Source organism: Haloarcula onubensis, assembly GCF_031624605.1.
GTDB lineage: Archaea > Halobacteriota > Halobacteria > Halobacteriales > Haloarculaceae > Haloarcula > Haloarcula onubensis.
Genome location: NZ_JAMQOS010000003.1, coordinates 389,370 through 445,950 on the forward strand (window position 1 = coordinate 389,370; position 56,581 = coordinate 445,950).

Below are 56,581 nucleotides of genomic sequence, written 5' to 3' on the forward strand. Positions count from 1 at the left end.
AGTTCGAGATAAACTCGGTGCCGACCAGTGACTTCTACGGCGCGTACAGCGAGTCCAACTTCGCTATCGGCGCGTTCTACTGGCTGCCCGGCGGCGCTCGGTCGTCGTTCCCGTACTTCCCGCTGCGGTGGCAACTGACTATCCCCGACGTCGGCGGCGGACACAACTTCAGCGACGGCGAACACACCGTCCCGGCGATGGACGGCTCGGGCGAGACGACGCTGAACCCGCTCGAGGAGATACAGTCCGTCGCGACGATGCAGGACGAGGCGGCCGTCACCGAGACGGTCCAGCGGGTCGCGTGGCACAACAACCAGAATCTCCCGGTGCTCGGCCTCGTCGCGAAGCAGGACCAGTCGTGGCTCACCAGCGACGAGTGGGACGTTCCGTCGAGCGACGCCGACGCTCGCGGCGTCAAGTGGCCGTCGCACTGGCTTCCCAAGCAGGGCGAGTTGCGCCCGGCCGAGCAGTGAGACGGACGGAGAGTACGCAATGGTAAACTACTACGTGCGCCGGACGGCCAGGGTGTTCGCCACCATCTTCATGGTCGCCTCGCTGACGTTCGGCCTGATACGGCTGCTCCCCGGCGGTCCCTACACGCTGTTGCGCACTCGGTTGCTCAGGCAGGGAGTGCCGGCCGCGGAGGTCGACGCCCGAATCGCCAACCTGCAGAACATCAGGCCGGACGCACCGCTCTGGCGGCAGTACATCGATTACATGCTCGCGCTCGCCCAGGGGAACCTCGGGGAGTCGATTTCGCTCAACGAACCGGTCGTCTCGGTGCTCGCCAGCTCGGCCCCGTGGACCGTCTTCGTCGTGCTCGTCTCGACGATACTCGTCTTCGCTATCGGTATCTTCCTCGGGGCGCTGCAGGCCTACTGGGAAGGCTCCCGGTTCGACAAGCTGGTCTCGGGCGTCTCGATATCGCTGATGTCGATGCCGTTCTACGTCATCGCCGTCCTCGCGCTGTACGTCTTCGCCTACCAGTTCGGCTGGTTCCCCACGGCGGGGACAATCGGGAGCAGTGTCGAGCGAGAGCTGGGTATCCCGTTCGTCCTGAGCGCGCTGGAACACAGCGTGCTGCCCATCTTCTCGTACACCATCGGTGCTATCGGCGGCCAGGCGCTCGCGATGCGCGGGAACAGCATCCAGGTACTGGGCAACGACTACGTCCAGGTGGCTCGCCTCCGCGGGCTCTCGGACCGCCGTATCGCGACCCGCTACGTCGCCCGGAACGCCATCCTGCCGATGTACACGGGATTCCTGCTCCTGCTCGGCTTCCGACTCGGCGGGACCGTCATCTTAGAGCAGATATTCTCCTACACCGGGCTCGGCTACTACCTCATCACCGCGCTGAACTCGAACGACTACCCGCTGATGATGGGGACCTTCCTCGTCATCACCGTGGCGCTCGTCCTCGGCGTCTACGTGGCGGACCTGACCTACAGCAAAATCGACCCGCGGATTAGCGCAGGTGATTCAGATGAAGCCTACTGAGGCGGACGGCGTCGACTGGCGAAGCGAGAGCACGTCGGCACCGGACGTGACGACGCGCGACCGGCTCCGCGAGGTGTACGACGAGCGGATTCACACCCCGCTGCTCGTCGCGTGGGCCGACTGGCGAACGCGACTGGGCTTTCTCATCCTCGGGGGGTATCTCACGGTGGCGCTCGTCGCGGTGCTTGGGCTGTGGCGAGAGCCGGCGACGAGTCAGGCGCCGCGCTATCTGATGCTGTTCGAGAACATGAAGTACCCGCTCGGCACGACCGCCTCCGGGACGGACCTCGCCGCGCTCGTCATCCACTCGACGCCGGACATGCTGTTGATGATCGCCGCCGGCGCGGTGTGGGCGACGGTCGTCGCCGTCGCGATCGGGACCCTCGCCGGCTACAAGGGCGGCCGCGTCGACAGGGCGCTGATGTCGTTCTCGGACCTCGTCATGGCGATTCCGGGCCTCCCGCTCGTGATAATCCTCGCGGTGACGCTCAACCCGCAGAACCCCGTCCTGCTGGGCGTCGTCATCAACATCAGCTACTGGGCCGGTCTCGGCCGGTCGCTTCGCTCGCAGGTGCTCACCATCCGCGAGAACGACTACGTCGAGGCGTCGCGAACGATGGGCGTCAGCACCCCTCGAATCATCGCGAAAGACATCGTCCCGAACCTGATGCCGTACGTGACGGTCAACTTCGTGTTCGCCGCGCGGTACGTCATGTTCGCGTCCGTGGGGCTGTACTTCCTCGGCGTGTTACCGTATTCGGTACAGAACTGGGGCGTGACGCTCAACTTCGCCTACAGCGGCGGGGCGCTGTTCTCGTGGAGCGCGGCCCACTGGCTGCTGGTGCCGATGGTCGCGATTATGGGGCTCTCGCTGGGCCTCATCCTCCTGAGTCAGGGGCTCGACCGGGTGTTCAACCCCCGTGTCCGGACGCGGATGTCCGGCGAGTCCAGTTCGACGGCGGACGACGACGACGCGACCGTGACGGAGGTGCTCTAGATGGCTTCAGAGACGACACAACGACGACACGGCGACCCGATGGCAGCGACCGACCCGATACTCGAGATGCGCAACGCGCGCGTCACCTACGACGACGGCGAGACGTTCGTCCTGGACGACGTGAGCATGGCCATCGAGCGCAACGAGGTGGTCGGCGTTGTCGGCGAGAGCGGGAGCGGGAAGTCGATGTTCGCCTCGGCGATGCTCGACGCGATTCCCGACCCCGGACACCTCTCCGGCGAAATCCTCTATCACAGAGCGGACGGGACGACCGTCGATATCCTGGAACTCAGTCCGGAGGAACTCCGGCAGTTCCGCTGGGAGGAAGTCGCGATGGTGTTCCAGGGGGCGATGAGTTCGTTCAACCCGACGATGAAGGTCGGCGGGCACTTCCGCGAGACGCTGAAGGCCCACGACGCCCACGTGACCGACGGGATGGAGCGGGCTCGCGAACTCCTCTCCGACCTGTATCTCGACCCCGACCGGGTGCTCGACTCGTACCCACACGAGCTCTCGGGCGGGATGCAACAGCGCGCGCTCATCGCGCTCTCGCTCGTTCTGGAGCCGAACGTGCTCGTGATGGACGAGCCGACGGCCGCGCTGGATCTGCTGATGCAACGGTCCATCCTGCTGCTCTTACAGGAACTCCAGGAGAAGTACGACCTGACGATGGTCTTTATCACGCACGACCTGCCGCTGGTCGCCGCGCTGGCCGACCGGATGGCCGTGATGTACGCCTTCGACCTCATCGAGGTCGCTCCGCGGGACCAACTCATCGGGAACTCCGGCCACCCCTACACCCGCGCGTTGCTGAACTCCACGCCGAACCTCGACGCGCCGCTCGAAGAGATGCGCGCAATCGAGGGCCAGAGCCCGGCGCCCATCAACGTGCCCGCCGGCTGTTCGTACGCGCCGCGCTGTCCGCTCGCGACCGACGAGTGTCGCGAGACGGACCCGGCCTTCGCCGACACCGGCCCCGGCCACAGCACGGCCTGTCACCACTGGGAGCGGGCCAGAGAGCGTATCGACCTGAACTTCGACAGCATCGACGCCGACACGGAGGAGACACGATGAGCCAGCCAGACGCGGTCGCCGAGACGACACAGAACGACGATGCACCGCTTCTCTCACTGGAGAACGTCGACGTCCACTTCGAGAAGGACCAGGGACTGCTCGAGTTCTTCGAGGAACCGGACGTCGTCCGCGCGGTCGACGGCATCTCCTTCGACATCGAGGAGAACGACGTCCTCGCGCTCGTCGGTGAGAGCGGCTGTGGGAAGTCCACGCTGGGCAAGACGACCATCGGGCTCCAGCGCCCGACCGGGGGGACCGTCCGCTACCGCGGGCAGGACATCTGGGCGGCCAAGGACGGGGTCGGCGAGGTCGACATCCCCTTCTCGGAGATCCGCTCGTCGCTCCAGATAATCCACCAGGACCCGGGGAGTTCGCTGAACCCGAACCAGCGAATCGTCGACATCCTCGCCCAGCCCATCAAACAGACACATCCAAGCGCCGGCCGCAGCGAGCGCCGCGAGCGCATCTACTCGCTGCTCGAACGCGTCGGGATGAACCCGGCCGCGGACTTCGCCGACCGGTATCCACACCAGCTAAGCGGCGGGGAGCAACAGCGAGTCGCGCTCTCGCGGGCGCTGTTGATGAACCCCGACCTCATCCTCGCCGACGAGGCCATCAGCGCGCTCGACGTCTCCCTGCGCGTCGAGATGATGGACCTGATGCTCGACCTGCAGTCGGAGTTCGACACGTCGTTCGTGTTCATCTCGCACGACCTCTCGAACGCGCGGTACTTCGCCGAACACGGGGACGGCCGCATCGGCGTGATGTACCTCGGCGAACTCGTCGAGGTCGGGCCGGCCGAGCAACTCATCGAGGACCCCGGCCACCCCTACACGAACGTCCTGCGATGGGCGACCCCGGATCTCGCGTTGCACGCGGCCGGCGCGAGCGACCCGCCGATGCGGAAGATAGACATCCCGGACCCGGTCGACCCGCCGAGTGGCTGCCGGTTCCACACGCGCTGTCCCGAGGCCCGCGAGGCGTGTCGCGAGTCCTGTCCGGCGCTGACGGGCGAGACAGACGGCCACCGCACCGCGTGTTTCCGCACGCAACCGGACCACGAGTACTGGGACAGCCCCCCGCTCGACGACTGAGGGCGACGCCAGCCGCCCTGTCCGGCACGTCCCGGAGCCAAACAGTTACCTCGCCCTCGCCCGTCGAGACGGTGTGAACGTACTCATCATCGGCGGGACGGGGCTCATCAGCACGGCTATCACCCGACAGGCGGCCGCGGCCGGTCACGACGTGACAGTGTTCACCCGCGGCGAACGCGAGGCCGACCTCCCGCCCTCGGTCGACCGTCTCACCGGGGACCGAACCGACCGCGAGTCGCTGGTGCGGGCGCGTGATTCGCTCTCACTGGGCTGTGTCGTCGACATGGTCGGTTTCGACCCGACAGAGGTCGAGACGGCTATCGAGGTGTTCGCCGGCCACGTCGACCAGTACATCTTCTGTAGCACCGTCGACGTGTACCACCGACCGGTGGCGACGATGCCGATTCGCGAGCGAGCCGCCCGAGAGCCGCCGGTCAGCGACTACGGCGCGGACAAGGCGGCCTGCGAGGACCGCCTGTTCGAGGCCTATCGACGCGACGGCTTCCCGGCGACGAGTATCAGGCCGTGGCATACCTACGGGGGCGGCGGCGGCCTCATCGACACCCTCTCCAGCGACGCGTACGTCGACCGCCTCCGCCGGGGCAAACCGATAGTCGTCCACGGCGACGGCACGTCGGTGTGGGCGCCGTGTCACCGCGACGACGTGGCCGCCGCGTTCGTCGCCGCCATCGGGAATCAGGAGGCCGTCGGCGAGGCCTACCACGTGACGGCCACCGAGCCGATGACGTGGAACCAGTACCACCGCCGGGCCGCGGCCGCGCTGGACGCGCCGGCGCCGGAACTGGTCCACGTTCCGACCGACGCGCTGCGCGAGGCGGTCCCCGACCGCGTGGGACCGCTGGTGGACCACTTCCAGTTCTCGACGGTGTTCGACACCGCGAAGGCCGAGCGCGACCTCGACTTTCGCCAGACCGTCGCCTGGGAGGACGGCGTCGAACGGACGGTCGCCGGTCTCGACGACGACGCTATCGCCGACTGGGACAGCGACCCAGAGTACGAAGCCGTCGTCTCGGCGTGGCGGGACGCCGTCGCGGCGTTCGCGACCAGCGTCCGCTAGCTCGCCCCGTCTGCCGTCGAGGCGCAGGTCCGGCCGACCGGCGCTCACTCGGTGACGACCGTCAGGGTGACCGGGACGTTAATGAGCGTTCGGCTGGAGGCGAAGATATGGGATTCAGAGCGGCTCTCCTCGACGGCGTCTGCGAGCAGCGCAACCAGATTCCGCTCCTGCTCGCGGTCGTCATCGTGATGGGCCTGTTACTCGCGTTCTCGCTGCTCTTCGTCCAGCCCGGTACCGCCGCGTACGTCATCGCGCTCGTCGACCTGCTGCTCGTCGTCGGCTGTCTCGTCACCTTCGGTGGCACGTACTGGTACTGTACGAAACGAGCGATGGACGGCTGACGGGGGGACCAGTCGCCCCCGTCGGCTCACTCGTCGAGGAAGGCGGCCGTCTCGGCCGCGAAGGCCGCGATTTCGTCGTCGCTCTCGGCCGCTGCGCACTCCCTGAGGACGGCGGCGTACTCGCCGTCGCCGAGGAAGCCCAGCGTCCGGACGGCCCGCGCCCTGAGGACGGGCGCGTCGGCGTCGAGACACGCCACGACGGCGTCCTCAGCCGCCTCGACCGTCGCCGGGTCGTCCCGGCAGAGCGACCCAAGGATGTCAAGCCCCGCACCGCGGGCGACCACGTCGTCGCCGGCGACGAGTTCCGCGAGGGTTTCGACGCGGTCGGCGAACGCCGGGGGCTCCGCCTCTGCGACCGCCACGGCGACGTCGGCGAATATCTGGCGGGCGACGCGCTCGTGTTGCCGTTCTTCCTGTTCGTGCTGTCGGACCGTTCGCCTGGTGACGCGGTCGTCGATAGCCACTGTGGCCGACTGCTCGTCGCTGTCGGCCGCCGGGGGGCGGCCGAGTCGGTCGAGCAGGGCGTCTGCGACCGGGACACAGTGGGACGGCTCCTCGCTTGCCACCGCCCGAAGCAGTTGCGCGGCCGCCAGTTGCACCCCGCCGAGGTCGGATTGTATCGGCACCGCCACGTCGGAGACGACGCCGGTGACCGCGTCGACGTCGGCCGTCGCCGTCTCGACGAGCGCCGACGCCGCGCTCTGGACGACGCCCGGGTTCTCGTCGGCCAGCGCGCGGCCGAGTTCGGCGACGAAGGGCCGGACGCTGTCCACGTCGGTCTCGGCGAGCAGCGTACAGGCACGCGCGCCACGCTGACGTGTGGCCGCTGATTCGGCGTCCAGCGCCGCGCTGATTTCGGCCGGTTCGACCGATTCGATGGCGCCGTCGCGCAGTATCGCCGCTTCGAGAGGGGAGTGGCCAGTGCCGGACACACCTGTTCGGTTCCGCGCCGACCGTAAAAGGCGTACCGGTGTAGCGGGGTGTATCGTATCCGAACCTGTCTCTTCTGCACAACACGCGCTCGACCATGGACAGTACGTGTAAGCCATCGTCTCTAAACGCGCCCCGTCACCGACCCCAAATTGCTTTACCACAGTGTGCTTAGCCGGCGACAATGTCGCCTGTCCTCGCGAAGCTCAAACGCCCGTTGCTCTATCTCATGGGGCCAGCCTACGTCGTCGCTGGGCTCGTGCATTTCGTCGTCCCGGAGCTGTACGTCCAGATTGTGCCCCCGATACTGCCCGCACCGCTCGCGCTGGTCTACCTGTCCGGGGTCGCCGAAGTCGCCGTCGGGTTCGGGCTCCTGTGGCCGCGGACGCGACGGGACGCCGCGTGGGCGACGATTGCGCTTCTCGTCGCTATCTTCCCCGCGAACGTCTACATGGCGACCAGCGGGGTCGTCGTCCAGGGGCTGCCCGGCGGCGGCGACCCCGCCGCGCTCGTTCGCTGGGGTCGGTTGCCGTTGCAGGGCGTGTTGATTCTGTGGGCGTACTGGTACACGGACCCGTCAGTGACTGACGACCGACGGTGACAGTGTGGCCAAGTCGAGCGGTCGGGTAGTTCCGAAGGACGATATCTTCCCACAGAAAACGTAAATGAAGTGTATCTTAGCGATTTATATTATCAAATATTGGCTTTTGAGAGCAGATTATGTCGGTAAGGCCAGAGTATTGTGATAAATCGGAGTAAGATGTTTGAATGTCTCTAATATAGAAATAGATATCCAGTATATGGATATAGAAGCCGAACTCTATTGCTATCTATGATTTTTCACCGGCGCCGGGCGGCCGGTACCTCTCGCGCCGGGCGGTCGGGGCGTGGCTACGAGGCGACGAGCGTCTATGACAGTAATAGCTTCGTCATGGAAAGACGGTGTTGCCCGACGCCATCCTTTTATACCGTCCCGACTGAACCGTCTCGTAATGGCTGAGGACAGTACCCGCAGTTCCGGACGCACGGGGAAGGTGGCACGGGTGTTGGATGCGTACGACCTCACCGGTCTGGGGGACGAACTGGTCGCCCACTGGACGGCCGAGGAGGACCGTATGAGCCTCCGCGAACTCGCCGACTATTTCAACAGACAGCTGCTCGCGTCGCTGCTGGAGCAACACCGGGTGGAGACGCTCGCCGGCGAAGTGGACAATCTCTACGAACTGCTCACCGACGACGAGGTGACCAGTGGCACGCGTATCCAGGCCGAGAACCAGCTTCGGGAGTACGGCGTCGACGTGGACGCTCTCCGTTCGGATTTCGTCACCCGACAGGCGATTCACACCTATCTCACGAAACACCGCGATGCGGCCTACGAGGCACCGGACACGGGGGACGTCGTCGAGCGCCGCCTGGCCGAACTCCAGCGTCTCCAGAGCCGTCAGCGCGTGGTGACGGAACAGACGCTCTCGTCGCTGTCGAACAGTGACCGCCTCAGCATCGGGACACATCAGGTGCTTGTCTCGACGCGGGTCCAGTGTGCGGATTGTGGCCGGCAGTTCGACGTCGCCGACCTGCTGGACCGCGGTGCCTGTGACTGCGAGCGACCGTAGTGCGGGGCGACCCCGGCACGTCCGCACGACCGACCTCGCCGCCGAAACTATGACGATACTATTACTGTCATAGAAGCCGCCGGGTTGTCACACTCTTTTTGTAGGAACACGCACTACCCGACGGAAAGATGACTCAACCCAGACAGACGGAGTCGGCCGCCACGTTCGATATCACGAACGTCGGTGGTATCGACCACTCCTCGCAGACGGTACACGCCGGCGTGACCGTCCTCACCGGGAAGAACGCGACGAACCGGACCTCGTTCCTGCAGGCCGTCATGGCCGTCTGCGGGAGCGACCAGGCGACGCTCAAAGCCGATGCCGAGGCGGGGGAAGTCTCGCTCACGCTGGACGGGACGGAGTACACCCGCACGCTCACGAGGAGCGGCGGAACCGTCTCCTTCGGTGGGGAGCCGTACCTCGACGACTCGCTCATCGCCGACGCCTTCGCGTTCCTGCTCGAGGACAACGAGGCGCGCCGGGCCGTCGCCCGCGGGGACGACCTCCGAGAGATAATCATGCGCCCCGTCGACACGGACGAAATCGAGCGGGACATCGAGCGGCTGCAGTCCGAGCGCGACGACGTCGACGCCCGGCTCGACAGGCTCGACTCCCTCGCAGACGAACTCCCGGAGCTTCGGGCGGACCGACAACGGCTCGAAGCGGAAATCGACGAGAAGGAGGCCGAACTGGCGTCGACGGAGTCGGAGATGGCCGCGCTCGACACCTCGTTTCAGGAGACCCGGGAGGAGAAGGAGGCCTACGAGGCGAAACTCGACGCGCTGAGCCAGGCGCGCCAGGAGCGAGAACGGCTCACGCGGCGCATCGAATCCGAGCGGGACAGCCTGGAGAGCCTCGAAACCGACCGCGAGGAACTCACGGCGGAACTCGACGAGTACGAGCGCGTCTCCGACGGTCGCCTCACGGAGATCGACGAGGAGATACAGCGGCTCCGCGGTCGGATGCAACAGATAGACTCGACGGTCGGTGACCTGCAGTCGGTCATCCAGTTCAACGAGGAGTTCGTCGACGGGGAGCCGCCGGCGGCGCTTCGCAGCCTGGACGGGACCGAGCAGTCGGGCGGCGGGGAACTGACCGACCAGCTGGTGGACGACTCGACGGACGTCACCTGCTGGACCTGCGGGAGCACGGTCGAACTGAGCCAGGTCGAGGCCACGCTGGACCGACTCCGGCAGGTGCGAAACGAGCAGATGGACGAGCGCCAGACCATCCAGGGTCGCGTCGACGCGCTGCAGGACGAGCGCTCGACGCTCGAAACGGAGCGACGACAGCGGGAGCGAGCGGAGCGGAAACTCGCGGAGGTCGAAGCCGAAATCGACGACCGGGAGTCGACGGTCGAGGACCTCATCGAGCAGCGAACGGAGACGGACGACGAAATCGAGAGGCTGGAGGCCGAAGTCGACGAACTCGAGGACGTGAAACAGAGCGACGTCCTCGACCTGCAGAAGGTGACTAGCCGCCTCGAGGTCGAGATTGAACGGCGAAGCGACGACCTCGCCGACGTCGAAGACCGAATCGCGGAACTCGAATCGGAACTCGACGAGCGCGAGGCGCTCGAACGCCGCCGCGAGCAGCTCTCGACGGAGCTCGCGGCGCTCCGAACGCGAATCGAGGACCTCCAGACGGACGCCATCGAGGCGTTCAACTCCCACATGGAGGCCGTCCTAGAGCGACTGGGCTACGAGAACCTCGAACGCATCTGGATAGAACGCACCGAGACCCAGGTCCGCGAGGGTCGTCGCAAAGTGACCGCGGACCAGTTCGACCTCCACGTGGTCCGCAGCACCGACTCGGGGACGGTCTACGAGGACACCGTCGACCACCTGAGCGAGAGCGAACGCGAGATTACCGGTCTCGTCTTCGCGCTCGCCGGCTATCTGGTCCACGAGGTGTACGACCGGGTGCCGTTCATGCTGCTCGACTCGATAGAGGCCGTCGACGCCGACCGCATCGCCCGCCTCGTCGACTACCTCGCCGAGTACAGCGACTACCTGGTGGTCGCCCTGCTCGAAGAGGACGCACAGGCGCTCGACGACGACTATCCCCGCGTCGAATCCATCTGACCATCCCGCGACCGCCGCCCCGCTCACCGTTTGGCTCTCGCGAACTTTCGGGCCCCGCTGGCCGCCGTAGTGCCGAGCTCACGGCGCCAGCCTGGGCCACTGCGTCCCGATATCGGCCGTTTCACCGGGTTTCGCCGGCGACCGTGGAGACCAGCGCGCCTGCGGTGTCGGAGCGGCGAACGACGTGGTGTTCGCCTCTGGCAAATAGTGGCGCGTAGACTCTCTGAACGGCGGGCAATGGCCTTTATGCGGCCGTCTACTTATCTGAGCCAGTTCGATAGCAACCACTTACGTGGTGCTTTCAGGTCGCTAGTCACGTCGAAATCCGGCACAGCGTCGCCATACTTGCCATTTTCGAGCGGCGAACGGAACGGTTCCGTGAATAGCTCCCCAGAGATTCGATATCGGGCCGGAGACGCCGTCCAGCCGTCGTCTGTGGGACACACCGCCGAACCGCGGCGATTCGCGAGCGGCGAACGGTCAGACCTGCGTCGCGTTGACCTCGATGACGTTCGCGGCGCCCTGAACTATCTCGGGCAGTTCCTCGCGGAACCGGTCGCCCTTGAATCGGCTTGTCGGACCGGAGATGCTGATAGCGCCGTGGATGTCGCCGGTGGGGTGTTCGATGGGTGCGGCGATACACCGGAGGCCGTGGAGAATCTCCTCGTCGTCGAACGCGACGCCGCGTTCGCGGACCGCGTCGAGTTCGTCGAACAGCGCCGCGCGCGTCGAGACGGTCTTCTCCGTCCGCTGGGGCAGGCCGTGGCGGTCGATAATCTCGTCGATACGCTCGGTCGACAGCTTCGAGAGGATGGCCTTTCCGAGCGCCGTGCAGTGGAGGTCCTTCCGATTGCCGGCGTACGACGCCGTCTGGATGGCGTTCTCGCCGCGCGCTTTGTGCAGGTAGACGCCTCGGCCGTGTTCCTCGACCATGAACTGGGCGACCTCGCCGGTCTCCTCGGCGAGGCGGTCGACCTCCGCCTTGGCCACGTCGTAGATGTCGATTCGGTTCTTGGCGTACTCGCCGATATCGACGAAACGGAGGCTTATCTGGTGGGTCCCGTCGTGTTTGACGACGAACTCGTTGTCAGTCAGCGTCGCCAGGTGACTGTGTATCGTCGCCTTCGAGCGACCGAGGTGGTCGGCGAGTTCCGAGACGGTCGCACCGTCCATCTCGCGGAGGGCCTCGAGGATGTTACAGGATATCTGGACGGCCTGTACGCGGCGGCCGGACGGTGCGTCGGGCGGTGTGTCGGGCATGCGCCGGTGTACGGGCGGAACTCATTTAATTGTTCGCCAGACGCAAACGAAGCTACGGGCGGACGGCGTCCGCCGTCTCGTCGAGCTGGCTGTTCTTTATCGCCTCGCCGGTCCGGCCGTCGAAGAGGTGCAGCTTCCGCTCCGGGAAGACGACGTGGACGTCGTCGCCGGCCTGAATTCGGCGCTCGCCGTCGATGCTCGCGGTGTACGTCTCGCCGCCGAGTTCGAAGTAGACGTACGTGACCTCGCCCATCGGTTCGATGACCTCGACCGTCGTCTCGACGGCGTTGTCCTCGTCGGGCCGGGCGAGTGTGATGTGTTCGGGGCGAATCCCCATGGTCAGTTCCGTGCTGGCCTCCTCGAGGTCGGCCGCCGTGTCACTGCCTATCTGGTACGTGAACTCGTCGTGTTCGAGCGTCGCCCCGTTCCGGCTGACCGAGAGGAAGTTCATCGACGGCGAGCCGATGAAGCCGGCGACGAACTGGTTGACCGGCCGGTGATAACATTCGAGGGGCTCGCCGATCTGCTGGAGTTCCCCGTCGTTGAGGATGGCGATGCGGTCGCCCATGGTCATCGCCTCCGTCTGGTCGTGGGTGACGTAGATGGTCGTGATGCCCATGTCCTGCTGGAGTTGCTGTATCTCGGTCCGCATCGTCGTCCGGAGCTTCGCGTCTAGATTCGACAGCGGCTCGTCCATCAGGAACACCTCGGGTTCGCGGATAATCGCGCGACCCAGCGCGACCCGCTGTTGCTGCCCGCCCGAGAGGTCACCGGGCTCTTTGTCCAGCAACTCCTCTATCTCCAGCAGTTCGGCCGTCTCCTCGACGCGCTCGTTTATCTCGTCTTTCGAGAGGTCGGTCGTTATCTTCAACCCGTAGCCGATGTTCTTGTGGACGGTCATGTGGGGGTACAGGGCGTAGTTCTGGAACACCATCGCCATGTCCCGTTCCTTCGGTTTCCGGTGTGTGATGTCCCGGTCCTCCAACAGTATCTGTCCCGACGTCGTCTGTTCGAGCCCGGCGATACAGCGCAGCGTCGTCGACTTCCCACAGCCCGAGGGACCGACGAGAACGAGGAACTCTCCGTCCTTGATGTCGATATTCAACTCGTTGACCGCGAGGATATCCTGGTTACTCGACTCGAACACCTTCTTCAGATCGTTCAGTTGTAAGCGTCCCATGGTTCACCGAGAGTAGCTATGCGAGGGTTTGCCACCTCGGCTAATAAAACCACCCCTCGACGCTGCTCAGACGACGACGGTGAGTCCAGCGCCGGTCGCCGTCCACTCGCCCGACTCGGGGGCGGCGTCGACCCGCGTCAGCGACTCGCCGTCGACGGTGACGGCGTCTGGCTCCGCCGTCCGTACCGTCAGCGTCACCCGGTCCGCGCTCGTCCCGCCGAGGTCGGCCGACAGCGTCTCGCCGTCGTCCGTGACGGTTATCGACACCAGTTCGTCGGCGTCGGCGTCGTAGAATCGGCCGCTCGCCGCCCCGTCCGCCAGCGTCGCGTCCAGTTCGAGATGGTCGGGCGTCCCGTGCTGGACGGACTGTGTCGGCTCACGCTGGGGGACCACGCTCCCGGCGCGGACGAACACCGGCATCTCGTCGAGTTCCACGTCCATGTGGACCGTTCGTCCACCCGCGTACCGTTCGTCCGTCCAGTAGTCGCGCCACTCGCCTTCGGGGAGATAGACGGAGCGGGTCCCGGACTCGGTGAACACCGGGGCGACGAGGATATCTTCGCCCAGCAGGTACTGCGTGTCCAACCGGTGGACGCTGGGGTCGTCCTGGTATTCGAGGACCAGCGGGCGGACGACGGGCAGCCCCGTCCGCGCGGCCACTTCGGCGTAGGTGTAGATGTACGGCAGCAGTCGGTAGCGCACGTTCGCGTACGCCCGGAAGATGTCGAGTGCGTCCTCGCCGAACTCCCACGGCTCGCGCGGCGTCGTCCCGTGACAGCGGCTGTTCGAGGAGAGCAGCCCGAACTGCGACCAGCGCGTGTACACCTCCTCGGAGGGTGTGCCCCGGAAGCCGCCGATGTCGTGACTCCAGAACGCGATGCCCGACAGCGACGCCGAGAGCCCGCCCCGAAGCGCTGCGCTCATCCCGTTCCAACTGGTCTGTGGGTCGCCGCCCCAGTGCATCGGGAACGCCTGGCTGCCGGTCCAGGCCGACCGGCCCCAGACGACGGCCTCCTCGGGGCCGTTGACCTCCGCGACCGTCTCGTAGACCGCCTCGTTGTACAGATACGGGTAGAGGTTGTGCATGGCCTTCCCGCTCTTGCCGTTGGCAAAGACGGCGTCCTCGGGGACGTACTCGCCGTAGTCGGTCTTGAAGACGGCGACGCCCTGTTCGAGCAGCCGGCGGTGTTTGTCCTTCCACCACTCGACGGCGTCGGGGTCGGTGAAGTCCACCAGCGCCCCCCGGTAGTCGCCCTGGCACGTCCGGTCCATCACGTACGGGCTCCCGGTGCCGTCGGTGACGAAGTAGCCCTCGCGGACGCCCTCCTCGAACGCCTCGGTGCCGACGGGGACGTGGGGATGTTCCCACAGCGAGAGCCGGAAGTCGTCGTCCAGCAGTTCCGAAATCATCGCCTCCGGCTCGGGGAACTGCTCGGTGTCCCACTCCAAGTCCGTCGACTTGTTCGCGCGCATCCAGAACGGGTCGAGGTGGAGCACGTCGCTCGGTATCTCCTCCTCGCGCAGGCGCTCGGCGACGGTCTCCAGTTCCTCGCGGGACTCGTAGCCCAGCCGGGACATCCACGTCCCGAACGACCACTTCGGCGGCCGCGCGGGCCGGCCCGTCACCGCGGTGTAGCGCTCGATGACCTCGCGGAACTCGGGGCCGTAGAAGAACACGTAGGCGAACTCGTCGTCCGCGACCGACATCGTCCCCGACGCCGTCGAGGTGTTCCCGAAGTCGTAGTGGACGCGGGCGGTCGTATCGAGCAGGAGGCCGTAGCCGTTCGTCGAGAGGTAGAAGGGGATGTTCTTGTACGCCCGTTCGGTCTCGGTCCCCAGGGGCTCCTCGTGCCAGAGGTCCAGTTCGCGCCCGCGGCGGTCGAACTCGACGAACTGCTCGCCGGCGCCGTATATCTTCTCGTCGGGCGAGAGCCGGAACGACGTGCCGGTCTCGCTGACCCGCCGGGGGTTGTGGTTTATCTCCTCCTGGGCGTACCCCAGTGCGTCGACGCGCTGGCGGCCGAACACGTCCGGGTCGGCCCGCTGTTCCTCGAAGACGGTCGCGCCCGTCTCGGTGTCGCGGACCGCGAAGGACCACTCGTCGAGACCGACCTCGATAGCTAGCACGCCGGTGTCGACGGTGAGCGTGCCGTCGGCCTCGGAGACGTCGAGGGCAACGTCGCTGTCGACGGCGTTCGTGTCCAGGGGCGGGTAGTCGCTCTCGGTCGCCACCTCCGGGTTCGCCTGCAGTTCGAACCGGTAGGTTCGGGGGTCGTACACCGTCAGCGTCACCGGAATCGTCCGCTCGGTCACCGTCTCGGGGGCGTCTATCTCACACTCGAAGTGAACTGTGTCGTCCTCGACGGCGTAGTCGGCCACCGCCGAGACGGTGATGCGTTCGCTCGTCATCCTACCCGGGACGGGGCGTCTCTCGGTAATAAAACTACCCCGTCACCCCCGGGTTTTTGCCGACCGCGACGGAACTGACGGCCAGCAGACTCTATGACAGGCTCTCCCACCGTCGACGCCCTCGTCGACGAGATGGCGCTGGAAGCGAAGGTCGCGCAACTCGGCAGCGTCCGCATCGGCGCGGTGCTTGAGGACGGGGCGTTCTCGGCCGAGCGCGCCCGTGAACTGGTCCCCCACGGCGTCGGCCGGGTGACGCGTGTCGGCCGCGAGAGCGGCCTTGGACCGCGGGACCTCGCCGCGGCGGTCGCCGACTTCCAGGCGTTCCTGCGGACTGAGACGCCCCACGGCATCCCCGCGTTCGTCCGCGAGGAGAGCCTCTGTGGCTACGCCGGCCGGCGCGGCGCGACGGTGCCACAGGCCATCGGGCTGGCCAGTAGCTGGGACCCCGCACTGGTCCGCGAGGTGGCCGGCACCGTCGGCGAGCAGTTGCGCGCCGTGGGCTGTCGGCTGACGCTCTCGCCGGTCGCGGACCTCGGCGTCGACCCGCGCTGGGGCCGCATCGAGGAGACGTTCGGCGAGGACCCCGCGCTGGCGGCGGCGATGACCGGCAGCGTCGTCCGCGGACTCGCCGACAGCGGCGTCGACGCGACGCTGAAGCACTTCGTCGGCCACGGCCGTCCCGCGGGCGGGCGCAATCGCGCCCGGCCGACCGCCTCGCTCGCGGCGATGCGCGACGCCGACTGCGTCCCCTTCCGTGCGGGCGTCGACGCCGGCGCGGCCTCGGTCATGGCGGCGTACAACACCGTCGACGGCGTGCCCTGTCACGCCAACGAGGCGCTCCTGACCGACCTCCTGCGGGAGACGTGGGACTTCGACGGCACCGTCGTCTCCGACGGCCGGGGCATCGAGATGCTCGCCGACGACTACGGGGTCACCGCCGACCGGCAGACCGCCGGCGTGCGGGCGCTCTCGGCCGGCATCGACGTGGAGATTCCCGAGTCGGAGTGCTTCGGCGAGCGGCTGGTGGCGGCGGTCCGCGAGGGGCTGGTCGACGAGTCGGTCGTCGACCGGGCGCTCCGGCGCCATCTCCGACAGAAGGTCCGCGCGGGGTTGTTCACGGCCGACGGACCCGACCCCACCACCGCGGCCGACGCCTTCGAGACCGACGCCGTCCGGTCGGTCACGCGCCGCGCGGCCCGCCGCTCGCAGGTCCTCCTGGAAAACGACGGCCTGTTACCGCTCTCGCCCGACGCCGCCGTGGCCGTCGTCGGGCCGAACGCCGACGCGCCGCGGAACCTGCTGGGCAACTACTCCTACGCCGGCGCGGAGAACGCCGACGGCGGCATCGACATCGTGACGCCGCGGGCGGCGCTGGCCGAGCGCGTCGAGACGGTGGTCCACGAACGCGGTTGCGGCGTCCGGGCCGGGCCGGACGACGACCTTGACGCGGCCGTTTCGGCGGCCCGGGACGCCGACGTTGTCGTCGCCTGCGTCGGCGGCCAGTCCGGGATACACGTCGAGCGCGACTCGCCGGGGACGGCCGGTGAGGCCCTCGACCGGGCAGGTCTGGGACTTCCCGGCCGGCAGGCCGCCCTCGTCGAGCGGGTCGCCGCGACCGGGACGCCGGTGGTCGTCGTCCTCGTGAGCGGCCGCCCGCTCGCGGTTCCGGGCGTCGTCGAACGGGCGAACGCGACGGTGGCCGCGTGGCTGCCCGGCCAGTCCGGCGGGGCGGCCATCGCGGACGTTCTCCTGGGCGCGGACCCCGGCGGTCGCCTCCCCGTGTCGCTCCCGCGCTCGGTCGGACAGCTTCCGATTCACTACCGACAGGACGCCGTTTCGCGGGGCGACTACGTCTTCGCCGACGGGGCGCCGCTGTTCCCGTTCGGCCACGGGGAGAGCTACGCCGACTTCCGCTACGGGAGCCTGTCGGTCGCGCCCGATAGCACGGCCACCGACGGGGAACTCACGGCGACCGTCACGGTCGAGAACACGGCAGACAGACCCGGCACCGAAGTCGTCCAGCTATACGCCCGACACCGAGGCGGCAGGCGAGTCACGCCGGAGCGGGAACTCGTGGGCTTTCGCCGGGTAGACCTCGACGCTGGCGAGACCGCAACCGTGACGTTCACGCTCCCCGCGGCGGCGTTCGCCACCGCCGAGAAGAGACGTGACGCCGGACTCGTCGTCGACCCCGGCGCCGTCACGCTCGGCGTCGGCCGGTCGTCGGCGGACCGTCAGGCGAGCGCGTCGGCCGAACTGACCGGCGCCCCCTCACACCCGCGGCGCCGTCGACCCCTCGCCGACGTGACAGTCGAGCGTGCCTGAATCACCACAATCTTTAACCAGACATTCCGTGACTGCACAGACGATGACGCAAGACGACCAACCGGATTACCGTATTCCACAGGGCGGCGGCGTCCCCTGGCGCGACATGGGGATGGACGAGACACACCGTCCGCCCGAGCGCGACGTCGAGATTACCGACATCAAGACGATGGCCATCGCCGGCAACTTCACCTGGGGCATCGTCAAGGTCGAGACCGACGCCGGCGTCTACGGGCTGGGCGAGACCTTCCGCGCGGAGGCCGCCCTCGACATGGCCGGCCGGATGGATGTCGACCTCGAGGGCGAGAACCCGCTCGACACCGACCGCGTCCGCGAACTGCTCGAACAGCGCTACACTGGCTGTGGCCGCATCGGGCAGGCCGCCTTCACCGCCATCGAGACGGCGTGTTACGACATCAAGGGCAAACTGTTCGACGTGCCCGTCTACGAACTGCTGGGCGGGAAGTACCGCGACGAGATAAAGATATACTGTGACACCCACGGCGGGGAGTCGCTGGGCGAGGCCCGCGACCTCGACCCCAAGGACATCTACACGCCCGAGTCCTACGCGCGGGCCGCCCGCGAAGTCGTCGACGAGGGGTTCGAGGCGCTGAAGTTCGACCTCGACGTGCCGACTCACGCCGAGTACGACGAGGCGAACCGACGGATGGACAACGAGGCCATCGAACACAAGGTCAGCCTCGTCGAGGCCGTCCGCGACGAGATCGGTTACGACATCGACCTCGGGATGGACCTCCACTGGAACTTCACGACGGAGACGGCCATCCGCCTCGGGAAGAAACTGGAGCGGTTCGACCTCGCGTGGCTCGAAGACCCGGTCCCGCCGGAGAAGACCGAGTCCCAGAAGCGCGTCACCGAGGCGCTCGACATGCCGGTCCTGACCGGCGAGAACCTCGTGAAGGCCAACCAGTTCAACACGGCCGCCAGCCAGGGGATGATGGACATCGCCGCGCCCGACATCAACAAATGTGGCGGCCTCGGCGAGTACATCGACATCGCGACCGTCTGTGACCTCTATGGCATCCCAATCGCCTCGCACAACATCTCCAGCCCACTTGGCACCGTCGCCGGCGCACACGTCTCGGCGGCCATCCCGAACTTCCTCTGTATGGAGTGGCACTCCCGCGACGTGCCGTGGTGGAACGAGATGTGTTCCCCCGTCGAGGGCACCGGACCGATTCTCGACGACGGCTACATCGACGTGCCGGAAGGTCCGGGCCTGGGCGTCGAACTCAACCGGGACCTCTGTGAACAGTACGTCGCCGACGGCTACGAGCTAATCATCTGAGCGGTCGCCATGTCTCAGCACACTGTCGTCGTGACCGACCACGACTTCACGGACCTCTCGATAGAGCGCGAGGGCCTGGCGGACATCGCCGAGGTCGTCGAACTGACCGGCGACGTCGGCGAGGACGCCGCCGACGCCCACGAGACGCTTTCGCGGGCGGACGCCGTCATCAACCTCCGGTACGACCTCGACGCGGCGGCCATCGACGCGCTTGAGGACTGCCGGGTCATCTCGCGGTACGGCATCGGCGTCGACAACATCGACGTCGAGGCCGCGAGCGAGCGTGACATTCCGGTGACGAACGTCCCGGACTACTGTCTCGAAGAGGTGTCGGTCCACGCGCTGACGCTGTATCTCGCGCTGGCCCGCGGGCTGAAATCATACGACGCGGACGTGGCCGACGGCGGCTGGGACCGCGGCGCCGCGACGCCCATTCACCGCCTCTCGACCCGGACCGTCGGCGTCGTCGGCTACGGCGCCATCGGCCGGGCCGTCGGGGAACGGGCCGCCGCGCTGGGCGCGAACGTCGTCGCAAGCGACCCGTTCCTCACCGCCGAGGACGTGACCGAGGACCCCGCCGACCTCGTCGAGTTCGAGGACCTGCTCGCCCGGTCGGACTTCGTGACCGTCCACTCGCCGCTGACGCCGGAGACGCGCGACCTGTTCGACGCCGACGCCTTCGCGCAGATGAACGACGACGCCTACTTCGTCAACGTCGCGCGCGGCCCCATCGTCGACGGCGACGCGCTCGCCGCCGCGCTGGACGACGGCGAACTCGCCGGCGCGGGCCTCGACGTGTTCCCCGAGGAGCCCCCGTCGGCCGACGACCCGCTGCGCGACCACCAGAAGGTCCTCACGACGCCCCACGTCGCGTGGTACAGCGAGGAGGCCAACGAGCAGCGCCGACACACCGTCACGGACATCGTCCGGACCGTCCTGACCGGCGGCGACCCCGACAACGTCGTCAACTAGTCGTCTCGGTCGCTGTTTTTGCTATTCTCTCGGCTGCTGGAGGCCGCGAGTGATTCCTGAACGGCCAGAAAGCCCACCCAGCGCTGTTTGACCAACCAGCATGGGCGGGACTGAAAGGGGCCGACCGCTCGGCGTTCGAGGCGAAGTAAGCACCGGAGGCCGAGGAGCGCAACGAGCCGCAGTAGCCGAGCGGTCGGGGGCTTTCTGGCTGTTTGTGGTCTGTCGGGTAGCAGTGGCTAGCGGGGCTTTCTGGCTGTCTGAACTGACGGCAGTTACGCCACGAAAGTAGTACACGACAGAACTGCAGACGAGAGAGAAGAAATTCGCTAGTTCAGGCCTTGCCGGTCGCGGTGAGGCCTTCCACGACCTTCCGCTGGAAGAACAGCATGAACATGATGAGCGGCATCACGGACATGAAGACGGCCGCCGAGATGGTCCCCCAGGGGTACTGGAACTCGCCCTGGTAGAGCGCGATACCGACGGTGATGGTCCGCATCGAGTCCTGCGTCATGAAGGTGAGCGCGAACAGGAACTCGTTCCACGCGTAGATGAAGACGATGATGGCCGCCGTCGCCATCGCGGGCGCGGACACCGGTAGGATGATGCGAAAGAGGACGCCGAGCCGCGAGAGGCCGTCCATCAGGCCCGCCTCCTCCAGCGAGTCGGGCAGTTCCTTGAAGTACGCCTGGAATATCCAGACCGCGAAGGGGAGCTGGAACGCGGCGTAGGGGATGATGAGTCCGAGGTAGTTGTTGAGCAGGCCCCACGACCGGGCAACGCTGTACAGCGGGATGAGGCGGGCGATAAAGGGCAGCATCGCCGTCCCGAGGATGAGCAGGAGGACGGGGAGCTTGAACCGGAAGCGCAGCCGCGAGAGCGAGTAACCCGCCAGCGCCCCCAGCAACACGTCGATGACCGCGGTGCCGGTGGCGACGATGACGCTGTTGAGCAGGTACCGGAAGAACGGCGCGCCCTCGATGGCCGCGCGGTAGTTCGCGAGTGTCGGGTCCCGCGGGATGTACTCCACCGGGAACGTGACGACGTTGCCCGGCTGTTTGAGCGACGTGATGAACATCCAGAGGATGGGGAACACGGAGACGAGCGCGATGATGAAGATGCTCCCGTAGAAGCCGACCTTCTTGCCGACCCACTGGAACCGCTCGATTTCGAAGCTGTTGTCCTCGTAGCTCATCTCAGCGCACCTCCGGTTCGTACAGCGTCCCGACGTACAGCATCGCGATGGCGGCCGCGATAGCGGTGATGATGGTCGCCGTCGCCGCGCCCTCGCCGAAGTTGAGTCGGTTGAAGGTCATCTGGTGGTCGAACAGGACCAGCGTGGTCGTCGCCGAGGCCGGGCCGCCCCCGGTCAGACCGTAGGGGAGCCCGAACGCCTGGAACGCGGGCAGCGTCCGGAAGATGAGCGCGACGAGCAGCGTCGGTTTCAGCAGCGGGAGCGTGATGTCGCGGAACTGCCGGATGCGGGAGGCCCCGTCCATCCGCGCGGCCTCGTAGAGGTGGTCGGGGATGGACTGCAGGCCGGCCAGCAGGATGAGTGCCATGAACGAACTCGTCTTCCAGATGGTGATAAAGAGCATCGAGGCCAGCGCGGTGTCGGGCCGCGCCAGGAACGGGAACGGCTCCGCGAAGATTCCGATGCGGATGAGCAGGTCGTTGATAACCCCGTACTGCCCGTTGAACATCCACGCCCAGATGCGCGCGTTGATGACCGTCGGAATCGCCCACGGGAAGAGGATGGCCGCCTGCGCGAAGTACTTGCCCTTGAACTCCCGGTTGAGCAGGAGTGCCAGGCCCAGGCCCAGGACCAGTTCGACCGGGACGCTCACCACCGTGTAGATGAGCGAGATGCGCAGGGCGTTCCAGAACCCGTCGCCGTTGAGGAACTGCTCTAGCAGCGGGCCGCTCCCGTAGAGGGCCCGGTAGTTCTCCAGGCCGACGAACTCCCGGGGGTTCATATCCAGCACGTAGCCGGTGTGGAAGCTCCCGACGATGGTGTCGAATATCGGGTAGAACGACACCGCGAGCAGGAAGGACACGACTGGTGTAAGCAGGATGACCGCCAGTTCCTCCTCGGAGAACCGGAGGTTGCGATACCGCTGCACTCTGTTCTGTCGTCCCGCGCCCTCCGAGGCGGGCGACCCGGACGAACTGTCGACTGTGTCTGCCATTCACCTGGATGGCCGTGGTCTTTCATTATAAAACTACGGGGGGTACGACCGCTCCGACCCGTCCGGTGTAGTTTTATGTATCTCGCCGCCAGCAGTGCTAGTACATGGTTGGCAGCAGTTCGAGCACGCGGACCAGTAGCGTCCTCGCTCGCTGGCGGCGAATCGTTGCGACGGCGGACCGGGGCTGGAAGGCCACCGCCTTGGGCGTCGCTATCGTCGTTGCGACGGCCGTGGTCCTCTGATGCGGGCCGGTGGACGCGTCGTCCCGGGGTTGGTCGCCCTGCTCGTGCTAGGCGCGCTCGCGCGAGCGGTCGGGACGGCGACGCCGCTGAGCCCGCTCGTCGTCGCCATCGGGGCCGGCGCACTCGTCGCGGCGCTCGTCGGCGTCCCCGAGTGGGTCGAGCCCGGTCTCGACCGGCACAAGTTGCTCCTGGAGACGGGCATCGTCCTGCTGGGTGCGCAGTTGACCCTCGGTCAGTTGGTGACGACCGGACCGGTCGTGGTGGTCCTCGCGATGGGCGTCGTCGTCGTTGGCGTGGTGTTCGTCGAACTCGTCGGGCGGCAGGCGGGCATCGAGTCGCGCACCCGGTCGCTGCTGGCGGCGGGGGCCAGCGTCTGTGGCGTCTCGGCCGTCCTCGCCGTCGCCGGGAGCATCGACGGGGACGAGGCCGACATCAGCTACGCCGCGGGGACGGTGCTCCTGTTCGACGCCGTCACGCTCGTCGCGTTCCCGGTTCTGGGTACGGCGCTGGGCCTGCCCGATAGGGTCTTCGGCGTCTGGGCGGGCCTGAGCCTCTTTTCGACCGGGCCGACCGCGGCCGTCGGCTTCGCCGTCTCCGAGACGGCGGGCCAGTGGGCGACCATCACCAAGCTCGTCAGGAACACGTTCATCGGCGTGCTGGCCGTCGCGTACGCCCTGTACTACACGACCGGCGACGAGCGGGCGGACCCCACCGAAATCTGGTATCGGTTCCCGAAGTTCCTCGTCGGCTTCCTCCTGGTCGCGCTCATCGCGAACCTCGGGCTCGTCGACGCCCCGACCCAGTCGGCCGTCGAGACGGTCGGGGACTGGCTGTTCACGCTGGCCTTCGTCGGCCTCGGCTTCGAGTTGAACCCGCGGCGGCTCCGGTCGACCGGCGTGCGCCCGCTGCTCGTCGTCCTCGCACAGTTCGTCACGGTCAGCCTGCTGGCGCTCGGGGCGGCCGTCCTGCTGGTCTGAGAAACCGGGTGGCGTGGCCCCATGAGAAAACGTTATAACCTCCGGCGTTCGTCATCGAAGTCGTATGGCCGACAGGTATCTAGAGGTAGTCGAACCATCAGACAACGTCGCGACAGCGCTTCGTGACGTAGCCGCCGGCGAGACCGTCACGGTCGCCGTCGGCGACGAAGAACGAACCATCGACGTGATAGACGACGTCGGCTTCGGACACAAACTCGCCATCGCGGACATCGCCGACGGCGAGACGATAACGAAGTACGGCAAGAGCATCGGCAACGCGACCGAAGACATCCCGGCGGGCACGTTCGTCCACGTCCACAACGTCGAATCGAACTACGGCCGGGGCGACCTGGCCGACGACACCGAAGTAGAGGCTATCAGCGAGTAACCCATGTCCGAATTCCTCGGCTACGAACGCGACGACGGCAGTATCGGCATCCGAAACCACACACTCATCGTCTCGACGGCGCCCTACGCCAACGACACGGTCGAGCGCGCGGCCGACATCGTCGAGAACACCATCCCCATCACGCACCCGCTCGGTCGCTGTCAGACCAAGCCGGACGTGTTCCAGACCTACCGGACGCTGCTTGGCTACGCGACCCACCCCAACACCTACGGTGCGGTCGTGGTCGCCCACGCGGGCGAAATCGTCGACGGTGACGAACTGGCCGACGACATCGCCGAGACCGGCCGCCCCAGCGCCTCCATCAACATCCACGACGAGAAGGGCGTGATGAACGCGCTGGACGCGACGGTCGACGCCGCACAGGAGATGGCCCAGGACGCCAGCGCCCAGCGTCGCGTCCCGGCCGACATGTCGAACCTCACGTTCGGTATCAACTGCGCCACCTCGGACACGACCAGCGGCCTCTGTCAGCACAAGGCGACCGCGGGCGCGGTCTGGCGGCTCATCGACGACCACGGCGGCCGCGGCTGCTTCGCCGAGACGCCGGAGTTCTTCGGCGGCGAGAACGAACTCTCCGAGCGCGCGGTCGACGAGGACGTGAAACAGGAGATTCTCGACCGGGTGGACCACTGGGACAAGCGCCTGCAGGCGACCGGCTACGACGTCCGCGGCGCCCAGCCGACGCCGGACAACATGGACGGCGGGCTCACCACCATCGAGGAGAAGTCGCTGGGCGCGCTCGTCAAGTCCGGCGACGGCCCCATCCAGGATATCGTCGACTACAGCGAGAAGATTCCCGACGACTCGGGGATGTACATCATGGACACGCCGGGCCACGGCGCCGAGTCCGTCACCGGCATCGGAGCCGGTGGGGCGCACTTCATGGTCATCTCGACCGGCCAGGGCCACACCCTCTCGAACGCCGTGATGCCGACGATCAAGATTACCGGGAATCCACACAGCGCCGAGCGCGTCCCCGAACAGACCGACGTGGACGTCAGCGAAGCGCTCGTCGGCGACGAGTCCGTCGAGTGGGCTACCGACCAGTTGTGGGACGAACTGCAGGACGTCATCAACGGGAAGCTCACGCTGAGCGAGACGATGGGCGAGAGTCAGTTCGCCATCCACCGCATCGGCCCGTCCACATAATGGAGGTCGACCGGCAACGCGCGGTCGCGGTCGCCGCCGACGCCTTCCGCGCGCACGGTATCGACGACGCCGACGCCGAGCAGACGGCCGAAGTCCTCGTCAGCGCGGACGCGCGCGGCAAACACTCCCACGGACTGCTCCGCCTGCCGCGGTTCGTCCGCGGTATCGAACACGGCAACGTCGACCCCGAGGGCGCCATCGAAGTGGTCTCCGAACGGGGCGGCGCGGCGACGCTCAGCGGCGGGTCGCGCCTCGGCCCGGTCGTCGCCAGCGCCGCGGTCGGCGAGGCGATGGACCGCGCGGCCGAGTTCGGCGTCGGTGCGGTCGGCGTCCGCGACTCGAACCACCTCGGGATGCTGGGCTACTACACCGACCAGTTGCTCCAGGCGGGCTACGTCGGCATCGGTATGACGAACACCGAACCGGCGATGCCGCCCCACGGCGGGACGGCGTCGGTGCTGGGGACGAATCCCATCGCAATCGGACTGCCGACCGACCCGGCGTTCAACCTCGACATGTCGACGTCGGGCATCGCGCGCGGGACCGTCCTGCACTACAAGGAGACGGGTCAGGAACTGCCCGAGGGCGTCGCGCTCGACGCCGACGGGCACCCGACCACCGACCCCGCGGCCGCCCTCGACGGCACGATACTCCCCTTCGGTGGGGCGAAAGGCTCCGGCCTCGCCATCGCGGTCGAGGTGCTCGCCGGCGGCCTCGTCGGCGCGGCGATGGGCACCGACGTGACCGGGACCTACCACACGGACGACCCCTGCACGAAGGGCGACCTCTTCCTCGCCATCGACCCCGAGGCGCTGGGTGTCCCGGCGTTCGGCGAGCGGGCCTCGGCGTTCCTCGCCGACCTGACCGCCGACGAACCCGCCGCCCACGTCGACGAGATTCGACTGCCCGGGCAACGCTCCGTCGAGCGCGACCGGGCCGCGGCGACCGTCGACATCGAGGACGACCTCTGGAGCGAGGTCCAGGCCCTCGCAGACGCGAACTGACGACGGCCGGTTTTTTCTCGATTGTACCGGAAAAAACAATAACAATTAATAGGGCATCTGTTTAACGTGGGGTGTGTATGACTGACAAAGTCAGTGGCAAACGTAGACGTACCTTCATGAAGACGGTTGCCGGCAGCAGCCTCGCGTTGCTGGCCGGCTGTGGTGGCGGCGGCGGGTCGAGCGACGACGGTTCGCTGACCTACGTCTACCCGGGCTACTTCAGCGAGGACGCGTCGGACCTCGTCCCGATGTTCGAGAAACAGTCCGATAGCATCAGCGTCGAATCACAGCAGACGCCGTCGGACGCGTCTTCGACGCGCGAGTACTACGTCAACCAGTTCATCTCCGGCGCGTCGTCGTTCGACGTGGGGAACATGGACGTCATCTGGCCCGCCGAGTTCGCGGGCAACGGCTGGGCGGCGGAGGTCAGTGACCCCGAGGGCCACACCGACAACATGCTCCCGACCCCGGTCGACTCCGTCACCGTCGACGGGACGATGTACGGGATGCCGATTCACACCGACGCGAACGCGCTGTACTACCGGACCGACCTCCTCGAAGACGCCGGCTACGACAGCCCGCCCGAGACGTACATGGAACTGGTCAACATGGCACAGGACATCAAACAGCAGTCCGACCAGGACCTCAACGGCTACATCTGGCAGGGCGGCTCCAACGAGGGACTGACCATCATGTGGCTCAACTGGCTCTGGGGTATGGGCGGGTCCATCCGGCAGGACGGCAACCTCGTCGTCAACTCCGAGGAGGGTATCGCCGCGCTGCAACACGCCGTCGACCTCATCCACGAGTACAACGTCACACCCGAGTCCATCCCGGCGTCCTCGACCGACCAGAACCGCCAGACGTTCCAGCAGGGGAACACGATTTTCATGCGCAACTGGCCGTACGCGGTGGCGCTGATGAACGAGGACGGGTCGGCCGTCAAGGACAAGTTCGAGGTGGCTCCGATGCCGAAAGCGGAGGGCCACCCGGACGCGAACAACTCCTGTCTCGGCGGCTGGAACCTGTTCATCAACGCCAACGCCAACAAGCCAGAGGCCGCCCAGCAGTTCGCCAACTACATGGCCTCGATGGAGGCCCAGAAGAACATGGCGCTGGAGCACAGCCGGCTCCCGGTGCGAAAGGAGCTGTACAGCGACGAGTACTACGAACAGGCGCCCCACCTCGAGACGTTCGCCAACATCGTCGACCAGACGAGCGCGCGGCCGGCGACGCCGAACTACTCGACGTTCTCCGAGATCGTCTACACGAACTGCAACGCCGCACTCGTCCAGGACAAATCGCCCGAACAGGCACTCAACGACGCACAGGAAGAGATCGACAGCGAAGTCAACAACGCCTGAATCATCCGTCCGTCTGCGGTCTGCCACCGCGGTGTGACGGCTCCGTTTTCCGGAACAACCTTCGATAGCCGCGCCACCCGTCGGCGCGCCTCGCGCTGTGGTGTCGCGCTCTTGGACGTGGTACCGCGACCGGAGAAATCCGTCGTCGACCGCGCGGTCAGATCGCCGGTTCGGTCGCTCGCTCGGACACACGCTGATAGGTCGTGCGTAGCGCTCGCTGCTCGTCGTCGGTCAACTGCGGGAGCGGTGGGAGCGGTTCGCCGATGTCCAGTCCGTCAAGCGCCACGAGGTGTTTCGTGGCCGCGGCGGTAGGCACGCCGCTGGTGGCACTGACCAGCGGCGAGACCACCTCGCGCATCAGCCGGCGTGCCACGCCGAGGTCGCCGCGGCTGTACGCGTCGTAGAGCGTCGACAGCGCGCCCGGGAAGACGTTCGCGGGGCCGGCGATGAGGCCGTCCGCACCGACTTCGAGCGACGCCGTCGCCAGTTGTGTCGCACCCTGGAAGACGACGAAGTCGTCGGGGGTCTCGGTGACGACGCGGTGGTGGTAGGTCAGGTCGCCCGAGGTGTCTTTCACGCCGACGATGCTGTCGTGGTCAGCGAGCGTCCGGAGCAGGTCGACGCCCAGTTCGTTGCCCGTCAGCTGCGGGATGTTGTACAGCAACAGCGGCAGTGGCGACTCGTCGGCGATGGCCCGGAAGAACCGTTCGAGACCGGGCTGGGTCGTCCCGAGGTAGTACGGCGAGACGACGACTGCCGCGTCGGCCCCGGCGTCGTCGGCCGCCGCGACGTTCGCGAGGACCGCGTCGACGCTCGTGTCACAGCAGCCGGCCACGACCGTCGTGTCGCCGTCCGCGGCCTCGACGACCGTCCGGACGACTCTACGGTTCTGTTCGGTGGTCAGGCTGGAGAACTCCCCGATGGAACTCCCCGGAAAGAGGCCGTGAACGCCGCCGTCAACGAGGCGGCGCGTGAACTGTCTGAGTGCTTCGTCGTCGACCGAGCGGTCGGACCCATGGGTAGGCGTGGCCATGGGAACGACTGTTCCCGAGAGAGTCATGCGTATCGCAAAGACCACCAATCAATTATAATTTGGGATGGCGGTACCTCCTGCGGGACGCCCGGACTGCCTCCGGACGTGGTCGCAGCCACGCGGCCACCATCACACCCGTGTGTCGTCGTTCGCGTGCCGACGTCCGAACGGTCGACCGTTCCCAGTGGCCCGCGACGGACGCGACCCTGCGTAACACTTATGAAACTGATGACCAACGCTACAGCTATGAGCCAAGAAGTAGCGACACGTCTCGACAAGCAGATGCTCATCGGCGGCGAGTGGGTCGACGCGGACGACCGGACCGACGTCGCCCACCCCTACGACGGCGAGGTGGTCGGTTCGGTCCCGCTGGCGAGCGAACAGCAGGTCGTCGACGCCATCGACGCCGCCGAGGCCGCCTTCGAGGCCGCCTCTCTCTCGGCGTACCAGCGCTACGAACTCCTCTCCGAGACTGCCCGACAGGTCGAAACCCGGGCCGACGACATCGCTCGCATCCTCACCAGCGAACAGGGCAAGCCGCTCTCGGAGGCCCGCGGCGAGGTCGACCGGGCCGTCCAGACGCTCGACCTCTCGGCCGAGCAGGCAAAACGGATGTTCGGCGAGTACGTCCCGATGGACGCCCAGAAGGGCTTCGCCCGCGACCACTGTTTCACCCAGCGCGAGCCGCTGGGCGTCGTGGCGGCCATCACCCCGTTCAACTTCCCGCTGAACCTGATGGTCCACAAGGTCGGCCCAGCGCTGGCCGCCGGCAACGCCGTCGTCGGCAAGCCGGCGACGAACACGCCGCTGACTTCCATCGCGCTGTTCGAGTGCCTCGACGACGCCGCCGACGAAATCGACGCCGACGTGCCCGACGGCCTCGTCAACGTCGTCACCGGTTCGGGCTCGGCGACCGGCGACGTCATCTTAGAGCACGACGCCGTCGAGGCGATATCGTTCACCGGGTCGACGGCTGTCGGGAAGTACATCGCCAACAACAGTGGCATGAAGGAGGTCACGCTGGAACTGGGCGGTAACGACCCGACGATTATCTGGGACGACACGGACATCGAGGAAGCCGCGGCCCAGGTCGTCGGCGGCGCCTGCTCGAACGCCGGGCAGGTGTGCAACAGCGTCGAGCGCGTCCTCGTCCCCGACCACATCGAGGGTGAGGTCGTCGACGCGCTCGTCGACGCCGCCGAGTCGCTGACCGTCGGCGACCCCTTCGACGACGGGACGGACGTGGCCTCGATGGTCGACGACAGCCAGTTCGAGGACGTCGTCGACATCTTCGAGGCGACCGTCGACGCCGGCGCCACGGTCGAGTGTGGCGGGAACTACGGTGGTGACCTCGGCCCGCGGACCTTCGAGCCGACGGTGCTGTCGGGCGTCGACCCGGAGATGCCCGCCGCGGCCGAGGAGACGTTCGGCCCGCTCGTTCCGGTCATCACCGTCTCGGACTTCGAGGCGGCCATCGACGAGGCGAACAACACCAACTACGGACTGGAGGCCGGCCTGTTCACCCAGGACATCGACCGCGCCAAGCGCGCGGCCGACGAGATAGACGCCGGCGGCGTCAACATCAACACCGTCAGCGGCTTCCGCGCCGACCACATGCCATACGGCGGGTTCAAGGACTCCGGCGTCGGGAAGGAAGGCATCAAGTACGCCGTCGAGCACTTCTCCCGCGAGAAACTCGTCGGCTTCCACCAGGGCTTCAACGCCTGACCGAGACAGAACCTTTTTACTCCCGCCAGTAATTTCTCCGTTGGAGACGATGCGAGTAATCACTTGGAGAGTGCGGTAGTCCGAGCCATCACCCCTCCCGACCCCCTCGGCTACTGGTCATCTCGTCCGTCTCCGACCCCCCACACCCCCTTGTTTCTCGACGTCACGGCCCGCGACGACCAGAAAGGCATAATGCGGCGTTCGACGAACAGGCGCTCGATGACCTCGGCTGACCGGGAGCGTGGCGGCTGATGGAGTGGCGCTCGGGCTACACGATGCTGGTGGTGGCGACGGCCGCCAACCTCGCACAGGTCGGGACTCGCGTCGTCATCAGCCCCCTCGTCCCGCGGCTGTTGAGCGACTTCGCCGTCTCCCGGACGCTCGTCGGCGGGCTGTTGACGGGCATGTGGGCGCTGTTCGCGCTCGCGCACTATCCCAGCGGCGTTCTCGCCGAACGGTTCGGGTCCAGAACCGTCATCGTCGCCGCCCTCGCCGCGACCGCCCTCGCGAGCGGGCTGCTCGCCGTCGCGCCGACGTTCCCGCTGTTCGGGGCGGCCATGCTCCTGCTCGGCGGTAGCGCCGGGCTGTACTTCGTCGTCGGCACGGGGTTCGTCGCGGACCAGTTCGACCGCGGGACGGGCCAGGCGCTCGGTCTCCACTCCAGCGGCGGAGCCGTCGCCGGCGTGGTCGTCCCAGTCGTCGCCGTCCTCGTCGCGGACCGGTACACCTGGCGTCACTCGCTCGCCCTCACCACCCTGTTCGCGCTGGTCGTGGTCGTAGTGTTCGTCCGTCTGACCCGGCCGAACCAGGCGGTCAAGCCCGACGGCAGTCTCGTCGCGGCGCTCCACCCTCGCAAACCGCTTCGCATCCTCCGCGCGCCCGGGCTGGTCGCCCCGCTGGGCGCCGTCGTCGTCGCCGCCTTCGCGTGGCAGGCCGTCATCACCTTCCTCCCGACCTTCCTCTTTCAGTACTGGCCACTCTCGGAGTCACAGGCGGCCTCGCTGTTCTCGGTCGTGTTCGTCCTCAACGCCGTCTCGATGCCGGCCGTCGGACGCCTGGGCGACCGCGTCGGCAACCGCTGGGCGCTCACGCTCTGTCTCGCGCTGTCGTGCTGTGGCTTCGCGTCCGTCGTCGCCGGTTCCCACACCGCGTTCCTGCTCGTCGGCGTCGTCTGTCTCGGCGTCGGTATCAGCTACGGCGGGGCGGTCCAGTCCCTGTTCATGCAGCGGTTCGGCCGCGTCGACCGCGTCTCCGGCTTCGGGACGGTCCGGACGGTGTACATGCTGCTCGGCTCGCTGGGCGGCGTCGTCACGGGGACGCTCGCGGACGCGTTCGGCTGGGGCGTCTCCTACGGACTCGTCGCCGCGCTGCTGGGCGTGACGGCGATAGCCGCCGGCGTCTGGGCGGCCGGCACGACGTAGCCTTCAGTCGAGCGGTATCCAGCGGTCCGTCGCGGCCGCCTCGTAGACGGCCTCCATCGCACGCATGTCGACGAGCCCGTGGTCCCCGTCGGGGTAGAGGTCCGCGTCGCCCCGAACCCGGTCGGCGAAGTAGTCGAACTCTTCGAGCATCTGGTCGACTTTCTCGACGGTCACCGACGCCCGCCCGTCGCCCCGCGAGACGTGTAACTGCCGGGCCTGGTCCTGGAAGAAGGCGGGCTCGACGCGGACCTGCCCCTCGGTGCCGGTGACGGTGATGCCCGAGGACTGGCGGGCGTTGTGGCTCGCGTAGCACTGGCCGTACACCTCCTCGGGGAACTCGACGGAGAACGCGACCGTCTCGTCGACCTCGTCGAAGGCGTCGTGGGTACTGGACGTGTTCCCGGTGACCGCGAGCGGGTCGGCGTCAAGCAGGTACCGCGCGGTGTTGAGCGGGTAGATGCCGATGTCGAACAGCGCGCCCCCGCCGGCCAGTTCCTCGTCGAGGCGCCACTGGTCGGGATTCGGGTCGATGCGGTCGAGCAACCGCTGGGACATGTCTCCGGTCACCGACATCGGTTCGCCGACGTAGCCGGCCGCGACGAGTTCGCGCGCCCGACGGACGGCCGGTTCGGTGTGCATCCGGTAGGCGACCATCAACTCGACGCCAGCGTCGGCGGCCACGTCGCGCAACTGGGCCGCCCGCTCGCTGTCGCGCTCCATTGGCTTCTCACAGAGGACGTCCTTCCCGAACGCCGCCGCCGTCTCGACGTACTCCAGGTGGAGCGCGTTCGGCGTGACGATGTACACCGCGTCGTAGGCGTCCCGCGCGACGCCGTCGTGGAACTCGTCGTAGGTTATCCCGTGGCTCGCGCCCGCGGTGTCGGCGGCGACGCGCTCGGCCTTCGCCGTCGAACTGCTGACCAGCACCGACGGCTCACAGCGCTCGCTCCGCCCCAGCGCCGGCAGCGCCCGACCCTTGGTGAACCAGCCGAGCCCGATTACGGCGAACCGGACCGGCTCGACGGCCGCCGGGTCGACTGTCTCCCAGTCACGCACACAGCTGTCCTCGAGGATGGCACTCAGCTCCATACCGGATGCTCTTGGGCCGCGAATATAAATGGTGCTCCCGCGTCCCGGTGTTACGTACGCCCGAGATGTCGGTATCGGCACGAATTATGCTGGCAGAAATTCGTCATATGAATGTAGATATTCTTCAATGTAGCTAGATACGGTCAAATGAGAACAAAATAACCGAGTACAGGTTCGTATCGCGCATACTGGCGAGATATCGATTCGATATAAGGCCGTAATTCCACGATATCTGTTCATATCTGTTCGATAGACGAACACCGGGGTCGTCGAACAGTAGGCCATCGCTCCCACAGCGGAAGAATGAAACATCGTAACTATGTTTCAAACAGGGCGGTCACGCACGCTGGCAGCGCCAGCAGGCCGCCCGCCCCACCGTGACCCCGAGGCCGACGAGCCACCGGTTCCGTTCGCCGACGGTCCGCCGGGGGCGTCCGGACGGGGCAGTACGTTTATGCTGGTCAGGCCGCTGATATCGGTATGTCGAACCAACTGCCGCTACGACGCTCGCTGCTCGGTATTCCGGGCAACGAGCGACCGCTCGTCGGCGGCGCGGTGGACAGCGAGGCCGACGAGATATTCTTCGACCTCGAAGACTCGCTGGGGCCGGGCGAGAAAGTCGCCGCACGGTCGACGCTCGTCGATATCGTCGCCGACCACGACTGGACCGAGCGTGGCCTCAGCTACCGGATAAACGGGACGGAGACGCGCTGGTGGTACGACGACGTCGTCGAGGTGGTCAGCGGCGTCGGGGCGGCCATCGACACGCTCATCGTCCCGAAAGTCCGGGCCCCCGCCGACGTACAGGCGGTCGAGAAACTGCTCACCAGCGTCGAGCGGAACGCGGGACTGGACGCGGGCTCGGTCGGCCTCAGCGCGCAGATAGAGACCGCCAGCGGGATGAACGCGGTGACGGACATCGCCCACGCGAGCGACCGCCTGACCGCGCTCATCTTCGGCCCGGCCGACTACGCGGCCTCCGTCGGGGCGGCCCACGGCGCCACCGACTACCCCGGACACTACTGGCACTACCCGCTCTCGCGGCTCTCCCACGCCGCCGCGAGCGCGGACCTGCTCGCCATCGGCGGCCCGTACACCGGCGACGACCCCGAGGGGTTCGGGCAAGCGTGTCGCTACGAACGGGCGCTGGGCTACGACGGCAAGGTCGTCATCCATCCCGACCAGGTGGCGACGGCGAACGACGCCTTCGCGCCCGATATCGCGGAGGCACGCCGGGCGAAGGAGATAGTCGAGACGTACGAGGCCGCCGGCGCCGACACCCCGGCGGCTATCGACGGCAACGTCATCGACCGGGAGATGTACCGGATGGCCGCCCGGATACTCTCGAAAGCCGAGCAGGCGGACCTCCTGTGACACCCCGCGTTTGACGCTCGCAAACGGAGCCCACTCGCCACCGTTCGGGCGAGATACCACTCTCCGGCCCCGAACGCTGTTCTCTCGCCCGTTTCGAGGGAAGCGCCGGCCAGCGGTCGGAGACCGACTCGAACCCCGTTCTATCCAGTAGAACGGCCGGCGGAATCTGCGGGAACCACCACGGCTTACACGCTACCGTGGGAAGAACTCCCATGAACTACGAGGCCAACAGGCGGGTGGAGACCAGCGCCCGGACGTTTGCGATAGTAGAACGGCTGAGCGCGCTCGACCGGGTCGGCGTGTCGGCGCTCGCGGACGAACTGGGGATGAGCAAGGGCATCGTCCACAACCACCTCTGTACGCTCCGCGAACTGGGCTACGTCAGGAAAGTCGACGACCGCTATCAGCTCTCCCCGAAGCTGTTGGGCGTGGGGCTGCGCGCTCGCTCGAACGCGCCGCTGTACCGGTTCGGACACGACCTCTGTCGGGAGTTCGCCGGGCAGGCCGACACCGGCGTCGCGCTCTGTCAGCACACCGACGGCGACTGTCTCGTCGTCGACGCCTACGAGGTGGCCCCGACGACGGACCTCGCCGTCGGCACGGCGCTGGGGCTGTCGGGGTCGCTGGTGGGGCTGGCGATACGGCTCGCCTCCGGCGAGGGCGGCGTCGACGCCGCCGGCGAGTACGATATCGACGCCCTCCGCGCGAGCTTCGAGGCGGCCGGCTCCGTGACCGGGCCGTTCTCGACGAGTCACGAGCAGGACGGTGTCGCCGTCCCGGTGCTGGGCACGGACGGCGCGTGCCACGGCGGTGTCGGTGTCCTCCTCCCGGAGGGCCACACCGACCAGCGCCGGCAGCGACTCACCGAGGCGACCCGCTCGCTGCGGACCCGCATCGAGCGCCGGTTCGACGCCGAGTGGCCCGGCGAGCGGTCCTTCGCGACGGAGAAACACTCCTGGGTCGGCTGAGACGGATTGCCGTACCCTCGTGGTGGTCTCGTCAGCCCTGGTCGACCAACCATCGGTAGACCGCTACGACAACCCGTCTGCTCGCTCGCAATTCTCGGTCCTACCGGACGGTATTTGACGCCGTCCCGAGTATCGGGAGGCAACTCGATGTACGACACCACGACCCCCGGACGACCACCGACGCGCTCGACGAACGCCATGGTCGCGACGCCACACAGCCTCGCCAGCAGCACCGGCGTCGACGTCCTCCGGGACGGCGGCAGCGCCGTCGACGCCGCCATCGCCGTCAACGCCGCCCTCGCGGTTGCCTACCCGCACATGGCCGGGATCGGCGGCGACGGCTTCTGGCTCCTGGCGCCCCCGGGGGAGTCGGTCCGGGGCATCAACGCCAGCGGGCCCGCCGCCGCGGCGGCCGACCGGGCGTTCTACGGCGAGCGCGACGACATCCCCGAACGGGGGCCCGCCGCTGCGCTCACCGTGCCCGGCGCTATCGACGGCTGGCGCCTCGCCCACGAGGCATACGGGCAACTGCCGTGGGAGCGACTGTTCCGGGACGCCATCGGCCTGGCCGCCGACGGCGTCCCGGTCACGGCGAATCTCGCGCGCTGGATTCGCCGGGACTGGCCGGTGCTCTCGGCCGACGACGCCGCGCGGACGACGTTCGGCGTCGACGGTGCCCCGCCCGAGGCCGGGGACCGCCTACACCAGCCCGCTCTCGCCGCGTCGCTGTCGACGCTTGCGACCGAGGGGCCACGCGAGGGGTTCTACGAGGGCGACCTGGCGGCATCGTTCTGTGGCGCGCTCGGCGATGACTCGCCGCTCGCACCCGCCGATTTCGCGTCGTATCGGGCCGAGTGGGTCGAGCCGCTGTCGGTGTCCTACCGCGGCTACACTGCCCACGGGCTCCCGCCGAACACCCAGGGGCTGACGGCGCTGCAACTGCTCGGCCTGCTGGACGGCTTCGACGTCGAGGCGTGGGGCGACGGGACGGCCGACTATTACCACCACATGACCGAGGCGACGAAACTCGCCTTCGCCGACCGGGACGCGTGGGTTACCGACCCCCGGTCGCTGGACGTGCCGACCGACGACCTGCTCGCGGCCGACTACCTCCGGGAGCGCCGGGCCGGTATCTCGGCGACGGCGACGCCACCGGGGGATATCGAGCCCGGCATCCGACCCGCGGGCCACGAGCCGACCGACGGCGACCCTGGCGGCGACACCTGTTACTTCACCGTCGTCGACGAGGCCGGGCTGGCGGTGTCGGCAATCCAGTCCGTCTACTTCGACTTCGGGGCCGGAATCGTCGCCGGCGACACCGGCATCGTCCCGCAGAACCGCGGGGCGTACTTCTCGCTGGACCCGGACAGCGTCACCGCGCTCGAACCCGGCAAGCGGCCGTTCCACACCCTGATTCCGGCCATGCTGACCAGGGACCGCGAGCCGTGGCTGTGTTACGGGACGATGGGCGGGGAGGGCCAACCGCAGACCCAGGCCGCCCTCGTCACGCGGCTGGTCGATTTCGGCTACGACGTCCAGCGGGCCATCGAGGCCCCGCGGTGGCTCTACGGCCGAACGTGGGGGGCCGAGTCCCGCTCGCTCTCGCTGGAGAAGCGCGTCCCGGACGGCGTCGTCACCGACCTGGAGGCCCGCGGCCACACCGTCTCGCTGGCGCGTGGCTACGACGAGACGATGGGCCACGCACAGGCGATTCGGTGCCACGAGGACGGCTCGCTGTCGGGCGGGGCCGACCCCCGCGGGGACGGCTCGGCTATCGGCTACTGAGACTGGTCGTCGCCCCACCGGCGGAGAACCAGGGCGAAGGCGGCCCCGAGCGCCGGGAAGACGGCCAGTGCGAGGAAGGTCACGTCGGCGGAGACGACCGACAGCAGGTAGCCCGCGATGGCGGCCCCGCTGGCGCCAACACCGAAGGAGGTGAGGTAGGTGTAGCCATAGGAGAGCCCCCGGTCGTCGGGGGGGCTGTGCTCGGCGATGGTCGCCTGGTACAGCGGCTGGAGCGCGAACAGCAGGAACCCGAGCACGGCACTGGCGACCAGTAGAGGCCCCAGTCCCGCTCTCGCGGCGGGGATGAAGCCGACAGCCACCACGACGAGGCTGGCGAAGACGACCGCCAGCCCGGTCGTCGGCTCTATCCGGTCGGAGACGCGGCCGCCGACGTACTGCCCGCCGATGCCGACCGCCAGCAGGCCCACGTAGAGATACGACGAGAGGTCGAACTCCTCGGCGAGCGGACTCCCCGGTTCGAACAGCGTGACGTAGTCGGTAATGGGCGGGAGGAAGGTCCCCAGCACGTCCGGCAGGAACGTCAGGGTCCCGCGGTAGAACAGCCCGTTCATCATCACCACGAGCATCGCCAGGCCGAACCCGACGGTAAAGAGCGCCCGGCTGTCGGCGGCGAACTTCGACAGCGACATCGACTGGTCGGTGCCGCCGTCGACGCTGACCGCCGCCGTCTCGTCGAACTCCGCCGTCAGGGCGTAGCCGATGGCGACGACGGCGGGCACGACCAGCAGGCGCGTGACGATTCGCCAGTCGAAGGTCACGAGCAGGAGCGCGGTCACCAGCGGCCCCAGCGCGATGCCGAGGTTGCCGGCCATCCCGTGGTAGGCGAAGGCCGTGCCGCGGTCCTCGACGCCGGTCGAGATGAGCGAGAGGCCCGAGGGGTGATAGACACTCGCGGCGACGCCCCACAGCCCCAGCGCCAGCGCGATGGTGACCACGCTGGACGCGAAGCTCAACAGCAGGAAGGCCCCGCCCATCCCGGCGAGGCAGGCGACGATGAGCGTCTGTGACCCGAAGCGGTCGGCCAGTACGCCGCCCGGCAGCGCCCCGATACCGAACAGCGCGTACCCCGCGCCGACCACGAGCCCGAGTGTCGCCGTCGAGACGGGGAACTCGAGCAGCCAGATGACGACCAGAATCGGGATAGAGAGTTCGAACGTGTGGACGATTGCGTGGGAGAGACCCGTGAATAGGACGACGGAGCGAGCGTTCTCGTTCATCTATGGACGTACCCCTACGTCGCGTGTCTCGTGGCTTAATCTTTTCTGCAACGGTACCGACGACAGCGCGACGGTTCCGGACGAACGTCCGATTCTCGGCGAGCGATGTGTCGTCTGTAACGTATCGGGCCGCTCTACGGACGAAAAATGGTGTACGTTGTACCGTCTCCACGTCGACACGCGTTACAGTTCGGCGGTCGCAACGGCCTCGATTTCGACGTCGACACCGCCCCACAGTCCGGTGACGCCGACGGTGGTCCGTGCGGGTAGCTCCTCGAAGTGTTCGCCGTAGGCCTCGTCGAACCGCTCCCAGTGCTGGATGTCGACGATGTAGACGTTCACCTTGAGAACGTGCTCCATCGAGAGCCCCTCGGACTCCAGGACGGCTTCGATGTTGCGGAGACACTGGTGGGTCTGTTCCTCGATGGGCGCGTCGGTCAGTACCTCGCCGTCCTCGGTCTCGGGGACCTGCCCGGCGGTAAAGACCAGGTCGCCGTCGCTCGTTCCGAGGTTGAAGTTCCCGACCTGTCCGGCTCCCGCTTCCGTGGTGAGTATCTCTCTCATTCGCACGGCCTCCTTCCACGACGGTGAATACACAGTTTGGCAATCAAACAAAAATTGCGGCAAATATGGATCCATCCATCATTTAATTCCTAAAACGAGTATAGGAATGTGGGATATGAAACGATAATTGGATGCTCATCCACCCAAACAGCTAAGTGTGGCGGCGAGGTCCGACTTTCACGTCGTATGAGCCACACGCACTGCAGTCCGTCGGACAGTCGCATCGCTATCGACCGACACTCGGGAGGGCCACGATGAGCCTGCGGTTCCTCAACCGACTCCGGCTCCTGTTCTCGGACCCGGACGAGGCGCTCGACGACCACGAACTCGGCCACGTTCCGCGGTCCGAACGCAAACCGGTGTACAGTCTCATCCCGGTCTGGCTGGGCTTTCTCTCGGCGCCCGATATCATCCTCGCGGCGACGACGGTGGCGCTCGTCTCGACGTTCGAGGTGTACGTCGCGGGGTTGTTCGTGGGGCTCGTGCTCGTGTCGGGCGTCGCGACCATCATGGGTATCGTCGGCCAGCGGACCGGGTTATCGACGTACATGCTGTACAGACGTTTCTTCGGGTACTACGGGGCGAAACTCCCCGTCAGTATCCTGCTCATCACGCGCATCGGGTGGAACGCCGTCGAGACCATCGTCGCCGCCAAGGCGATGCTGCTCGTCTGGAGCTTCATCGGGATGGAGCCCAACGTCCTCGCGACGATTCTGGCCGTCGTGCTGGCTTTCACGGCCTTCTTCGGCTACGACGGGCTCGACTTCGTGAGCCGCTTTACCATCCCGGCGCTGGTGGTGACGTTCGGGGCTGCGGGCTACGCCATCGTCGCCAACGGCGGCATCGCGGAGATAATGGCGTTTACGCCCACCGCCGGCGACCGGATGCCCTTCACGGCCATCGTCTCGCTCGTCTTCGCCATCTGGGTGTCGGGGACCTCGCTGTCGGCCGACATCGTCCGGTACGCCAGGAGCGACCGTGACGTCGTCGTCGCCAACTACGGCTCTATCGTCCCGAGTCAGCTGTTCATGTTCGTCCTCGCCGGTGCGGTCGGCCTCGTCACCGGCTACGCGAACCCCGCGCTGGGTATCGCGGAACTGCTCGGCGGCGTCGGGGCCGTCGCCCTGTTCCTCGCCGCGTGGACCACCGTCGACAACCAGTACTACTCCGCCGGACTGGCCGCGTCGGAACTGACCAACCGCCACAAAGCACCGCTGCTGGTGGGTATCGTCGCGGTGACGGCGCTGCTGAGCTTCGCCGACATCACGTCTGTCATCACCCAGTGGCTCGTCCTCATCGGCGTAGCGGTCCCGCCGCTGGTGGGCGTCGTCTTCGCGGACTACTTCCTGCTCGGGACCCGGTTCCCCGAAATCGAGGAGCAGTCGATACAGTCCGTCGAGGAGGCGGTCAACCCCGCGGCCATCATCGCGTGGCTCGCCGGGGCCGGCGTCGCGCAGTTCACGCCGCTTGTCTTTATGCCGCCGCTGCTGGGCCTGCTGTCGGCCAGTCTGGTCTACGTCGGCGTGCGCAAACTCTCGGCGGTCGCCGACCTGCCGCTGTACCGCGCGCCGGACGGCAGTTCCACGGCGCGGTTCGCTCCCACCGACGACTGAGGGTCTACCACGAGTGCGAGATTATCGACGGTATTTCTGCCAAACACTCTCTTTCTTGGCGTAGATATTTCCCGAAAGGGTAGTTATTTATGAAGAAAGCAAACACACATCATACGAACATGGACAGTCACGTTTCCCGTGTACCGCGCGTCGACGGACAGCCACCACACCGCGGTCGGGGGTCGAGATGAGTCACGGCGAGTCGACGGTCGAGCGCTTGCGCGGCCGCCTCGCTCCCGGGGAGTCGGCGGCCCTCCCGATACTGCTGTCGGTCGTCGTCGTCCTCGGGGTGTGGCAACTGGCCGCCGGACTGGTTCCCGCCTACAGCTTCCCGAACGCGGTCGAACTCGCGGCGGCGTTCGGGCGGGCCTTCGGCCCGGAGGCGCGGTTCTCGCCGTGGGAGCAGTACCCGATAACTATCCTGCGGGTGCTGCTGGCGGCGACGCTGTGTATGGTCGTCGGCACCGTCCTGGGCATCGTGATGGGGACGAGCGAGCGCGCCGAGGAGTACCTCATCGTCTACGTGCTGGCGACCTTCGCGTTCCCGTCGGTCATCTGGGCCTTCTTCGCCGTCCTCTGGGTCGGCCTCTCGACGTGGTTCACGACGGTCTTTCCCGTGTTCATGGTCGTCATGCCCTACGTCGCCATCAACGTCTACGAGGGCATCGCCGACCTCGACGCCGAACTGCCGGAGATGGCCCACTCCTTCGACGCGAGCCAGTGGATGGTGTGGAAGGACATCTACGTCCCGCATCTGTACCCCCACATCTTCGCCAACGCGCGGCTGACGCTGACGCTCGCCTGGAAGATAACGCTCGTCGGCGAGATATTCGGCACGACGGAGGGTATCGGGCGGGTCATCAACAGCTTCTTCCGGGCGAACCAGAACGACATGATACTCGCGTGGGTCGTCCCGATGATGGTGCTGGTCTTCGCCGCCGAACGGGTGTTGACCGTCGTCGAACGCCGCGCCTTCTCGTGGCGGGTCGAAACCGACCGCACGATGACGGCCTGAGCCCGACCTGGTGCTTCGCGCGACGACCCGCTGGGTCGACCCGCCGTTTCGTGGATATAAGGTGTTCTATGGAGTAATACTGTTTTACCATATCTTGTCTGTCTTGGTCGGTTTCTGTGCAAATCTTTATGTATTTGGGGTATAGAGGCCAAGATGCAATGAAAAGCTACGACTTTAGTAGACGTTCGTTCATGAAAACGGCCGCAACTGCGGGGGTCGCGTCGAGCGCCCTCGTCTCCGGCTGTCTCAGTGAGAGTAGTGCGAGCAGTGACGAGGGCGGCGCGAGCATCGACTTCGACACCATCGAGGGGAACCTCAACATCATGCTGTTCCGCTCGGGCATCGAACAGGGCTTCTGGGGGGACGAAGGCGTCAGTCTGAACCTCCAGCAGGTCCCGTTCGGTCGGTACACCACTTCGATGACCACCGGCGGCAACGACGTCGGCATCATGGGGTATCCCATCTTCTCCCAGTACAACGACGGCGAGTACGACTTCGTCCACTTCGGACCGTGTATCACCCAGATAAACTCGATTCTGGTGCCCGTGGACTCGGACTTAGAGACCGTCGAGGACCTGCGGGGCGCGACGCTCGGTCACCCCGGCTGGCAGACGGCGACCGCGACGCTCATGCGGGGACTCGTCGCCGACCAGTTCGGCTTCGACCTCCGCGAGGAGACCGAGGGCGTCCAGTCACAGCCGTCGACGCTGTGGTCGCTCATGCTCGACCAGGGCGACATCGACGCGATGATACAGTTCACCGGCCAGACCGTCCGCGGGCTGGCCAGTCCCGACGAGGTCCGGCCGCTGTACAACGCCTGGGAGGGCTGGGAGGAACAGACCGGCTACCCGCCGCTCATCACGCCCTTTACCACGACCCGGTCGTTCCTCGAGGAGAACCCCGAACAGGTGCTCGCAGTGGCCGAAGGGTGGGCCTCGGCACAGGAGTACTTCCAGAGCAACACCGAATCGGTCGTCAGCGAGTACGGCGAACTCGCCGGCCTCAGCGACCAGGCCAACCGCGACACCATCGTCGAGCTGGCACAGAACGGCGCCATGACCCATCCGGTCGACGAGTACGACGCCGAGCTCATCGACTCGCAGTGGCAGTTGCTGGAGGTGTTGTCCGACCTCGAACTCATCCCGGCGGTGCCGCCGCGCGAGGACCACGTCATCTCGATATCGGAGCTGCGCTCGAAGGCCGGGTCGACGCCGACCGAGTGATAGACAATCGGCGGATATGAGCCATAGAAGCGTACGTTCGAATACCTAATACGGTATTAGGATGGCGTATCAGTCAAAGGCTCAGATTTAAATATACATTTGTGAATACCACGAACAAGATGAAGACCAGTGTCAGTAGCAACGGTAGAGAGACTGCAACCACCGGTCAGGAACCCGAACACCGCCCGGAGATAGAGTTCTCGGGACTGCGAAAGAGTTTCCGGAACGGCGACGAGACGCTGACGGTGTTTTCGGACCTCTCCTTTAGCATCACGCAGGGGTCGTTCACCTCTATCATGGGGCCCTCGGGCTGTGGGAAATCGACGCTCATGAACGTCATCGCCGGTCTGCTGGAACCCGACGAGGGCACTATCCACCGGGACGGCGTGGAGATTCAACCGGGCAACTTCTTCTATGGCTACGTCTTCCAGGAGCCCCGGCTGCTGGACTGGCGTACCGTCGGGGAGAACATCGCCTTCGCGCTCGAGGGCAAGGGCATCCCGCCGGAAGAACACGAGGCGCGTATCGAGCGGTATCTCGAGATGGTCGGGCTGGCCGACGAGGCCGACAGCTACCCACAGCAGCTCTCCGGCGGGATGCGCCAGCGGGTCGGTATCGCGCGGGCGCTCGCCATCGACCCCGACATCCTCCTGATGGACGAACCGTTCAGCAGTCTCGACGAGTTCACCGCCAAGGAGCTCCGTCAGGACCTGCTACAGATATGGAAGGAGACGGGCAAGACCATCGTCTTCGTCACCCACAACAGCAGCGAGGCCGTCTTCCTCTCGGACACGGTGTTGATACTGGACGGCGAGGGGGACCTCTTCGACCACGTCTCCATCGACGCGCCCCGTCCGCGCGAGGTCGGTGACAAAGCGCTGGTCGAGACCGAATCACGGCTCATGAATCGCTTCTTCACCCACCTGGACGGCAGCGACGAATGAACCGGACGTACCGGTTTGGCGTCTCCGTCGTCGCCCTGCTGGTCGCGTGGGTCGGGCTCTCGATGGTCGACCCGGAGCTGTTCCCGGCGCCGTGGGCCGTCGCGGTACTGGCCGTCGAGTTGACGCTGTACGGCGACGTGGGGGGGCAGTCGGCGCTGTACCACGTCGGCATCACGTTCGGGCGGGTCCTGCTGGCGACCGGTATCGCGCTCGCGCTCGCGGTCGGCATCGGCATCGCGATGCGCGTCGACGAGGACATCGCCCGCGTCTTCGAGACGTGGCTCCCCATCTGGATGACGCCGCCCGACGTGGTGGTCATCCTCATCGTCATGGTGTTGCTTGGGTTCAACACCGTCGCTATCGTGGCGGCGGTGAGTTTCGTCTGTACGCCCTTCGCCCTCGTCTCCATCTGGGAGGGGATGCAGGACCTCGACCCGAACCTCGTCGAGATGGCCCACACGTTCGACGCCGACCGCGCGCTGCTGTGGCGGTCGGTCTACCTCCCGCATCTGACCTCGTACGTCTTCGCCTCCCTGCGGAACCTCTTTGGCATGACCTGGAAGGTGGCCGTCATCGGCGAGGTGTTCGGTATCACGAACGGCGTCGGCGCGCGCATCCGCTACTGGTTCCTCCAGAGCAACGTCGAGGAGGTCGTCGCCTACGCCGCGATGTTCACCGTCGTCGTCCTGCTCATCGAGTACGCCGTGTTGAAACCGCTCGAACAGCGGGCCTTCGCGTGGCGAGCGTGACTGCCGTGTCACTCGCTGGTCGGACCGCCCGGTTCACCCGCTCTCATACCCCTCCATCGCAGTATCAATGACCACCTCTATCACCGAACTGACCGTCGCACAGACCCACGAACGATTCGAACGCGGCGACCTCACGAGCGAGGCGCTGGTCGAGCGGTATCTCGACCGCATCGCGGCCTACGACGACGCGGGGCCCGCTCTCGGCGCCGTCATCACCGTCAACGACGGCGCCGTGGCCCGGGCCCGCGAACTCGACGCGGCCTTCGACGCCGACGGACCGGTGGGCCCGCTCCACGGCGTGCCCGTCCTGCTGAAAGACCAGATACAGACGGCCGACACCGCGACGACCTATGGCTCCGAGGCGTTCGCCGGGTTCGTCCCCGACGCGGACGCCGAACTCGTGACCCGACTCCGCGAGGCCGGCGCCGTCGTCCTCGCGAAGACCAACATGCCCGACTGGGGGTCGGGATTCGTCGGCTACTCCTCCGTTGCCGGACAGACGAAGAATCCCTACGCCCTCGACCGGGACTCCGGGGGCTCCAGCGCCGGCACCGGGGCCGGTGTCGCGGCGAACCTCGGGCTGGTGGGCGTCGGCTCCGACACGGGGGGCTCGGTCCGGGTCCCCTCGTCGTGCTGTAATCTCTACGGGATGCGAGTGACGACCGGACTGGTAAGTCGGGCTGGGATGTCGGCGATGATTTCCCGCCAGGACACGGCGGGCCCGATGGCGCGCACGCTCGACGACATGGTCCGGTTGCTGGACGTGCTCGTCGGCTACGACCCCGCTGACGCGGCGACCGCGGTGACGGTCCACAGCCGCGATTCGACCCCGTACAGCGACCGACTGGACCCGCAGGGCCTCGACGGGAAACGCATCGGCGTTCTTCGTGACGCCTTCGGGTCCTCGGAGGTCCCCACGGCCGACGCCGTGACGGCGGTCGTCGACGACGCCATCGACCGCATGGCGTCGGCCGGCGCCGACATCGTCGACCCGGTCGCTATCGAGGACCTGGCGGCCCACATCGACGGCACGTCGCTGTACGCCTACCAGGCCAGACACGACATCACCAGCTACCTCGCCGACCTGCCCGGCACACCGGTCGACTCCGTCGACGAACTGTACGACGGCGGCCACTTCCACGAGGCGCTGGAGCTGTTCTACAAGATAGCCGACGGCCCGGACGACCCCGACGACGACCCGGCCTACTGGGAGCGCGTGGCCGCCCAGGAGTCGTTCCGGCGGGCGATAGAGCGGACCCACGCCGAACACGACTTAGACGCCGTCGTCTTCCCCGACGTGCAGGTCGTCCCGCCCGAGTACGAGCGGTACTACTCCGGGGACGTGACGCGCGAGGAGTACAAGACGAACACGTTCATCGCCTCCCAGTCGGGCTGTCCCGGCCTGTCGATGCCGGCGGGCTTTACCGACGACGGCCTCCCGGTGGGTGTCGAACTGCTGGGCGTCCCCTACAGTGAACCGCGCCTGCTCGAACTGGCCGCTGGCTACGATAGCGTGACCGACGCCCGACGCCCGCCCGAGACGGCGCCGCCGCTCTAAGCACGTTGTCCAATACTATCAAAAACATCTACCTTTTTAGATATATGCCCATCTGTTATGTCTGGCTGCGCTGACTCTCCGTGCTTCGAGGAGAGAAACCGCCAGAACTCGCCCACGGAGGCGCTCTGTGACGTTTCAACCGCTACAACGAACGCGACACGTGTGGTACTAGGCCGACGCGAGAACAAGGTCGAAAAAACTCGCAAGAACGTCTGAAAAAGAGGTTGAGGCGGTCGATGTATCTTGCCACGCTCGGTCGAACGTCCTCGTCCGAGAATGGTGGGGAAAGTAACAAATCTAATAGCTACTCAAATAAACTGCATATCAGTAACACTACCGTCACGGTGACGCGATGTCGGAGTGTGCTCCCTGGCGGCGTCCTACAGCGAGTTGCTCGTCGCTCTCACGACTCGCCGTCTTCGACCCCGTACGTCTGCAACCCCCTCGCGCTGGCGACGAAGACCCGGCCCGCGGCGACGACCGGCGAGGCGTACGCCGAGACGTGGCCCGACGGGGCCTCCCAGCGCGTCCGGTCGGGACCGAACAGCCCGCCGGTCTCGCGGCGGAACGCGCGGAGGTCGCTCGACGCGACGACGACGCTGTCGTCGGTGACGACGGGCGCGGCGGTCCCCTCGCTCGGGAGGTGGACCTGCCAGTTCGTCTCGCCGGTCGCCCCGTCGAGTTCGTGGAGGTCACCGGCGACGACGTAGACGTCGCCCGCATCGACGGCCGCGGCGGCCCGGCTGTGGAGGTCCCGGCGCCAGCGGACCTCGCCGTCGGGCGTGACGGCGACGATTTCTTGCCACCCGGTCTGGACGACGCCGCCGTCGTCGACGACCGACGCCGCGTAGGGCGTATCGACGGCGACGCGCCAGCGTTCCGTCCCGGTCTCGCGGTCGAGTTTCACGAGCGCGTCCCGGTCGGGGACGTAGACGCCGTCGGCGGTGACGGCGGGCGGGACCTGTGTCGCGGTGCTGTCCCCGAGGTTGTACTCGTCGTAGACCAGCGGGTCGAGCGGCCGTCGCCACCGCTCCGTGCCGTCCGCCCCGAGCCGGACACAGGCGGTCGCGCTCCGAGCGTAGCAGTCGCCGTCGGCGACGGTGACGCCGTAGGGCTGTTCGCCGCCGACGCGGAACGTATCGAGGACGGCGCCGTCGGCGAGCGACAGTACGGTCACGACCGCCCGCCGCTGGTCTCCGTCGTCAGCCCCTGGGTCGGCGGTCGTCGGGACGTAGAGCCGGGCCTGCTGGGGGTCTACCGCCGGGACGCCGAAAGCCTCGCCGCCGAGGTCCCGGGACCACTGCTCGGTGCCGTCGACCGCGTAGGCGACGACGCGCCGGTCGGTCGCGAAGTACGCGACGCCGTCGTGGACGACCGGGGGCATGTACGCCCAGTTGGCCGGTTCGAGGAGTTCGTTCGTCTCGGGCTCCGGGGCGCCGCCGGCGACCCGGTTCGCGTTCGCCGGGCCGTTGCCGAACGACCGCCAGTCGCCGTCGTGGAACGCCGCGGTGTCGTCGCCGAGGGCGTCACAGCCGGCGAGCGACCCGGTGAGTGCGGTGCCGAGGGCGGCGAGGACCGTCCGGCGCGACGGCTGCCACCGGGCGGGCTCGGCGTCGGCGGATGGCGGGCTGGATGGCGTATGCGGGGCGGGCACAGTGTCACCGTCAGGCGCCCGGAACAAAGCAGTTCCCGTCGCTTCGGTCACGATTTGACCGACGGTCGGTCGGGTGTCGTCGCCTTACTGCTCGGCCGCGGTTGGCGACGGGTCCTCGATGAACTCGCCGACCGCTGGGAGGACGCGGTCGGGCGCCTCGGCCGGGCCGCCGTGGCCGACGCCGTCGAACTCCACGAACCGACTCTCCGGAACGGCGTCGTGGACGGCCCGAATCCCGTCCCTGAGGTGTGGCGGTCCCTCGGTGCCGGTCAGCAGGAGCACCGGTGCGTCGATGTCGAGCGTCTCCGGGAGCCGGTACCCCTCGATAGCCCGGTTTATCCGGGCGATGTTCTCGGTCAGCGCGACGATGTCGGGCCAGGGCGGCCACTCGGCGAGCCACGCGTCGAGGTCGTCGACGTCGCCGCCGTGCATGACCTCGCGGACGTAGTGTCTCATCGCTGCCCGGCGCTCGCCCGCGTCGATGTGCGCTTGCATCTGGGCCGCGAGGTCGGCCTGTTCACGGTACTCGCCGACGAGGACGGCCGGTTCGTAGGCGATGCAGCCGGCGAGCGGGGTCTGTCGGGCCGTCTCCAGGGCCAGCAGGCCGCCAAAGGAGTGGCCGAACAGCGTCACATCGCCGCCGACCGCCTCGACGACCGCCTGCACGTCTTCGACGCCCCGGTCGAGGCTGTACTCGTCGCTGTCGCCGCTGGCGCCGACGCCGCGTCGATGGGGCACGACGACGCTGTACTCGTCGGCGAGGCAGGGGACGACCGGCTGCCAGTACGCCGGGGCGGAACCGCCGTGCAGCAGGACGAGCGGCCGTCCGTCGCCGTGTCGTTCGTACGCGATACTGGTCCCGTCCGCCGAGGTGACTGTCTGCATGCGTCGGGTGGTCGCCCCCGCCCGCCGAACGCCTGACTCTCAGCCGTTCGGGCCTTTATGTACTCCCGGCCGGCAGCGGTGGCCAGGTCGTCGCGACCTCCTCCTCGATGAGTTCGGTCTGTGCCCGGCGGAGCCGCTCGGAGGCCGACGAGGCGGCGATGTCCAGCTCCGCGGCGACGTCCTCCAGGGAGGCCCGCCGCGGGATATCGAAGTAGCCCAGTTCGTAGGCGGTCCGCAGCGCCTCGTGCTGGCGGTCGGTGAGCCCGTCGCCCGCCGGTTCGGCCTCGCCGTCGCGGGTCAGCCGTGCCAGCCGGAACGTGACGTGGGCCCCCCAGAACGTCGAGAACTGCCGGAACGCCTCGCGGTCGGCGAACCAGCCGGTCTGTCGCCAGCCGTACGGACACACCTCGATGCGCTCGATGATGGCGTCGGCCGTCGCGAGCGCCTCGAGGCCGTCGAGGTCGTCTACGTACCTGCCGAGCTGTTCCTCGAGACTCAGCGCGGGGCGGGCCTGATAGCGGCGCGTCTCGCCGGCCCGGCCGACGAGGGCCCACTCGGCGACGTCGTAGGCGTCCGCGAGCGCATCCGCTATCGCCGACCGCGACCCGCCGGTCACGGTGACGAGAAAGAGCGGCCGTCGACCGTGGTTGTACTGCAGTTCGAGCACCAGCGACGCCTCGGGCAGCGACCGCGCCACCTCGACCAGCGGGAGCCCGTCGCAGTGGATGTCGAATTCGGCGACCAGTCCCATAGGCCGCCGTCTCGGCCGACGGTAAAGGGCGTGTCGCCCTCACAGCGCGAGGACGTCGAGACCCACCAGCGGACGACTGCCGCGAGCGGCGACTGGCCCAGCCTCCGGCGCCGACGTCAGCCGTCCAAGTCGTCCTTGAGCGCTTCGAGCCGGGACTGCACGTCCCAGACGTCCTGGGTCAGCTCCTCAATCGGCGCACTGACGTCGTCCTCGGCGCTCTCCGTGGCGGCGGTCCACAGGAGGTCTTCGGCGTCGTCGAGATACCCCTCTGCCAGTTCGAGCGCTCGAAGTACATCCGATTCAGACGATGGCGGGTCCCCCATGAACAGTACAGTGTCCTCCGTCGTCATGACAGTTCAGGTAGGCCCGATATTTGTCGCAGCCTGCGGGTGCTGCGGTCGGTCGGCACCCCCTCACTCCGACGCTGGCTCCCTGACCGTAACAACGGGGACGGGGACGGAGCGGACGGCCTTCTCGGCGACGCTGCCCAGCAGAATCCGGTCGGTCCCGCGCCGGCCGGTCGTCCCCATCACCACGGCGTCGACGTCGTTGGCCTCGACGCAGGCGAGAATCCCTTCGACCGGGCTGCCGTGTTCGACGTGCTCGACGACCGACCCGAGGTCGTACGCCTCGGCCGCGGCCACCACGTCGGCGACGGCGTCGCGGGCGGGCGCCTCGACGGCGCCACTCGACCGGACGTCGACGCCGAGCGCGGCGTCGTCGACGACGGAGAGGGCGTGGACGGTCGCGCCGAGCGCCGACGCGAGCGCGAGTCCGTGTTCGGCCGCGTGGGCGGCCCCCGCGCTGCCGTCGGTCGGGATGAGGATGTCCTCGTAGGGGAACCGGAGCTGGTCGTCGGCGTGCGTCCGCGCCGTCAACACCGGCACGTCGGAGAGCCGGACCACTTTCTCGGTGACGCTGCCGACGAGATAGCGCGAGACGCCGTCGCGCCCGTGTGTCGGCATCACGACCAGGTCGTGGTCGTAGCGCTCGGCGTAGTCGGCTATCGTCGGCGCCGGGTTGCCCTGGACCACGTCCGTCCGGTAGTCGACGCCGAGCGACTGGAGGACCCCCTCGGCCTCGGCGACGACGTCCTCGCCCCGCCGGACCAGCGCGTCGACCGCCCGCCCGTCGACGACGGTGACCGAGTCACGCGTCGTGTCCGCGACGAAGAGGACGTGCACTGTGGCGTCGTCCCAGTTGGCGAGTTCGGCGGCGTGATGCAGGACCGCGGCTGCGCCCGCGCTCCCGTCGAACGGGAACAGCACGTCCTCGTACATGCCCGGACCTACGGCGGGACGCCGCTAATGGTTTTGCCTCCGTGGACAGCTTATAAGCCAACGCTGGACGGAGTATCCGTACGGCCGACCGATGTCTACAGACAGCCCTTCCACCGAGGCGGACAGCCACACAGACGACAGCCGCCCCATGTCCAGCGCGGACATCGCCGACATCTACGACGAGATGGCCGAGCGCTACGACCGGTGGGACTGGGCCAACCGGCTGTTCAGCGGCCCGCTCCGGAAGCGCGCGTTCGGTGACGCCCGGGGTCGGGTGCTCGACGTCGCCTGCGGGACGGGGACGAACTTCCGGTATCTGCCCCCCACCGTCCAACTGGTCGGCGTCGACGTCAGCGCCGAGATGGTCGAGGCGGCGCGGGCCGAACTCGACGCCCTCCGCCGGGGCGGGACGGTGTATCGGATGGACGCGGCGGAGCTGGCGTTCCCCGACGACAGCTTCGATACGGTCGTCTCCGCGCTCTCGACGTGTACGTTCCCCGACCCGGTCGCGGCCCTCGACGAGATGGCGCGGGTCTGTCGCCCCGACGGCCGGGTGCTCCTGCTGGAACACGGTCGTAGCGACGTCGAACTCGTCGGTCGGTTCCAGGACTGGCGCGCCGACGCCCACTACGAGCAACACGGCTGTCGGTGGACCCAGGACCCGCTCGCGCACTTCGAGGGGACGGACCTGACCGTCGTCGACAGCGAGGCGTTCTTCCTGGGGATGGTCACGCTCGTCGAGGCGCGACCGGTGGGGTGACGCCCGAGCCGTCGGGTCAGTACGAGCGCCGAGGCCAGCGCTCTCGCGCACTCGTCACCGCCCCAGAACAGATGGCCTCACCGCTCGATGTGTGGGGGAGCGCCGCTCTCCGCGTCGTACTTCGTCTCGAACTCCCGAACGAGTTGCCCCATCTTGGCGTACCAGTCGTTCAGCAGTCGCTGCATGTCCCCGGCGATTCGCGACGGGTCCGTCGGCCGGTAGACGTGGTAGTACCCGCCCTGGTCGTAGTTTCGCTGTTCCTTCTGGACGAACCCCGCCCGGAGTAGCCGCTGGACCGCCCGGTAGGCGGTCGACCGCTCGCGGTCGACGGCGTCGGCGACCTCGTCGACGGTGAGCGGTTCGTCGGCGTCGACGACCGCCTGGAAACACGCCCTGTCGAGCCGTCCGAGGCCGTGGAAACACTCCAGCAGTCCCTCACACTCCATCTCTTCCTGTAGTTGTTCGGCCATCGAGTCCGGCATCGGTACGGCCGAACGGAGGCGCCGCGGCGAGAAAAGATTTGCGTGATTTATACAATCGCATGCGGACGACGCCTCACGCGGGGCGCTCCCGGCGCGGCGAACCGACCGAACTCACTCCGTTTGCTCGACCGGGCAGGTGTTGGTGCCCAGCACCGAGTACAGGCCACAGACGCCCACCAGACCGGTCACGAGCAGTATCACTGCACCAAGTCCCAGCACGAGCGCGACCAGTGGTGAAAGCTGGAGTGCGCCCGCGAGCACTGCAATCGCGACCACTCCCGCGATAGTGCCGAGTGCGACTCTGATGCGCCTGTCCGTCGTCCCGACGTTTCGCTCCATACCGTCACTCGGTGTTGTAGCTACAATATAGTTGCTATTGTACAATACACTCACTACAACCTGTCTCTCAGCTGTAGCTGTCGACGAGCGAGCGCAGGCGGGACTCCTGCTGGACACCCACCAGCCGTTCGACGGGTTCACCGTCCGCGAACAGCAACAGCGTGGGGACGCTCCGGACGCCGTACTGGGTCGCGAGCCCCTGATTCGCGTCGATATCGACTTTCGCCACGGTGGCGTCGGTCCCGGCCGCGACCCGCTCGACGATGGGTTCGAGCTGTTTACACGGGCCACACCAGTCGGCGTAGAAGTCCACCAGCACGACTCCGTCGCCGACAGCGTCCTGGAACGCCTGGACGCCGTCGATGTGGACCGGCTCGCCCGGGGACGCCCGGCGCTGGTCGCCCTCGTCCGTCTGCCGCTCGCCGTTCCGGAGCGCGTCCATCTTCTGCTGTCGTATCTCTTCTAGTTCGTCGCTCATCGGATGGACACACGCGCTCCGTCGGTTTAGTTGTTTTGCAGAGATTGCACAATACTACCGGACGCCGACCCGCGTCCGGCGTCGCGACGGGGTCGCCACCCACCCAGTCGGGGCGCAGTCCGCCGGACACTCGGGGTGGCCACCGGGGCCGCATGCGCCAGGACTATTGTGCCGAGAAAATAATTCCACACTGACATGTGTGCTCTGACCGACGCCGCTGTCGTGCGTTCACACCTCGCGGGGTCCAGTTTCGGAGGGGAGACGAGCGCATGACGACGGTCACGCTGGCCGCCGACGCACTGCTGCTACAGTCAGGCGGCGCGGCCGGCCTGCTCTCGAACCCGTGGTTCTACGCGGTGTTCTCGGCGGTGTCGCTCGTCGTCGGCGCGGCGGTCGGCATCTGGGTCAGCCCGGAGCAACGGTGGCAGGCGGCGTTGCTTGCCGTCGGCGGCGGGTCGCTCATCGTCTCGCTGGCCTTCGAACTGTACGACCCCGCCGTCAGGACCATCGGCAAGTGGCCGGCGTCGGGATACTTCGTCGTCGGCGTGGCCGTCTTCGGCGGTCTCGACATCTTCATCGACCGCCGCTCGGCCGACGAGACCGAGGAGATGGGCTGGGGGCTGTGGGCCAGCGTCACGACCGACGGGATTCCCGAGAACGCCGCCATGGGGTCGTTGCTGGTCGGCAACGTCAGCGGTGCGCTGGCGTTCCTGTTCGCGCTCAGCGTCACGAACACCTCCCAGTCCATGATGTCGGGGACGAACATGACCCAGAACCACGGCGAGTGGCGAACCATGGGCGCGTGGCTCGTCACCGCCGTCGTCGTCGGTGCCGCGGTCCTGCTCGGGTACTGGGTCCTGCCGCCCCTGCCGGAGTACTGGGTCGCCAGCATTCGGGCGTTCGCGGGCGGTGCCATCCTCGCGTCGCTCGCGGGCGAAATCTACCCCGACGCCTACGAGGAGGCGGGGCCCTACATCACGCTGGCGACGGCCGTCGGCTTCCTCGGTACGTTCCTGCTGTGACCGTCGGCGCGTGACTCGTCGCCCGCGCGTCGCTTGACGGCGATTCGATACGCCGTCGCGGGGCTAAACACTACCCGCGAGAAAGGTAACTTTTCCAATAGTTAGAGGGCCGTCGACGCCCTACTGGGCCGTATGGCATCTCGGAGCGCAACCATGTCACGTCGGGCGTTTCTACTGGGCGCGACGGCGACCACTGCGACTGGCACCGCGGCCGCACAGGAAGGGACGCCCACGGCGGGTGGCACCGCGGCAGGGACCGAGGGCGGCGCCACTGGAACCGACGCCGGGTCACCCGGCGGCGACGGCGGGGGCGGCGGTGGTGGCCCGCCGGACTTCGGCGGCTTCCTGGACGACGCCGGTAACTTCGACGGGACCGTCGTCGACGCCCGCGGACAGGACTCGGTGACGGTGGCGGTCGGCGCGCAGGGCAACGGCGGCGCCTTCGCCTTCGACCCGCCGGCGGTCCACGTGGACAACGGCGCGACCGTCCAGTGGGAGTGGACCGGCAACGGCGGCGGCCACAACGTCGTTCAGGAGGGGGGCGACACCCTCGACTCGGGCGAACCGGTCGCCAGCGCGGGCATCAACTACGAGAACACCTTCGACACCGACGGCATCTACAACTACATCTGCGAGCCCCACGTGAGCCTGGGGATGAAAGGCTCCGTCGTCGTCGGGACCGACTACCCGACCGAAAGCAGCGGCGGCGGTGGCGGCGGGGACGACCAGCCACAGGTCCCCGACAGCGCGAAGACGCTCGGCATCGCGACGACCGTCGTGATGCTCGCGACGCTCGGGCTGACGTACGTGTTCATGCGTTACGGCGGCGACTACGAGATGCCCGAGGGCGAGTGAGGCGGTCGCCGTCGAGGCGATTCGCTTCGCTCATCGCCTCGCTACTCCGACGACTCGGACCCCGACGCCGGCGGGCGCGGCAGCGCGACGAACTGCGTCAACACCGGGCTGAACGGGTCGTAGACGGACTGGTGGCACTGGCAGTAGATGTCGTTCTCGGCGTTGAACGCGGCGCTGCCGGCCTGGGTCTTCCACCCCGGGACACAGCAGAAGTGCGTGCACTTGTTGAGCCAGGCGATGAACCCCTCCGGCGCCGCCGCCGAGATGAACTGCCGGACCGACCCGGGGAGGTCGCCGTACTCGCCCTCGCCGGCGGCCATCTGCCTGACCCGCTCCGAGCGGATGAGCTGGACCGGGATGGACTGGCTCGCGCCCTCGGAGCGCCACGTCGCGCTGGCGGGTTTGCCCAGGCCAGAGCGGCCGATACCGTTCCCCCACTCCTCGTAGTCGTCGAACATGTCGACGGTCAGCGGCGCGCCCTGTTCGACGTCGTTCTGCCAGTCGTAGCTTCCCGGACTGCTCCGGAACGTGTTGTCCTGGTCTGCCTGTGGGCGAATCCCCGGCGCGGTCTGGATGCCACAGTACTGGAACCACGCCGAGGAGTAGTCGATACCGCTCCCGCCGAAGTTCTTCGCGCGGGCGACGCGCGCCTCGGGGTCGTACTCCGGCCAGACGCCCGTGAGCTGGCCGTCCTGTATCTCGATGGGGATGATGGGCATCCCGCGGGGCGCCGGGCCGTCGATGTTCTCGACGCCGAGGAACTCCGTCGTCCCGCCGCCTTCGCCCGAGGGGTCGGTGAGCGTATCGACCGCGGCCGCGCCGCCCGCGCCGATACCCGCCAGGGCCGCGCTCCCGACGACGCCCGTGACGAACCGCCGTCGCCCCGACTCTTCGGGGTACTTGTCCTCGTCTAGTGGCATGGTGTGTGCATGTCGGGTCCGCGGTGGTCACTGCGTCCGGGCGCGCTGTCGACCGTCGCTCGCGCCGTCTCGCCGCTCCGCTCACCGACCCGTCCCGCGCTCGCGCCGTCCGTTGCTGTCCCACCCGCTGTCCGGCTGTGTTCCGGTCGAGACATGGGGGGAGCGGCTACGGGCTCGGGCGGTATAGTTTCAACGCTCTAACAACTATGTCCTGACAGGTCCGGGCCGTCGACCCGCTCAGGCGTCGGTCGTTCCGGAGCGAAACACCTGTTGGAACACCGCCAGCTCGGCCTTCCGCAGGTGCTGGTGGAACGTCGGCGGGGCGATGGAGAGCGACGAGGCGACCTGCTCGCCGGAGGCGGCCCGCGGCCACTCGAAGAAGCCGGCGTGGTAGGCCGTCTCGAGGGCGGTCCGTTGTCGGTCTGTGAGGTCCGCGAGCAACTCCGCCCCCATCCGGTCGGCCGGGTCTCGCGTCTTGGTCATCTGCTCGCGTCTGCGCAGCTGGACCGACGGATAGGCGCGCTCGATGGGGTCGACGACCTGCCGGACGGCCACGCTCGTCGGGACGTGAACCGTCATCCGGTAGTCGCCGTCCTCGATGACGGCCCGCTCGACGGCGCCGCCGACAGAGGCGATGGCCGACAGCATCGGTGGGTCCGTGAGCCGGAGCTCGAAGGTCGCCTCGCCGTCGCTCACGCCGTGGACCGTCAGCGCCTCCCAGGGGGGTACCGCGTCGACGAGCGTCCGCAGCCACCCGACGGCGTCGTCGGTCGCGCTCCCGTAGATGATGAATTCGCCGTCGCCGACCGATATCGTGTGGTCCAGCTGCGCCCGGCCCGGCAGTTCCTCGCCGTCCATGGCCGCCGCGAACACGTCCGGAACGACGAGCTGTAACTCGACGACCTCGTCGGACAGCAGCGCCTGTTTCCGCTCCGCGGCCGCGATGGCGTGGCCGACGATGTCGCCGAGCTGAGCGATGACCGCCTGCTCTTGCCCCTCGAACGCGTTCTGCCGGTCGGCGTAGACGTTCAGCGTCCCGTACACCGTCCCGTCGTGGCCGATGGGGATGGCGGCCGCGGACTCGACGTCGTGTGCGGCGCCGTGGTCGCGCCAGGGCCCGTACTGGTCGTCGCTGACCGTCGAGACGGTCTGTATCTCGCCCGTCCGGAAGGCCCGCCCCGCCGGCCCGTCGCCGTACTCGTCGTCGGGGTCGACAGAGACGACGATGTCGTCGAGGTATCCCGCGGCGCCGGCCTCGGTGCGGACCGACACCGTCTCGGCGTGGGCGTCGACCTCGCCGACCCAGGCGAACAGATACGACGCCGAGTCGGCGAGATACGTACACACCGCCGCCTCGAT

The 56,581-nt window shown here is 67.4% G+C and carries 53 protein-coding genes (2 of these 53 only partly in view); 33 read left to right on the forward strand and 20 right to left on the reverse strand.

All coding sequences use genetic code 11. The features are described 5' to 3' along the window. The 7 genes from NDI86_RS11395 to NDI86_RS11425 all read left to right on the forward strand — a co-directional run. Positions 1–473: the end of an ABC transporter substrate-binding protein gene (locus NDI86_RS11395; protein WP_310900546.1), read on the forward strand. The gene continues 1,096 nt to the left of window position 1, outside the view; the window shows 473 of its 1,569 coding nt (coding positions 1,097–1,569); the start codon falls outside the window, past its left edge; the stop codon is at positions 471–473. Positions 474–492: 19 nt separating this feature from the next. Beyond that, positions 493–1,497: an ABC transporter permease gene (locus NDI86_RS11400; RefSeq protein ID WP_310900547.1), complete on the forward strand. Its 1,005-nt coding sequence runs from the start codon at positions 493–495 to the stop codon at positions 1,495–1,497. Continuing rightward, positions 1,484–2,494, forward strand: a complete 1,011-nt coding sequence (locus NDI86_RS11405; RefSeq protein WP_310900548.1) for an ABC transporter permease — start codon at positions 1,484–1,486, stop codon at positions 2,492–2,494. The genes NDI86_RS11400 and NDI86_RS11405 overlap by 14 nt, the downstream gene beginning before the upstream one ends. Then, positions 2,495–3,568, forward strand: coding sequence for an ABC transporter ATP-binding protein (locus NDI86_RS11410; RefSeq protein ID WP_310900549.1), 1,074 nt, complete (start codon positions 2,495–2,497; stop codon positions 3,566–3,568). After that, the gene (locus NDI86_RS11415) at positions 3,565–4,662 is read left to right on the forward strand and encodes an oligopeptide/dipeptide ABC transporter ATP-binding protein (protein WP_310900550.1); all 1,098 of its coding nucleotides are present in this window, start codon (positions 3,565–3,567) and stop codon (positions 4,660–4,662) included. Before NDI86_RS11410 ends, NDI86_RS11415 begins: the two co-directional genes overlap by 4 nt. Before the next feature lie 73 nt (positions 4,663–4,735). Then, the gene (locus tag NDI86_RS11420; protein ID WP_310900551.1) at positions 4,736–5,740 is read left to right on the forward strand and encodes an NAD-dependent epimerase/dehydratase family protein; all 1,005 of its coding nucleotides are present in this window, start codon (positions 4,736–4,738) and stop codon (positions 5,738–5,740) included. A 107-nt stretch (positions 5,741–5,847) separates the two neighbouring features. Next, positions 5,848–6,081 carry a hypothetical protein gene (locus NDI86_RS11425; RefSeq protein ID WP_310900552.1) on the forward strand — a complete coding sequence of 78 codons (234 nt, stop codon included), beginning with the start codon at positions 5,848–5,850 and terminating at the stop codon, positions 6,079–6,081. Positions 6,082–6,107: 26 nt separating this feature from the next. Here the strand turns inward: NDI86_RS11425 and NDI86_RS11430 are convergent, their stop codons facing one another. Further along, a complete protein-coding gene (locus NDI86_RS11430; protein WP_310900553.1) occupies positions 6,108–7,013 on the reverse strand; it encodes a hypothetical protein in 906 nt (301 codons plus the stop codon). Positions 7,014–7,195: 182 nt separating this feature from the next. Here NDI86_RS11430 and NDI86_RS11435 point away from each other — a divergent pair, with 182 nt between their 5' ends. The 3 genes from NDI86_RS11435 (at position 7,196) to NDI86_RS11445 (ending at position 10,708) form a co-directional block, all read left to right on the forward strand. Then, positions 7,196–7,612 carry a DoxX family protein gene (locus NDI86_RS11435; protein WP_310900554.1) on the forward strand — a complete coding sequence of 139 codons (417 nt, stop codon included), beginning with the start codon at positions 7,196–7,198 and terminating at the stop codon, positions 7,610–7,612. A gap of 391 nt (positions 7,613–8,003) precedes the next feature. After that, positions 8,004–8,624, forward strand: coding sequence for a rod-determining factor RdfA (gene rdfA / locus NDI86_RS11440; protein WP_310900555.1), 621 nt, complete (start codon positions 8,004–8,006; stop codon positions 8,622–8,624). Between the two features lie 128 nt (positions 8,625–8,752). Continuing rightward, positions 8,753–10,708, forward strand: a complete 1,956-nt coding sequence (locus NDI86_RS11445) for an archaea-specific SMC-related protein (RefSeq protein ID WP_310900556.1) — start codon at positions 8,753–8,755, stop codon at positions 10,706–10,708. Positions 10,709–11,188: 480 nt separating this feature from the next. Here NDI86_RS11445 and NDI86_RS11450 read toward each other — a convergent pair whose 3' ends face one another. From NDI86_RS11450 to yicI, 3 genes are all read right to left on the reverse strand, one after another. Further along, positions 11,189–11,968, reverse strand: coding sequence for an IclR family transcriptional regulator (locus NDI86_RS11450; protein WP_310900557.1), 780 nt, complete (start codon positions 11,966–11,968; stop codon positions 11,189–11,191). 52 nt (positions 11,969–12,020) lie between these two features. After that, positions 12,021–13,148 (reverse strand): ABC transporter ATP-binding protein, encoded by a 1,128-nt coding sequence (locus tag NDI86_RS11455; RefSeq protein ID WP_310900558.1) that lies wholly within the window; start codon positions 13,146–13,148, stop codon positions 12,021–12,023. Positions 13,149–13,214: 66 nt separating this feature from the next. Then, the gene (yicI, locus tag NDI86_RS11460; protein ID WP_310900559.1) at positions 13,215–15,557 is read right to left on the reverse strand and encodes an alpha-xylosidase; all 2,343 of its coding nucleotides are present in this window, start codon (positions 15,555–15,557) and stop codon (positions 13,215–13,217) included. Between the two features lie 93 nt (positions 15,558–15,650). On the opposite strand from yicI, the gene NDI86_RS11465 reads away from it, so the two are divergent. Genes NDI86_RS11465 through NDI86_RS11475 form a run of 3 tightly spaced genes read left to right on the forward strand, consistent with a single transcriptional unit; the run spans position 15,651 to position 20,163 of the window. Next, positions 15,651–17,882, forward strand: a complete 2,232-nt coding sequence (locus NDI86_RS11465) for a glycoside hydrolase family 3 N-terminal domain-containing protein (protein WP_310900560.1) — start codon at positions 15,651–15,653, stop codon at positions 17,880–17,882. Positions 17,883–17,925: 43 nt separating this feature from the next. Further along, on the forward strand, positions 17,926–19,191 hold the full coding sequence (locus NDI86_RS11470; RefSeq protein ID WP_310900561.1) for a mandelate racemase/muconate lactonizing enzyme family protein: 1,266 nt from the start codon (positions 17,926–17,928) through the stop codon (positions 19,189–19,191). A gap of 9 nt (positions 19,192–19,200) precedes the next feature. Continuing rightward, the gene (locus NDI86_RS11475) at positions 19,201–20,163 is read left to right on the forward strand and encodes a C-terminal binding protein (RefSeq protein ID WP_310900562.1); all 963 of its coding nucleotides are present in this window, start codon (positions 19,201–19,203) and stop codon (positions 20,161–20,163) included. A 331-nt stretch (positions 20,164–20,494) separates the two neighbouring features. On the opposite strand, the gene NDI86_RS11480 is transcribed toward NDI86_RS11475, so the two are convergent. Then, on the reverse strand, positions 20,495–21,355 hold the full coding sequence (locus tag NDI86_RS11480; protein WP_310900563.1) for a carbohydrate ABC transporter permease: 861 nt from the start codon (positions 21,353–21,355) through the stop codon (positions 20,495–20,497). Between the two features lies 1 nt (position 21,356). Continuing rightward, positions 21,357–22,349, reverse strand: a complete 993-nt coding sequence (locus tag NDI86_RS11485; RefSeq protein WP_310900564.1) for a carbohydrate ABC transporter permease — start codon at positions 22,347–22,349, stop codon at positions 21,357–21,359. Between the two features lie 104 nt (positions 22,350–22,453). On the opposite strand from NDI86_RS11485, the gene NDI86_RS11490 reads away from it, so the two are divergent. From NDI86_RS11490 to NDI86_RS11515, 6 genes are all read left to right on the forward strand, one after another. Then, entirely contained in the window at positions 22,454–22,591 is a 138-nt protein-coding gene (locus tag NDI86_RS11490) for a hypothetical protein (RefSeq protein ID WP_310900565.1), read from the forward strand. Then, the gene (locus tag NDI86_RS11495) at positions 22,591–23,568 is read left to right on the forward strand and encodes a YeiH family protein (protein WP_310900566.1); all 978 of its coding nucleotides are present in this window, start codon (positions 22,591–22,593) and stop codon (positions 23,566–23,568) included. The genes NDI86_RS11490 and NDI86_RS11495 overlap by 1 nt, the downstream gene beginning before the upstream one ends. Before the next feature lie 64 nt (positions 23,569–23,632). Then, the gene (locus NDI86_RS11500) at positions 23,633–23,956 is read left to right on the forward strand and encodes a UxaA family hydrolase (RefSeq protein WP_310900567.1); all 324 of its coding nucleotides are present in this window, start codon (positions 23,633–23,635) and stop codon (positions 23,954–23,956) included. 3 nt (positions 23,957–23,959) lie between these two features. Continuing rightward, the gene (locus tag NDI86_RS11505) at positions 23,960–25,126 is read left to right on the forward strand and encodes a UxaA family hydrolase (RefSeq protein WP_310900568.1); all 1,167 of its coding nucleotides are present in this window, start codon (positions 23,960–23,962) and stop codon (positions 25,124–25,126) included. Then, positions 25,126–26,130 (forward strand): Ldh family oxidoreductase, encoded by a 1,005-nt coding sequence (locus NDI86_RS11510; protein ID WP_310900569.1) that lies wholly within the window; start codon positions 25,126–25,128, stop codon positions 26,128–26,130. Before NDI86_RS11505 ends, NDI86_RS11510 begins: the two co-directional genes overlap by 1 nt. Before the next feature lie 77 nt (positions 26,131–26,207). Continuing rightward, positions 26,208–27,494, forward strand: a complete 1,287-nt coding sequence (locus tag NDI86_RS11515; RefSeq protein WP_310900570.1) for an ABC transporter substrate-binding protein — start codon at positions 26,208–26,210, stop codon at positions 27,492–27,494. Between the two features lie 157 nt (positions 27,495–27,651). Here the strand turns inward: NDI86_RS11515 and NDI86_RS11520 are convergent, their stop codons facing one another. After that, the gene (locus NDI86_RS11520) at positions 27,652–28,554 is read right to left on the reverse strand and encodes a dihydrodipicolinate synthase family protein (protein WP_310900571.1); all 903 of its coding nucleotides are present in this window, start codon (positions 28,552–28,554) and stop codon (positions 27,652–27,654) included. Positions 28,555–28,773: 219 nt separating this feature from the next. On the opposite strand from NDI86_RS11520, the gene NDI86_RS11525 reads away from it, so the two are divergent. Together NDI86_RS11525 and NDI86_RS11530 are read left to right on the forward strand one after the other, a co-directional pair. Beyond that, entirely contained in the window at positions 28,774–30,255 is a 1,482-nt protein-coding gene (locus NDI86_RS11525) for an aldehyde dehydrogenase family protein (protein WP_310900572.1), read from the forward strand. A 251-nt stretch (positions 30,256–30,506) separates the two neighbouring features. Beyond that, a complete protein-coding gene (locus tag NDI86_RS11530; protein ID WP_310900573.1) occupies positions 30,507–31,676 on the forward strand; it encodes an MFS transporter in 1,170 nt (389 codons plus the stop codon). A gap of 3 nt (positions 31,677–31,679) precedes the next feature. On the opposite strand, the gene gfo6 is transcribed toward NDI86_RS11530, so the two are convergent. Further along, positions 31,680–32,765, reverse strand: coding sequence for a D-xylose 1-dehydrogenase Gfo6 (gene gfo6 / locus NDI86_RS11535; protein ID WP_310900574.1), 1,086 nt, complete (start codon positions 32,763–32,765; stop codon positions 31,680–31,682). A gap of 480 nt (positions 32,766–33,245) precedes the next feature. On the opposite strand from gfo6, the gene NDI86_RS11540 reads away from it, so the two are divergent. From NDI86_RS11540 to ggt, 3 genes are all read left to right on the forward strand, one after another. After that, positions 33,246–34,139: an HpcH/HpaI aldolase/citrate lyase family protein gene (locus tag NDI86_RS11540; RefSeq protein WP_310900575.1), complete on the forward strand. Its 894-nt coding sequence runs from the start codon at positions 33,246–33,248 to the stop codon at positions 34,137–34,139. Positions 34,140–34,351: 212 nt separating this feature from the next. Continuing rightward, positions 34,352–35,107, forward strand: coding sequence for a helix-turn-helix domain-containing protein (locus tag NDI86_RS11545; RefSeq protein WP_310900576.1), 756 nt, complete (start codon positions 34,352–34,354; stop codon positions 35,105–35,107). A gap of 147 nt (positions 35,108–35,254) precedes the next feature. Beyond that, a complete protein-coding gene (ggt, locus tag NDI86_RS11550; protein WP_310900577.1) occupies positions 35,255–36,892 on the forward strand; it encodes a gamma-glutamyltransferase in 1,638 nt (545 codons plus the stop codon). Here the strand turns inward: ggt and NDI86_RS11555 are convergent. Further along, positions 36,886–38,130: an MFS transporter gene (locus NDI86_RS11555; protein ID WP_310900578.1), complete on the reverse strand. Its 1,245-nt coding sequence runs from the start codon at positions 38,128–38,130 to the stop codon at positions 36,886–36,888. The two genes, ggt and NDI86_RS11555, sit on opposite strands and share 7 nt — an antisense overlap. Positions 38,131–38,313: 183 nt before the next feature. Next, complete coding sequence (locus NDI86_RS11560; RefSeq protein WP_310900579.1) at positions 38,314–38,694, reverse strand: RidA family protein; 381 nt, start codon at positions 38,692–38,694, stop codon at positions 38,314–38,316. Between the two features lie 254 nt (positions 38,695–38,948). Here NDI86_RS11560 and NDI86_RS11565 point away from each other — a divergent pair, with 254 nt between their 5' ends. The 6 genes from NDI86_RS11565 to NDI86_RS11590 all read left to right on the forward strand — a co-directional run bounded on the left by NDI86_RS11565 (position 38,949) and on the right by NDI86_RS11590 (position 45,796). Then, positions 38,949–40,307, forward strand: a complete 1,359-nt coding sequence (locus NDI86_RS11565; protein ID WP_310900580.1) for a purine-cytosine permease family protein — start codon at positions 38,949–38,951, stop codon at positions 40,305–40,307. 187 nt (positions 40,308–40,494) lie between these two features. Beyond that, on the forward strand, positions 40,495–41,322 hold the full coding sequence (locus tag NDI86_RS11570; protein ID WP_310900581.1) for an ABC transporter permease: 828 nt from the start codon (positions 40,495–40,497) through the stop codon (positions 41,320–41,322). 158 nt (positions 41,323–41,480) lie between these two features. Next, complete coding sequence (locus NDI86_RS11575; protein WP_310900582.1) at positions 41,481–42,545, forward strand: ABC transporter substrate-binding protein; 1,065 nt, start codon at positions 41,481–41,483, stop codon at positions 42,543–42,545. A 119-nt stretch (positions 42,546–42,664) separates the two neighbouring features. After that, positions 42,665–43,489: an ABC transporter ATP-binding protein gene (locus NDI86_RS11580; RefSeq protein ID WP_310900583.1), complete on the forward strand. Its 825-nt coding sequence runs from the start codon at positions 42,665–42,667 to the stop codon at positions 43,487–43,489. Then, a complete protein-coding gene (locus NDI86_RS11585) occupies positions 43,486–44,238 on the forward strand; it encodes an ABC transporter permease (RefSeq protein ID WP_310900584.1) in 753 nt (250 codons plus the stop codon). Before NDI86_RS11580 ends, NDI86_RS11585 begins: the two co-directional genes overlap by 4 nt. A 67-nt stretch (positions 44,239–44,305) precedes the next feature. Continuing rightward, positions 44,306–45,796, forward strand: a complete 1,491-nt coding sequence (locus tag NDI86_RS11590) for an amidase (protein WP_310900585.1) — start codon at positions 44,306–44,308, stop codon at positions 45,794–45,796. Positions 45,797–46,199: 403 nt separating this feature from the next. Here NDI86_RS11590 and NDI86_RS11595 read toward each other — a convergent pair whose 3' ends face one another. The 5 genes from NDI86_RS11595 to NDI86_RS11615 all read right to left on the reverse strand — a co-directional run bounded on the left by NDI86_RS11595 (position 46,200) and on the right by NDI86_RS11615 (position 50,366). Continuing rightward, positions 46,200–47,450: an outer membrane protein assembly factor BamB family protein gene (locus NDI86_RS11595; protein ID WP_310900586.1), complete on the reverse strand. Its 1,251-nt coding sequence runs from the start codon at positions 47,448–47,450 to the stop codon at positions 46,200–46,202. Between the two features lie 84 nt (positions 47,451–47,534). Beyond that, on the reverse strand, positions 47,535–48,335 hold the full coding sequence (locus tag NDI86_RS11600) for an alpha/beta fold hydrolase (RefSeq protein ID WP_310900587.1): 801 nt from the start codon (positions 48,333–48,335) through the stop codon (positions 47,535–47,537). 55 nt (positions 48,336–48,390) lie between these two features. Then, entirely contained in the window at positions 48,391–49,086 is a 696-nt protein-coding gene (locus tag NDI86_RS11605) for a helix-turn-helix domain-containing protein (protein WP_310900588.1), read from the reverse strand. A 116-nt stretch (positions 49,087–49,202) separates the two neighbouring features. Next, positions 49,203–49,409: a hypothetical protein gene (locus NDI86_RS11610; RefSeq protein WP_310900589.1), complete on the reverse strand. Its 207-nt coding sequence runs from the start codon at positions 49,407–49,409 to the stop codon at positions 49,203–49,205. 90 nt (positions 49,410–49,499) lie between these two features. After that, a complete protein-coding gene (locus NDI86_RS11615) occupies positions 49,500–50,366 on the reverse strand; it encodes a universal stress protein (RefSeq protein WP_310900590.1) in 867 nt (288 codons plus the stop codon). A gap of 148 nt (positions 50,367–50,514) precedes the next feature. Here NDI86_RS11615 and NDI86_RS11620 point away from each other — a divergent pair, with 148 nt between their 5' ends. Continuing rightward, positions 50,515–51,126 carry a class I SAM-dependent methyltransferase gene (locus NDI86_RS11620; protein ID WP_310900591.1) on the forward strand — a complete coding sequence of 204 codons (612 nt, stop codon included), beginning with the start codon at positions 50,515–50,517 and terminating at the stop codon, positions 51,124–51,126. A 77-nt stretch (positions 51,127–51,203) separates the two neighbouring features. On the opposite strand, the gene NDI86_RS11625 is transcribed toward NDI86_RS11620, so the two are convergent. The 3 genes from NDI86_RS11625 to trxA form a co-directional block, all read right to left on the reverse strand. Continuing rightward, complete coding sequence (locus NDI86_RS11625) at positions 51,204–51,608, reverse strand: helix-turn-helix domain-containing protein (RefSeq protein ID WP_310900592.1); 405 nt, start codon at positions 51,606–51,608, stop codon at positions 51,204–51,206. Between the two features lie 111 nt (positions 51,609–51,719). Next, on the reverse strand, positions 51,720–51,947 hold the full coding sequence (locus NDI86_RS11630) for a YgaP family membrane protein (RefSeq protein WP_310900593.1): 228 nt from the start codon (positions 51,945–51,947) through the stop codon (positions 51,720–51,722). Between the two features lie 67 nt (positions 51,948–52,014). Further along, positions 52,015–52,425, reverse strand: coding sequence for a thioredoxin (gene trxA, locus NDI86_RS11635; RefSeq protein ID WP_310900594.1), 411 nt, complete (start codon positions 52,423–52,425; stop codon positions 52,015–52,017). Between the two features lie 269 nt (positions 52,426–52,694). Between trxA and NDI86_RS11640 the strand changes: the two genes are divergently transcribed. Next, positions 52,695–53,447, forward strand: coding sequence for a ZIP family metal transporter (locus NDI86_RS11640; protein ID WP_310900595.1), 753 nt, complete (start codon positions 52,695–52,697; stop codon positions 53,445–53,447). A 132-nt stretch (positions 53,448–53,579) separates the two neighbouring features. Beyond that, positions 53,580–54,302: a halocyanin domain-containing protein gene (locus tag NDI86_RS11645; RefSeq protein ID WP_417936266.1), complete on the forward strand. Its 723-nt coding sequence runs from the start codon at positions 53,580–53,582 to the stop codon at positions 54,300–54,302. A gap of 41 nt (positions 54,303–54,343) precedes the next feature. Here the strand turns inward: NDI86_RS11645 and NDI86_RS11650 are convergent, their stop codons facing one another. Next, entirely contained in the window at positions 54,344–55,222 is an 879-nt protein-coding gene (locus NDI86_RS11650; RefSeq protein WP_310900597.1) for a ubiquinol-cytochrome c reductase iron-sulfur subunit, read from the reverse strand. Between the two features lie 237 nt (positions 55,223–55,459). Next, a protein-coding gene (locus NDI86_RS11655; RefSeq protein WP_310900598.1) for a PAS domain S-box protein crosses the window boundary here: on the reverse strand, positions 55,460–56,581 show its 3' portion. 2,619 nt of this gene lie beyond the right edge of the window; the window shows 1,122 of its 3,741 coding nt (coding positions 2,620–3,741); its start codon lies beyond the right edge, outside the window — the gene reads right to left on this strand; its stop codon occupies positions 55,460–55,462.

Excerpts from the sequence above, each read along its gene's own strand:
- NDI86_RS11475 (WP_310900562.1), top strand. The coding sequence starts at position 19,201 with ATGTCTCAGCACACTGTCGTCGTGACCGACCACGACTTCACGGACCTC.
- NDI86_RS11645 (WP_417936266.1), top strand. The coding sequence starts at position 53,580 with ATGGCATCTCGGAGCGCAACCATGTCACGTCGGGCGTTTCTACTGGGC.
- NDI86_RS11490 (WP_310900565.1), top strand. The coding sequence starts at position 22,454 with ATGGTTGGCAGCAGTTCGAGCACGCGGACCAGTAGCGTCCTCGCTCGC.
- NDI86_RS11515 (WP_310900570.1), top strand. The coding sequence starts at position 26,208 with ATGACTGACAAAGTCAGTGGCAAACGTAGACGTACCTTCATGAAGACG.
- NDI86_RS11625 (WP_310900592.1), bottom strand. The coding sequence starts at position 51,608 with ATGCCGGACTCGATGGCCGAACAACTACAGGAAGAGATGGAGTGTGAG.
- NDI86_RS11435 (WP_310900554.1), top strand. The coding sequence starts at position 7,196 with ATGTCGCCTGTCCTCGCGAAGCTCAAACGCCCGTTGCTCTATCTCATG.
- NDI86_RS11555 (WP_310900578.1), bottom strand. The coding sequence starts at position 38,130 with ATGAACGAGAACGCTCGCTCCGTCGTCCTATTCACGGGTCTCTCCCAC.
- NDI86_RS11620 (WP_310900591.1), top strand. The coding sequence starts at position 50,515 with ATGTCCAGCGCGGACATCGCCGACATCTACGACGAGATGGCCGAGCGC.
- NDI86_RS11465 (WP_310900560.1), top strand. The coding sequence starts at position 15,651 with ATGACAGGCTCTCCCACCGTCGACGCCCTCGTCGACGAGATGGCGCTG.
- NDI86_RS11575 (WP_310900582.1), top strand. The coding sequence starts at position 41,481 with ATGAAAAGCTACGACTTTAGTAGACGTTCGTTCATGAAAACGGCCGCA.
- NDI86_RS11610 (WP_310900589.1), bottom strand. The coding sequence starts at position 49,409 with ATGGGGGACCCGCCATCGTCTGAATCGGATGTACTTCGAGCGCTCGAA.
- NDI86_RS11530 (WP_310900573.1), top strand. The coding sequence starts at position 30,507 with ATGGAGTGGCGCTCGGGCTACACGATGCTGGTGGTGGCGACGGCCGCC.
- NDI86_RS11560 (WP_310900579.1), bottom strand. The coding sequence starts at position 38,694 with ATGAGAGAGATACTCACCACGGAAGCGGGAGCCGGACAGGTCGGGAAC.
- NDI86_RS11545 (WP_310900576.1), top strand. The coding sequence starts at position 34,352 with ATGAACTACGAGGCCAACAGGCGGGTGGAGACCAGCGCCCGGACGTTT.
- NDI86_RS11505 (WP_310900568.1), top strand. The coding sequence starts at position 23,960 with ATGTCCGAATTCCTCGGCTACGAACGCGACGACGGCAGTATCGGCATC.
- NDI86_RS11405 (WP_310900548.1), top strand. The coding sequence starts at position 1,484 with ATGAAGCCTACTGAGGCGGACGGCGTCGACTGGCGAAGCGAGAGCACG.
- NDI86_RS11605 (WP_310900588.1), bottom strand. The coding sequence starts at position 49,086 with ATGGGACTGGTCGCCGAATTCGACATCCACTGCGACGGGCTCCCGCTG.
- NDI86_RS11450 (WP_310900557.1), bottom strand. The coding sequence starts at position 11,968 with ATGCCCGACACACCGCCCGACGCACCGTCCGGCCGCCGCGTACAGGCC.
- NDI86_RS11445 (WP_310900556.1), top strand. The coding sequence starts at position 8,753 with ATGACTCAACCCAGACAGACGGAGTCGGCCGCCACGTTCGATATCACG.
- NDI86_RS11640 (WP_310900595.1), top strand. The coding sequence starts at position 52,695 with ATGACGACGGTCACGCTGGCCGCCGACGCACTGCTGCTACAGTCAGGC.
- NDI86_RS11585 (WP_310900584.1), top strand. The coding sequence starts at position 43,486 with ATGAACCGGACGTACCGGTTTGGCGTCTCCGTCGTCGCCCTGCTGGTC.
- NDI86_RS11495 (WP_310900566.1), top strand. The coding sequence starts at position 22,591 with ATGCGGGCCGGTGGACGCGTCGTCCCGGGGTTGGTCGCCCTGCTCGTG.
- NDI86_RS11600 (WP_310900587.1), bottom strand. The coding sequence starts at position 48,335 with ATGCAGACAGTCACCTCGGCGGACGGGACCAGTATCGCGTACGAACGA.
- NDI86_RS11500 (WP_310900567.1), top strand. The coding sequence starts at position 23,633 with ATGGCCGACAGGTATCTAGAGGTAGTCGAACCATCAGACAACGTCGCG.
- NDI86_RS11410 (WP_310900549.1), top strand. The coding sequence starts at position 2,495 with ATGGCTTCAGAGACGACACAACGACGACACGGCGACCCGATGGCAGCG.
- NDI86_RS11485 (WP_310900564.1), bottom strand. The coding sequence starts at position 22,349 with ATGGCAGACACAGTCGACAGTTCGTCCGGGTCGCCCGCCTCGGAGGGC.
- trxA (WP_310900594.1), bottom strand. The coding sequence starts at position 52,425 with ATGAGCGACGAACTAGAAGAGATACGACAGCAGAAGATGGACGCGCTC.
- rdfA (WP_310900555.1), top strand. The coding sequence starts at position 8,004 with ATGGCTGAGGACAGTACCCGCAGTTCCGGACGCACGGGGAAGGTGGCA.
- NDI86_RS11520 (WP_310900571.1), bottom strand. The coding sequence starts at position 28,554 with ATGACTCTCTCGGGAACAGTCGTTCCCATGGCCACGCCTACCCATGGG.
- NDI86_RS11565 (WP_310900580.1), top strand. The coding sequence starts at position 38,949 with ATGAGCCTGCGGTTCCTCAACCGACTCCGGCTCCTGTTCTCGGACCCG.
- ggt (WP_310900577.1), top strand. The coding sequence starts at position 35,255 with ATGTACGACACCACGACCCCCGGACGACCACCGACGCGCTCGACGAAC.
- NDI86_RS11455 (WP_310900558.1), bottom strand. The coding sequence starts at position 13,148 with ATGGGACGCTTACAACTGAACGATCTGAAGAAGGTGTTCGAGTCGAGT.
- NDI86_RS11580 (WP_310900583.1), top strand. The coding sequence starts at position 42,665 with ATGAAGACCAGTGTCAGTAGCAACGGTAGAGAGACTGCAACCACCGGT.
- yicI (WP_310900559.1), bottom strand. The coding sequence starts at position 15,557 with ATGACGAGCGAACGCATCACCGTCTCGGCGGTGGCCGACTACGCCGTC.
- gfo6 (WP_310900574.1), bottom strand. The coding sequence starts at position 32,765 with ATGGAGCTGAGTGCCATCCTCGAGGACAGCTGTGTGCGTGACTGGGAG.
- NDI86_RS11470 (WP_310900561.1), top strand. The coding sequence starts at position 17,926 with ATGACGCAAGACGACCAACCGGATTACCGTATTCCACAGGGCGGCGGC.
- NDI86_RS11400 (WP_310900547.1), top strand. The coding sequence starts at position 493 with ATGGTAAACTACTACGTGCGCCGGACGGCCAGGGTGTTCGCCACCATC.
- NDI86_RS11615 (WP_310900590.1), bottom strand. The coding sequence starts at position 50,366 with ATGTACGAGGACGTGCTGTTCCCGTTCGACGGGAGCGCGGGCGCAGCC.
- NDI86_RS11415 (WP_310900550.1), top strand. The coding sequence starts at position 3,565 with ATGAGCCAGCCAGACGCGGTCGCCGAGACGACACAGAACGACGATGCA.
- NDI86_RS11425 (WP_310900552.1), top strand. The coding sequence starts at position 5,848 with ATGGGATTCAGAGCGGCTCTCCTCGACGGCGTCTGCGAGCAGCGCAAC.
- NDI86_RS11525 (WP_310900572.1), top strand. The coding sequence starts at position 28,774 with ATGAGCCAAGAAGTAGCGACACGTCTCGACAAGCAGATGCTCATCGGC.
- NDI86_RS11480 (WP_310900563.1), bottom strand. The coding sequence starts at position 21,355 with ATGAGCTACGAGGACAACAGCTTCGAAATCGAGCGGTTCCAGTGGGTC.
- NDI86_RS11590 (WP_310900585.1), top strand. The coding sequence starts at position 44,306 with ATGACCACCTCTATCACCGAACTGACCGTCGCACAGACCCACGAACGA.
- NDI86_RS11510 (WP_310900569.1), top strand. The coding sequence starts at position 25,126 with ATGGAGGTCGACCGGCAACGCGCGGTCGCGGTCGCCGCCGACGCCTTC.
- NDI86_RS11650 (WP_310900597.1), bottom strand. The coding sequence starts at position 55,222 with ATGCCACTAGACGAGGACAAGTACCCCGAAGAGTCGGGGCGACGGCGG.
- NDI86_RS11540 (WP_310900575.1), top strand. The coding sequence starts at position 33,246 with ATGTCGAACCAACTGCCGCTACGACGCTCGCTGCTCGGTATTCCGGGC.
- NDI86_RS11630 (WP_310900593.1), bottom strand. The coding sequence starts at position 51,947 with ATGGAGCGAAACGTCGGGACGACGGACAGGCGCATCAGAGTCGCACTC.
- NDI86_RS11570 (WP_310900581.1), top strand. The coding sequence starts at position 40,495 with ATGAGTCACGGCGAGTCGACGGTCGAGCGCTTGCGCGGCCGCCTCGCT.